Consider the following 57,671-nt stretch of genomic DNA (forward strand, 5'->3'; position numbering starts at 1 on the left):
AACCGGTAGAACCAGTAGAGCCGGTAGCCCCAGTAGGCCCGGTGGAACCGGTAGAACCAGTAGAGCCGGTAGCCCCAGTAGGCCCGGTGGAACCAGTGGAGCCAGTAGAACCGGTAGGTCCAGTGGAGCCAGTAAGTCCAGTAGAACCGGTAGCCCCAGTAGGCCCGGTGGAACCAGTAGAACCGGTAGGCCCAGTAGGTCCAGTGGAACCGGTAGAGCCAGTAGGTCCAGTGGAACCGGTAGAGCCAGTAGGTCCAGTGGAACCGGTAGGTCCAGTAGGTCCAGTAGGTCCAGTAGGTCCAGTAGGTCCAGTGGAACCAGTGGAACCAGTGGAACCAGTGGAACCAGTGAAACCAGTGAAACCAGTGAAACCAGTGAAACCAATGGAGCCGGTAGCCCCAGTAGGCCCGGTAGGCCCAGTAGGTCCAGTGGAACCGGTAGAGCCGGTAGAGCCAGTATGTCCAGTAGGAGAATGTGGGAGAATAATACGGTTAATATCTAAAAGTGAAAAGTTAATGAACATATCTTTGTTTTGATAATCTATCGAAATCACCTCACTAGCATGTTTAAAGAAATAGTAAAGTAATAATTTTTATAGGTATTTCATTTCTATATTATTAATGCAACTTATTTTGGAAACAGTAAATAGCTATCCTGACTATAGGGTATTAATTTTTAACCTAAATTTTAATAAAACCTTTATTAAAGATAAAGAGCGCTTTTAAAGGCGCTCTGAGACAAGTTTCATGTTGAAAAAGGGAATTGAGGATATTATGTGCATACTGTTTTAGAATGTTGTAAATTTTTAATTAAAAATAAAAAGATCTTATAAAAATTTAAAATTTGTATTTTTAGATAGTCACCATACAATAAAATATGCTTGTTTGATATAAATGTGTGTCAAATTTACCAAAATATATTTTGGCATGCATAAGAAAATTAAAATACTTTGTTAGCAAATACTAGCGGCTTCAGTGACAGATGGTAGAAAGAGTTTACGTGGTATTGTAATAACCTCAAGCGCAATTTGCGTTGAATATAGGAGTATTGGAGTTAAATCTAAAGCGAGTGTTAAAAGTATTATGAAGCTTGTAAGAATTACAAAACTACCCCAAAAGAAACTTTTTGAAGTGTTGCGGAAATCTTTTATTAAGGAAAAGAAAGAAAAAGATGCGGTAACAATAAGAATGAAAATTTTATACTTATCAGACATTATAACCCTCCCAAAGAACAGTGATTTATATTATACCGTATTTTTCAATATTTTTATAAAAAGATTTTAAAGTGAATAATAAGAAAAAAATAAAGCCATAACTTAAAACATTAGTTTAGGTTCTATTGTTTGAATTCTTTGTTTTAGAAGGTATATAATTTGAAATTTAAAATTTTCCAAATGAATTACCATTTTTTATTTCTGATCCAACATCAGGTGCTCAATGAAATGGTATGAAAGATTATAGGCTAGTGATACGAGATTAAATAAGAGGAATCTGCGTGCAGCAAGAGTCCTAGCTCAGATTTCTACTAGAGAAAAGTATTTAGTTGGAGTTGGTATGTTAATAAAAAAAGGATGGATGTGGAAACTAAATATTCAAGACATTAAGGATAAAGGTCAGGAAATATAATTTGGTATTCTGGGAATAACCGGAGGTCCGTAGTTAAAGTTGCATAGAATTTGTATTTTGTTTCTAATTTTTCAATTGTTGTTAAGTGATGAGAACCTAGTCCACGCTGTACACTATGTTGAGAAAGAGTCGGCCCAATTTGTAATTTTCGTTTTTTCATTGGATCGTTCCATGGACTGTAAAAAAATTTAAAAATAAAAGCAGGTTCTATGTAAATGCTATAAGGATAATGCGAACCATGTCTCCCGACTCTATAGTTCCCGTGCGAATTATTGTGAATTAATCTACCGTTAAGATATAGTTGATTTGGATTAGGTTGAATTATTATGCCGTGATAACGTTGTTTAACAAGCGGAGAACTATATCTTGGATTAGTGTAGCCATAAGTCGGTTCATCAATCATCATAATCATTCTTATTGAAAACATATTGCCGCTCATAGTGTTAAGTGATTTGAAAAATTGTTCTTTATTATAACAGCACAGGAATTCTGTCGTATTTAATACCATTTTCCATCCTGTAAGTTCTCTTTCAATTTCCATAACTTCTTGATCAACTAAATAAGCATCAAATTCGAGTGATTTTGAGTTTCGTATTTCCCAATTAGGAGCGAATATTTTACAGATTTCCACTGACCGATCAGTGGATCCACGGTTAATAAGAATACCGTGATCAAATAGCTTTGTATGGTGCATTAACCACCATGGAAGTAAATATTCTTCATTGTAAAAATGAGAAATTAAAGTAGTCTTAATCAAAATCACCTCCGTATTTCACCTGCTTCTTATTTAATATGATATGGAAGGAAACCTATTGTTAGAAGGTTTCCTCTTAAAAGTTTTAAAACATATAGGGTATGTGGATGGATTAGTATATAAAGTAGTCTGATTGATGAAGAGTGGTATTAAAAAGTACAAAATCTAAAATGAGCATCAAATTAGTGTATAACGATTGAAACGGCACTGAAAACTAATAATACGGCCATAATGATGTTAAATAATTGGTTATGTTTCACTAATAATTTTTGGAATATTGAACCAAATAAACTCCAACTAAATGTACTCATTAAACCGACTACACCTAGAAATAATGAAAAAAGTATAAAACTTGAATATGAATTGTAGTAAGGGAGTATGAAAGTCGATACTACAGTCAGTCCGAATAAAATCCCTTTAGGATTAACGAATTGAAGAGAAATCCCAACTGTGAATAAGTTTTTATTATCTTTTTCAACGGGATTCGTACTGCTTTTACTAGTAAGTATTTTAATAGCTAAATATAACATATACGCTACACCTAAAATTTTTAAAGGGAATTCGATTATGGGTAAGATATTAAGTAGTACAACATTAAAGAAACTACATAAAGAAGTGAGGATGAAAAAACCAAAAGCTACTCCGAAGCAAAACTTCATGCTCCTTTTTAATCCGTGTTGATTTGCGTATGTCATCGCTAAAAAATTGTTAGGGCCGGGTGTGAAGCTACTTATAAAAACGAATAATAAAAAAGAAAATATAGGCATTTGAAAACCCCCTAATTATTTGTGTGTGTTATAATGACCGAAAGGAACAATATAACGTGTGCTTTTTATTGTACATAAAGGTCGTTATATTGTATATAGCGTGGGAGTGTTTTTATGGAAGAAATTCAACTTATATTGGCGAAAAATTTAAAAACTATAAGAGAAAAAGAAAAAATAAGTTTGGAAAAAGTTTCCCAATTAACAGGTGTGAGTAAAACGATGATTGGACAAATTGAAAGAGGAGAATCAAGCCCGACACTAACAACAATATGGAAGATTGCAAATGGCTTGAAAGTTTCTTTTACCTCTTTAATCAACAATCCTCAGCCTGATACGAAAGTGATCTTAAGAAAAGATATTCAAGTATTGTCTGAAGACAATGGAAAATATAAAGTGTATCCTTCTTTTCCTTTTCAAGATGATAGACATTTTGAAATGTATACAGTAGAAATAGAAACAGAAGGGAAATTAAGTTCAGAAGGGCATAAAGAAGGCGCAGAAGAATTTATTACGGTATTTGAAGGTGAATTGACAGTAGAAGTGAATAACTGTCAATATACATTAAATAGAGGAGATTCAATTCGTTTTAAGGCCGATAGATCACACTCTTATCGTAATTTAGGGGAATCTTTGACTCGATTAAGCATGACAATTTATTATCCAACTGCATAAGTGTGTATTTATAGTAACAAAAGATAAAACCATCTATAAGAGATGGTTTTTATTTTTTATCATTCACAAAAAAAGACACTCATCTGAGTGTCAACACAGTATTGCTCTCGCGTATAGGATTGGAGTATGTTTCTCAAATACGTATTGAGATGGTTCGTAAAAGAGAAACTGTCTTCATATTTAATGTAACATCGGTGGAAGTCAGTGTAAATTGATAATATATATACGGAAAATTTAGTATAGATAGTTTCTACTATGAATATAGTGCAATTTGTTCTTTAATGTGTCATCACTTTTATGAAATAATTGGGAAACTCTTGTTATGACAGACTTAGTATTTAATAATGTTTATTAGAAAAAGAATGAATCATTTTTTAATCGATTCGTATAATTGTTAGAGAGGCACCTGTTGAACCACCTCCAACCAAATTAACGATGGATAATACGCCGAATAATTGAAGTGAAATTGTATTACCGGCAATTAAATTATTATTATAATTTGAAGTTGATATAGCGGGAGAAAAAATAGAACCAGGAAGTGGAGTAGAAGCGTTTAATAGTAGTCTTGTTCCAGCGAGTAGAGCAGTTGTCGTATTAACTTGATAGGTTAAATAATATCTTCCGGTTACAGGAATTGTAAATATATCGTTTGAGGCGTTACCTGTAAAATTACCGAGGCTTTGGTTATTAGAAAGAGGAATATTAATTCCACCTAATATCACAGAGATGGGACCACCTAATGTATTATTAGCGAACATAGAGTTTGTTGTAACTATTGCCCCAGTATTTCTGGTAGGTCCAGTAAGTCTGTATGGAAGAATAATTTCAAGAGCTATTGATACTAGTTCTTCTATTCTTTTTTCATTTTTATCTTGAATTTAAATCACCTCATTTTTAAATTAGAATGCAATAAGTTTCGTGTTTTTGGAATGGAACTATCATTTTATTATATTAATAGTAGTAGTTAAAGCAACGGTAAAATGTTTAATAACTGTATGAATCATTTGGCAAGAAAAAAGAATAGTTATGAGAGTATTCCTTAATAATAGACTCATACTTATGTAAGTTAATTAAAAATATGTGGAATGAGGAATTAAATTGAAGCGGAATGATAAATTATCAATAAATAAAGGTAAGATAGAACCTGAGAATATTGGACCTACATTTCCAGCTCTTCCACCAATATATATTCCAACAGGAGCAACGGGGGCAACAGGAGCAACGGGGGCAACAGGAGCAACAGGAGCAACGGGGGCAACAGGAGCAACAGGAGCAACGGGGGCAACAGGAGCAACAGGAGCAACGGGGGCAACAGGGGCAACAGGAGCAACAGGGGCAACAGGAGCAACAGGAGCAACGGGGGCAACAGGAATAACAGGAGCAACAGGGGCAACAGGAATAACAGGAGCAACGGGAGTAACAGGAATAACAGGAGCAACGGGAGTAACAGGAGCAACGGGAGCAACAGGAGCAACAGGAGCAAGGGGGGCAACAGGAATAACAGGAGCAACAGGAGCAACAGGAGCAAGGGGGGCAACAGGAATAACAGGAGCAACGGGAGCAAGGGGGGCAACAGGAATAACAGGAGCAACGGGTGTAACAGGAGCAACAGGTCCTACTGGGGGGATTGGCCCTATAACAACAACTAATTTGTTATTTTACACTTTTTCAGATGGAGAGAAACTTATATATACAGATGCAGATGGCATAGCTCAATATGGTACAACGAATATACTTTCACCTAGTAAGGTTTCGTATATAAATTTGTTTATCAATGGAATTTTGCAACCACAACCATTCTATGAAGTTAGTACTGGTAAACTAACTTTATTGGATAACCAACCACCATCGCAAGGTTCTTCAATTATTTTACAATTTATTATTATTAATTAAAAAAGACAGATTCTTAATGAAAAGGAATCTGTCTTTTTTGTTCTGAATTACATTCGTTAACATTAAGTGACGATAAATTCAATTGTAATTGGAATTCCGCCGTCTAATGCATCCCCACCAGGAATTGTAATAGCACCAGTAGGACCAGTAGTAACACTGGAGTTCACGCTTGGTTGAAGAATACCGTTCACATATAAGTTGTAATACGTGAAAGTCGGAAAAGCGGTTGCAGTAGTACCCGCATCGTTTAAACAAGCTGTGGCAGCAATTGCAAAAGCTGCACCTGTACCTGTGCCGGCTCCTAGTGTAGATGTAAATCTTCTAGATGCCATAAATGGTTGAATGATAGGCAATTAATTTTCACTCCTTACAATATTTTATTAGAACGAAGTATAAAATAACTTGTCCACTATATTGTATGAGAGTTTTTTATAATAGAAACGGCTTCACCTTTATAAGGTGAGCCCAATTTTAGTAAAGAAATGTTCTTTATTTATATGAAAAAATGATGTTATTACTTGCGGAATATATGTTAATCGTAAATTCGGTTTTTTGTATTCAAATTAAAATGTGTCTTTGAACCTAAGAGATAAACGTGGAAAAATAAAATAAACTCTTAAGTTTAGGTATTTAATCTAAGCAGTCAATTATTAAAAACATATAATTAATATGTGAGTCATGAACATAATTAAATAGCGTTTGCAAGTTTAATTATATTTCATGTTTCCTATTTTAAGTCAATATATAACACATACTCTTTTACAACTTTATGATCCTTATAATAGGAAAAACTCAAATATAAAACAAGTAAGGAGGACATAAATGACAAGTAATAATTGTTTCGGTCATAACCACTGCAATAATCCGATTGTTTTCACTCCAGATTGCTGTAACAATCCACAAACAGTTCCAATTACTAGTGAGCAATTAGGTAGATTAATTACTTTACTAAACTCTTTAATTTCGGCTATTGCAGCGTTTTTTGCAAATCCAAGTGATGCAAACAGATTAGCTTTACTCAATTTGTTTACTCAACTATTGAACTTACTAAATGAATTAGCACCTTCTCCAGAAGGGAATTTCTTAAAACAATTAATTCAAAGTATTATTAATTTACTACAATCTCCTAACCCAAATCTAAGTCAATTACTTTCTTTATTACAACAATTCTACAGTGCTCTTGCACCATTCTTCTTCTCTTTAATTATTGACCCTGCAAGCTTACAACTTTTATTAAACTTATTAACTCAATTAATTGGTGCTACTCCAGGAGGCGGCCCAACAGGTCCAACAGGTCCAACAGGTCCAGGAGGCGGAGCAACAGGAGCAACAGGAGCAACTGGTGCAACAGGAGCAACAGGTCCAACAGGAGCAGGAGTAACAGGAGCAACTGGTGCAACAGGAGCAACAGGAGCAACTGGTGCAACAGGTCCAACAGGAGCAACAGGCCCAACAGGAGCAACAGGAGCAACAGGTCCATCAGGAGTAACAGGAGCAACAGGCCTAACAGGAGCAACAGGAGCAACAGGAGCAACAGGTCCAACAGGAGCAACAGGTCCAACAGGTCCAACGGGAGCAACAGGTTTAACTGGTGCAACAGGCTTAACTGGTGCAACAGGAGCAACTGGTGGCGGAGCTATTATTCCATTTGCTTCAGGTACAACACCATCTGCGTTAGTTAACGCGTTAATAGCTAATACAGGAACTCTTCTTGGATTTGGATTTAGTCAGCCTGGTGTAGCTTTAACTGGTGGAACAAGTATCACATTAGCATTAGGTGTAGGTGATTATGCATTTGTAGCACCACGCGCAGGGGTTATTACGTCATTAGCTGGTTTCTTTAGTGCAACAGCTGCTTTAGCTCCATTATCACCTGTTCAAGTGCAAATACAAATATTAACTGCACCTGCAGCAAGCAATACGTTTACAGTACAAGGCGCACCTCTTTTATTAACACCAGCATTTGCCGCAATAGCGATTGGTTCTACAGCATCAGGAATCATTGCTGAAGCTATTCCAGTAGCGGCTGGAGATAAAATACTACTGTATGTTTCATTAACAGCAGCAAGTCCAATAGCTGCAGTTGCTGGATTTGTAAGTGCAGGTATTAATATCGTTTAATTTGTTACAATGTTTAGTAGGAAATTAAACAGGGGTTTGTATATAGTCCTTCCTAATAAATTTAGGAAGGACTATATTTTTTGAGGAAATAAGTAATAAATCAATTGAACAATTACTCTTTATTAAGTTCGTATAAAAAAGTATAATTTACCCTTTCTCATTTAAGGCATAAGTTATGTAACTTTAAAAATTTCCGATCAGCAAAAAAAGATGAATTCTTTTAAAAAAGAATTCATCCATAAAATAAACTATTTATTTTTATTACAGTTACATCCTTTTTTCTTTACATAGCCTTGCTCGGCTAAGTCTCTTTGCGATTGGGAATTGGAAGATTGAGAATTGGAAGATTGAGAGGATGCTGAAGAGCTACTATTTTTATTATAAGAGTAGTTTTTTCGATAGTTATAATTACTCATAGTACTATCACCTCCGATTTAATATATAAATATTATATGTATGTACACTATCAATTGTTACTATTATTAATAGGAAGAGAACATACAATAAAAAAATCTCCTCGGTATTTTCCTAGGAGATAAATGATGATTCTTTTAAAAATTTACAAATTAATAGCCCCAGTAAAGAGGAAAGTAATAAGAATCTTGGGGATACGGATTATGTTGTTGAGGGAGGGGCTGGGTTGGGTAATTTTTCATTCCACGGTTTTGATTGCAGTTTGCCGGAGGGCCAATAACAGTAGTTGATTGAATAGGAGAAACCGCTTGTTTCCATTGTTGTTCATTGAGGCAGTAAGTATGGGCCATCATATGAGCCGGAGTTAATCTTAAAATATCAGAACCGAAAATAACTTCTGGCGCTGGGGCATTGAAAATAGCTAATAAATGAGTATTATCAGCTGTAGCAATTTCATAATGCCACCACGCTTGTGGAATGTTGGCAACTTGCCCCGGTTTTATCGGTAAGTTTAATATTTGATTCGTAAATGGATTAAGTAAAGAAACAACAGCAGACCCTGAAATACAATAAACAAGTTCAGCTGCATTTTGATGAATATGTGGTTCTACAACATTTCCTGTACTTAAATAAATATCTAATAAAGAAGTATTTTCTAAAGTGTTTAATTGTTTAATACCAAGTACATTTATATAATTTTGGGCATCTTTCCGAAAAAAATTACTTTTATTTACATCATAAGTAAAATTGGTTGAGGGGGAGGTATAGTCGATGTTGGCAGTCAATTGTATTACCCGCCTTTCTATAGGTAAGTTAGGTTACAAAATTAGGATATGTGTCTAGTCTTTGTTTTGTGCTGTTGTCGGTAGCTTAATAAATTCACTTATTCCATAAAGAATAAAGTATAAAGATTAAACTATATTCGTATTCCCATTCATACTTTGGATTGATGGAAAAAAGTAATGAAAATGTTAATTTAAAAGTACATCAATCATTTATAAGGAGTGAATGTTCATGTCATTTAGTGAAATGATTAGAAATGAAGTACTCAGCTGGGCGGGTGTTTCTGAAAAACCGCATCGATTTGGTGGTATTGAAATAAATTATGGTAAGAAAGAACTTGGCCATCTTCATGGTGATAAATTAGCTGATTTACCATTTCCGAAGTTAAAGCGAGATGAATTAGTGAAGCAAGGATTGGTAAAACCACATCACGTATTACCTGAATCAGGATGGATCAGTTATTATATAAAGAGTGAAGAGGATATTCCATTTGCAATTGAGTTATTTCGTATGCAATATGACCGAATTAAAAAGTAATGAAATAAAGTAGGGTAATAAAAATTTATTTTCATGTCACATCCCTCCTTAATCGTTCGTCTTGTATGTAGAACGATAAGGAGGGATTTTATTATGAATACATTTGATGTAGCAATTGTTGGCGGTGGGCTTGCTGGATTAACAGCATCTATATATTTAGCGAAAGCTGGAAAGAAAGTGATTGTATTAGAAAAATCCAGTCAATTCGGTGGCCGAGGGATGACTATAAATAAAAATGGAATCTGCATGAATCTTGGTGCACATGCTTTATATAGAGGCGGGGCAGCGTTTATAACTTTTAATGAGCTCGGTTCGAATCTTCCAGGTGGAATACCATCTACAAAAGCACATGGAATATGGAAAGGGGATATATTCACCATCCCAACAGATTTTCGCTCAATTTTATCAACACCACTACTTTCGTGGTCTGCAAAAGTACAATTCTCACGTCTTATGATTCGTTTAGGAAATTTAGATGTAGGAGAAGTTCCGAAAATGAGTCTAACTACATGGGCAGAAAATGAAATAAAAGATCCAATGGTTCGTAATATATTTTATGCGCTATGCCGGACAACAACATATACGTTTGCTCCTACAATACAATTAGCATCATCTGTATTAAAGCAAATACAGCTTTCTATAAAAGAAGGAGTGCTTTATGTAGATGGTGGTTGGGAGACGATAATAACAAAATTAAGAGATTTAGCGAATGATGTCGGGGTAAAATTTTTGGCTAAAAAGCATGTTTTGGAAATAGAGCATTATGAAGATAAACAAAGAATACATTGTGTTGATGATGAGGTTTTTGCAGTAGATACAGTCATCGTGACGACTCCGCCAAAAGAGGCTTGTAAAATAATAAAAGGTGCAGAAGGAACAAGTTTGCATAGATGGAATGAACAATCGGTACCGGTTACTGTTGCTGCATTAGATATTGGCTTGAGACAATTACCCAATCCTACACATCAATTTGTATTAGGATTAGATCAACCTATATTTTTCACAAATCAATCGAGAGCAGCTAAATTAAGTGAAGATGGATCAATTGCAGTGAGTCTAATTAAGTACCATAATCCTATGCTAGAGATGAATCATATTCATGAAGATAAAGAACAGTTGGAAAGTACGATGGAGTTGTTACATCCAAATTGGAAAAGAGAAGTTGTTGCACAGCAATATTTACCGAAAATAACAGTAGTACATGATTTTCCTCATATTGACCGTGTTGAAAAGCCGGGTCCTAATATACCTGAAATGCCAGGTGTTTATGTTGCAGGAGATTGGGCAGGGCATGATGAAATATTAGCTGATGCTGCGGTAGCAAGCGGGAAACGAGCAGCGTTACACATTTTAAAGCAATATGGAAGTGAGGCAGTTCATCATGGAAACGGAGCAGTTATATGAAGCGTATCAACCATTATTATTTTCGTTAGCATACAGAATCCTTGGGAGTGTTATGGATGCTGAGGATATCGTTCAGGATGTATTTATCTCGCTAAATAATATAGAAGATCCTCAATCTATAGAAAATATGAAAGCATATTTATGTAAGATGGCGACAAATCGTTCAATTGATAAATTACGATCGGCAGCGCATAAACGTAACGTGTATGTAGGGATGTGGTTACCAGAGCCACTTGTAGACGAGAGTGATGAGCCATCAAAGTCATTTATAATGAAAGAATCCCTTTCCACCGCATATTTATTACTTTTACAACAACTATCTGAGGTAGAAAGGATTGTTTTCATATTAAGAGAGGTTTTCAGTTATGAATACGAAGAAATAGCTTCAATTGTTGATAAGAGTAGTGTGAACTGCAGGAAGATCTTTCAACGTGCACGAAAAAGCATTTTGGAGAAACCGAAGCAATCAAAATTAAGCACGGAGAAAATGGCTTCTTATGTTGAAAAGTTTGTATCATCATTACAGTGTGGGGATGCGGAAGGTATGTTAGAAGTATTAAAAACAGATGCTATACTCAAAGCTGATGGTGGTGGTAAAGTTACGACTGCGATTAATCCGATTTATTCTGCGGATCGAATTATACGTTTGTTCTTTGGGATTGCACAACGATTGACAGAAGAGTACACTGTTGATTTCAAAATGGTAAATGGTATACCAGGAGTTATAGTTACAATAAATAATAAAGTAACGTATGTTCTTTCGTTTGCATTTGAGGATGAGAAAATTTCAAATATTTATATGATGGTTAATCCTGAAAAACTTATGCATTTAAATGTAAAAATATAAAAAAGCGCATTTCTTCAGAAATGCGTTTTTTATTATTTTTCTAACATTTCAAGAGGTACATCTTTTTCGCCCGCTACCTCAAATTTAATTTCCCCGTCTTCTTCATAAATACGTGTAATAATCGGTATAGTAATCATTAATTTTTTATGCTGCTTTCGTTTTCGAGCAGCATCTAAGCTAATCACGTTCATTTGTAAGCATCCTTTCTTCTGGAAATATATAAACAAAGAAAATGCGTCCGAAAAGGGCGCTTAATTGAATTTGAAATACCGATTCATTTAAATGGGGTTTATATAATTTAATAACTGCAATTTTAATATGAAATAATATGAATGGAATAATTGCACGTAGAAATTAACTTTACCAAAAAACGAAACAATATGCTATAAAAAATTATAAATCTTTGTCATATAACAGGAAAAAGGTTTTTGTTTCGCATATAATAAAAAGTAGACGGGCAGCAAGAGCTTTTTCATCATATTGCTTGGAAAGGCGATGAAAAGAATGGATACAGTAGATTCATTATTATTGCAACTTGAACAATATGGAGAAGAGCATGATCGAAATAAAAAAACAAGGGAAGAAAAATTACGGAATGTTTCTCGTGAGATGGGGCAATTTTTATCAATTTTAGTAAAAGGGTGTAATGCAAAAAATATCTTGGAAATTGGAACTTCTAATGGTTATTCTACATTGTGGTTAGCTAATGCGGTAGAAGAAACAAATGGAAATGTAACAACTGTAGAGCTTTCTTCAGAACGAGTTGGAGAGGCACTTGTCAATTTTGAAAAGGCAAACCTGTTACAAAGAATCGATATTCATAATCAAGAAGCCGGGGCATTTTTAGATTCGCAATTAGATCATTCATTTGATTTTATTTTCCTAGATTCAGAGCGCACGCAATACATGTGGTGGTTTGAGCATATAAAACGTATGTTACAACCAAAAGGTTTTCTTGTTGTTGATAATGCAACTTCTCATGCGAGTGAATTAGATGAGTTTATAAAAATGATTGAAGAAGATGATACGTTTGAAACGGTGTTATTAGCGTTTCAAAAGGGAGCATTTGTAGCTCGCAAAAATAAATAGAAGTGAGTGTAATAGAATTATCACATTGAAAACAGGTGAATGTCAAAAGATTGAGTGTAGCACGATTGAAAGAACGTAAATTATTTAGGAAATATATGAAGAATCCGCCTTCAGCATGTTGTTCTCTAGGTCTTAAGTCTGAGGAAAATTATGTTGATTACAGGTATACTTATAGTAAGAAACAGGGAATGGCTGCATAAACAGGCATTTCTAAAAAAGTCGATTTCAAGCAGTCAGAATGTATATGAAATACGATATAATTGATGAAATATAGTGCATATAAATTCGCACATATAAATAAAGGAGCGATTTTGTTGACTGAACTCGAGAAAAAAGAACCTGTATCCATTGTGAAAGATAATAATGTAGAAGTAGTAGTTGATACAGTTATAAAAGATGCAGAATTAGAGGAACTAAATAAAGAAGCGGATCTTTATGTACAAAAGTTAAATAGCGAGCAAAATACAGATTTATCAAAAGTATTGTCTCAGCTAGGAGATTTAGGGGATAAAGAGCAACAAGCAGCAGGACAAACGTTATCAGCTTTAAAACGCCCTGTAACAGCGATGATGAATGGGAAAAATGAAGAAATTCCAAATACATTGTTAGAATTACGAAAAGTGGTATCAGAGCTTGATCCCAATTCACTTAAAGCAAGTGGTATGAAGAAAATAATGTTTAAAGTATTCAAGAAAAATCCACTTGAAACATACGTGCATAAATACCAATCTATAGATAAACAAATCGAGGAAATTATTAGATCCCTTCTAATTGGTCGTGATAACTTACAAGAGGATACAGTTGGTCTTGAAATGTTAAAAGAACAATCGCACGATAAAATTCATGCTCTTGATAAACAAGTATACTTAGGGAAAAAGCTTGCTGGCATGCTTGAAGCTGAGAAACAAAACCCAGAGCGTCAAAGGGATATTCCGTTAATTAACGATGCATTAGAAAAGATACTTGTACGTACACGTAATATGCAGCAAGCGAAAAGTGTATTATTACAATCTATAGCTTCTGTAGACATCATTAAGAAAAATAACGAAAAATTAACAGAGGCAATACGTAATGCGATTACGATGACGCAAAACGTTGTAACAGTTTCAGCTGCTATTCAGCTTGCATTAACGAATCAACGTAAAACAATTGATGCAGTAAATGCGACGAATGAAGCAATTGAATCGATGGTATTAAGTAATTCTCAAGCGTTAAAACAAAATACAGAAGAAACGACGAAATTGCTTGAAAACCCTGCTATTAGCATGGATAAATTACGTGAATCATTCCAAAATGTGTTCGCTGCAATTGAAGCATCTGAAAAATCTTCAGAACGTATTATTGAGTCAAGTAAGAAGTTCGTTATTGAACTAGACACATTTAATGATGAGATGAAGCAGAAACTCATTCAGCGTCCAAGGAAATAACTGATTATTAGAGGAGGTGAACAAATGAGTTTCATTCAAACAGTACTATTACTACTCGGTACATTGCTTTTAATAGCATTTACTGTCGTTGTTTTAGTCGTATACTTCGGGCGGAAACTGTATTTTTCATGGACGAAGCCATATAAAAGAGCGCAAGATTCTCTAGATAAGATATCAAACAAATCAATACCGTTTCTACAAGAATTTACACAACATCCACTGTTTTATCGCTGGATTCGCACCGAAGGAAAGAAAGAACAAAATACATTAAATACTCTATTTTGTACATCAGGTCAACGTACGAGAGAGCAAGTCTTCTCGATGTTACCGAAAGAAAAGCAGAAAAAAGTGCATGTAATGGCAAAAACTACGAAAAAGCTTACGAATGAAGATATTGATGTGGCTGCGATGAAAGTGAAAGATTTCTTAAGACAAGAAACGCAGCAAACTGTAAAACCGACAGACTTATCATTTTACAAATTGTATTTTTATGACCGTTATCCAGACGCATTAAATGCAATTCAAGCGTATAAACGCTCAATAAATCCTTCATTACAAAGAACGGTTGATGATATTACAATTTCAGTATTAAATGCACTTCCGTACTATCAAGAGCAACGCATGTTTGAACAACAACATAAACTTGAAACATTCTTAATGAAAGATTTAACGGCCATGTTATCGTTGGTAGTACAATTACCACCTTCACAAAGACCAGAGAAGGAAGAAGAACTGAAGATCTACTTGGAAAATTTCAAAAAAGAAATGGAAGTAGTAGAGCGAGATATTCGCGACTCGATTGATCACGATTTAAATGTGAAGATGAGAGCAGCGACTGAGAAGTTTAAGAATAAATAACAAAAAGCGCCTTAAAAGCTAAATATCACAGCTTTAAGGCGCTTTTTTTATGAGGTTTTATTTTGCTCTAACGGTAGTATGACTAGAAGCCACACTTTCATTATGCAATCGATCAACTGCAGTTACGACATAGGTATACGTTTCTCCGGAAATAGCGGTTTTATCTACATAAATTTCTCCAAGTTTTGTTTTTCTTACAGTAGTAAGTAAATTTTTGGGGTTTTGTATATCCACTTCATTTTTCCCATTCACGCGGTAAATAGCGTAATAAGCAGAATCATTATCTCTATTGTCAATGATACCGATTGCAATACCTTCATCTCTTGGAATGGCGCCTTTTAAAGTCGGTTGTTTTGGTGGATCATGATCAAGCCAAGGCATAGGCGGGATTAATGCAGGATGTTTATATATGTTTTTTGAAAGTCTATCTTTAACTCCGAGTGGATTGTTATTAATATCTTTTAAGCTAAAATGCATACTACCTTTTATATCAGGATATAGCCGGTTTAATGCAATTTGTTTTGGATATTCTTCTGGATCAGACCAAGCAGGGACGGAGTTATTATTAATTTTATAGGCCGCTTGACCGATGTATAGGTGAAGCGGTTTGTTATTTGTTTCTTTAACCCACCAATCTACTAATATGTCATATGAAGCTGGGGTGAAACCTATATTCCAATATATTTGCGGTGTAATGTAGTCAATATATCCTTTTTGTATCCACTCACGTGTGTCAGCATAAAGGTCATCATAGTTTCTTTGGCCTGCGGTTGTGTTAGAGCCAGTCGGATCGTCAGCTATATTTCTCCATACGCCGAACGGACTAATGCCAAACTTTACATATGATTTTTCTTGTTTTATAGCATTATTTAAATCTTTTACAAGTTCATTTACATTGTTACGTCGCCAATCTTCTATATTTGTAAATCTACCGTTATTATATGTTTCGTACGTTTTCTGATCTGGAAATTCTTCACCGGCTACTTTATATGGATAAAAATAATCATCCATATGCAGCGCATCAATATCGTAATTTTGTACGATTTCTAAAGCACCTTCTGTTATAAATTTTTTCACTTCTGGAATACCGGGATTGTAATATAACTTTCCGCCATAAGGGACAACCCAATTGGGATGTTGCCTTGCAGGGTGATAGTTTGATAATCGATTTATATCGGTGTGATTCATCGTTATTCGGTATGGATTAATCCAAGCGTGGAATTCTATATTTCTTTTATGAGCTTCTTCAATCATAAATGCGAGCGGGTCATAACCAGGATCTTTTCCTTGTGTACCCGTAATGTATTCAGACCAAGGACCGTAATTTGAAGGATAGAAAGCATCAGCGGTTGGTTTAATTTGTACAACAACTGTATTCATACCAGTGCTTTTTACATTGTCTAATAACCTTATAAATTCTTGCTTCTGTTTTTCAATAGGTAAGCCAGTTTTTGATGGCCAATCAATATTCAGAACTGATGCGATCCATACAGCACGTAATTCATGTTTTTTGTACGTAGTATTTACTTCAGCATAAGTAGAGTGAGGGGGAATGAAAGAGAAAGGGATGAACAAGATAACGATACAACATATCATTAATAAACGTTTAACGATCATTTATACGCCTCCCTATCATATGATTATTTAAAATAATATCTGAGGCAAGGTTGACCTTGCAATAGAGAAAATTGCATATTGAAACATTAATTTAATAGGAAAAATATTTTTAATGAAATTTACTTTCATTATAACTAAATTCATTTACTACTTCATATGCTTGTTAGTAAAGTGAAACTTCCTTTCATTTGAAGGGTAATAAATTATAAGTATAGGAGGATTAATAAATGAAGGTTTTGTTCGTCTGTTCTGGAGGAATGTCCAGTGCAATTGTTGTAAACGCTTTAAAAAAAGAAGCGGAGAAAAATGGTGTGAACATGGAAGTGCATGCAATTGGAACGAATGAGGTAGAGGAAGAAGTAAAGAATGGCTGGGATGTCGTAATGGTGGCACCTCAAATAAGACACCGATTTGACTCTGTAAAAAAATTTGCAGAGGAGGAATCTATTCCGTGTGGCATCATTCCACCGCAAGCATACACGCCACTTGGAGGCCCGACTTTATTAAAAACTGTAAATGAATTAATTAGTTAGGAGGAAGCGTTATGAATAAGTTTGTCACGTTTCTTGATAAAAACTTATCTGGCCCGATGGCAAGGCTTTCTGAGCAGAGGCATCTACAAGCAATCCGTGATGGAGTTATTTCGGCGTTACCATTTATTATAGTAGGAAGCTTTTTTTTAATAGTAGCATTTCCACCACTGCCGAAAGATAGTTTCATATCGGTTTGGGCATTAAAGAATCAAACAAGTATATTGATACCATATCGTTTAACTATGTTTATTATGTCCTTATATATAGCATTTGGAATAGGATATAATTTAGCGAAAAGTTATAAATTAGATGCTTTATCAGGAGCACAGCTTGCGGTATGTTCACTACTTTTAACATTAACGCCTGAGTTAATTGATAAAAAAGGATTCATGCTTCCGATGACAAATCTTGGAGGTCATGGATTATTTGTGACGATGATCGTCTCTATTTTATCAGTTGAGATTTTAAGGTTTTGTAAGAAGAATAACGTAACGATAAAAATGCCAGAACAAGTACCACCGTCAGTATCACGTTCATTTGAAGCACTTATACCTGCAGCATTCGTTATTATTATGATGAGTCTTATTACAGTCGTTTTTAAAGTTGATTTACATTACGTTGTAGATAAACTAGCCGCACCGTTAGTAAAAGCTGGTGATAGTTACTTTGGCGTTATTATACCTGTATTTTTAATTACGTTTTTCTGGTCTTTCGGGATACACGGAGTATCAGTTGTAGGTACTGTGGCAAGGCCACTTTGGGATGTGTATTTAGGAAAGAACGGTGAAGCTGTAGCAAGTGGAGCGAGTCATTTTCCGTTTATTGCACCAGAACCGTTTTATCAATGGTTTATTTGGATTGGTGGTTCGGGTGCAACGTTAGGGCTTGTGTTAGCTATGATTATATTTGGTCGATCAAAATATTCAAAAGCATTATCGAGAACATGTATTGTCCCTGGGATTTTTAATATAAATGAACCGGTTATATTCGGTTTGCCGATTGTATTAAATCCAATTTTAATTATTCCTTTCGTCATTACCCCGTTAGTAACAGCTACTATAGCGTATGCTGCAACCGCAATGGGATTTGTAACACCAACGCATATTATGCCGCCATGGACATTACCTGCTCCAATTGGTGCATATTTAGCAACAGGTGGAGATTGGCGTGCGATTGTATTAGTTTTTATAAATATAACAATATCGTTCCTTATTTATTTACCATTCTTTAAAATATACGACAAAAATATGCTTGAAATCGAAAAGAATGGTGACGGAGAGTCGGTTAATCCTTAATCTACATGCTGTTATTTTGAGTGATAGACTTTTTGTCTATCACTTCTTTCACATTAAAACTAGAAAGGGGGAAATAGAATGAATATAAAATTTAGTTATAAAGGTGTGTTTTTATTACTATTTGGAGTGATTTGTGCAAATTTACTTTTTGTCCCTTTATTAGGCATGCTAAATCTATCACAAATGCATAGTATGTGGCTCGTTACAAGTATTGCGGCAAGCGTTTTGCTTACGGTAGTTGTTTCTTTCATTGATGGATCGTTTGCATCGAAAGCTCAGTTGTTTTTTAGATTTATATTGTTTTCGATTGGTTGTACGTTCGTTACTTACATGATTGTTTTTTAGTAAATAGGAGGTCATGCACGTTATGTATATTGCAGGGGTAATGTCTGGTACTTCATTAGATGGAATAGATGTAGCGCTCGTTCATATAGAAGGAAGTGGTGTAGATTCTAAAATCGAACTCATCCATTTTACTACTGTTCCATTTTGTAATGATATGAAAAATGAGATCCAACAAGCGTTATCAATTGAAACTTCGAATGTCCAACTTATATGTAGTTTAAATTTTAAACTTGGTTTATGCTTCGCCAATGCTGTAAAGGAAGTTTGTAAAGAGGCCAATTTTCCTTTGAGACAATTAGATTTAATAGGCTCTCACGGACAAACGATTTATCATCAGCCAAAGCAAGAAGGTAATATTCTTTCTTCAACTTTGCAAATTGGGGAACCAGCAGTAATAGCGTATGAAACGAATACGACAGTTATTTCTAATTTTCGAACGATGGACATGGCAGCTGGAGGACAAGGTGCACCACTTGTACCATATTCAGAGATTATTTTATATCGTCACCAAACTAAAAATAGACTACTACAAAATATCGGCGGGATTGGTAATGTGACTGTAATACCAAGTCAACTAAGTGAGAAGAGCGTTATAGCATTTGATACAGGTCCAGGTAATATGGTAATGGATGAAGTATGCCAAAGGTTATTTCAGTTGTCATATGATCAAAATGGTAAGATTGCAAAACAGGGGGTAGTTGTAGAAGAAATTTTGACATATTGTATGAACCACCCATTTTTGAAAATAAATCCACCGAAATCAACAGGTAGAGAACAGTTTGGAGAAGCGTTTGTGACTGAATTATTGAATCGATTTGAAAAGCATAGTAGAGAAAATATATTGGCAACTGTCACGATGTTTACAGCAAGTTCAATTGTTCATCATTATCAGGAATTTATTTTTCCGTATTATGAAATCGATGAAGTAATTTTAGGCGGGGGCGGAAGTTATAATCGTACACTTGTTGAAATGATACGATTTGGATTAAAGGAAGAAAAATGCAAAATATTTATTCAAGAAAATTTAGGCTATTCCTCAGCGGCGAAAGAAGCGATCGCCTTTGCGGTTTTAGCAAACGAAACGTATTATCGTAATCCGAGTAATGTGCCGAGCGCAACAGGTGCTAAGAATTCCGTGGTTTTAGGGAATGTAACATTCCCTCCAATATGTAAATGAAAATGAGGCGAACATATGAAGTATATGATCGGAGTAGATGGCGGGGGAACGAAGACAGAGGCAATTGCATTTGATCAAAATGGAAATGAAGTTGTAAGAGGTATGAGCAGATTTGGAAATGTATTAATAGATTTTGATGAGGCACTTTTGCATATTATGGAAGCAATTGATCAATGCCAGAAGAGTTTAATAAATGGGCATTGCGTTTGTGTTTGTTTAGGGTTAGCCGGCATAAGTGGCGCGAATACAAATAAATTAACATTACGATTAAAAAAGAAATACGGAACAGAAATTGAAATTTTTAATGATGCAATGATTGCGCATGCAGCTGCTTTAAAAGGTAAGGATGGAATATTAACTATAGGTGGTACAGGGGCAATTTGTATCGGAAAGAAAGGAGAAGTGTATGAGTATAGCGGTGGATGGGGACATATTTTAGGTGATGAGGGGAGCGGATATTGGATTGCATTACAAGCTTTAAAGAAAATGGCAATTCAATTCGATCAAGGAATCAGTCTTTGTCCATTGAGTTTGAATATTCAAAGTCAGTTTCAACTGTTGACACCGTCTCATATAAAAAGCTTAGTATATACTTCTTCTAAAGATAAAATTGCAGCAATCGCGCCATTAGTTATTCAGGCAGCGAGAAATGGCAATGATTATGCGCATGAAATTATAATGCGAGCTGGAAAGGAATTAGCAAGAATTACGGTAGATGTTTATAACAAGATGCAATTTAAGCGCTCAACTCCAATTGCAGTAAGTGGCAGTATATTGCGTTTAGTTCCTGAAATATTTGCTGCATTTAAGAAATGCTGTGAAGAAAGTATTAAAGAAATTGTATTTGTATCACAAGCAGAAATGGCAGTGAAAGGAACATATTATTTAATGAGGGATATATATTTTTAAAAATAGCGTATGAGAATTTTTGTATGATTTGTAAAAATATGATGTTAAAATGTATAAAGGGATGTATGTTAAAACGTACAATATACGTAGTAATTGAATATTGTATATGTAATCCCATGTAGAAAGTGAATGATTACATGATTAATAGTATGCAGTTTTTATATTTGATGGCTTCTTATTTAATTGGAAACATCTTGACCGCTTATATAGTAACAAAATTGAGACATAACGTTGATATCAGGGGTGAAGGAAGCGGAAATCCTGGTGCAAGAAATATGGGGCGCGTATATGGAAAAGGGTATTTCATCGCTACATTTTTAGGTGATGCGATTAAAGGGGCAATCGTTGTTACTGTTGCAAAATATCTTTTTGAAGATCCTACATTCGTAATGTTAACATTATTGGCCGTTATTATTGGACATATTTACCCAGTTTTATTTAAAGGTAAGGGCGGTAAAGGTATTTCAACATTTATTGGAGGATTAATCGCATTTGATTATTTGATAGCGCTTACCCTCATAGGCATTTTTATTGTATTTTATTTAATATTTAAAGGATTTACGAAGCCAGGACTAATTACGATTGCTTGTTTACCAATTTGTATGATTTTTTATTCTTATTCTATTGTTACGACTATTTTAAGTGGAATGATTATTGTACTTATTCTATATGTAAATCGAGAATAAAATGAATGTTTAATAAGTGGGGATAATCTCCACTTATCATTTTTTATTAAATAGATAAAGGAGATAAGGCATGGGGTTAATTTATAAAGTTGCTGATCAAGATTGGGAATTTGAAAGTATACATAAATTGAATTATAAAACTTTTGTAGAAGAGATTCCGCAACATGAAGAAACGAAAGACCGGTTTCGTATAGATCGGTTTCATGAAGAAAATACATATTTAATTTGTTTAGATGAGGATAGATTAGTAGGTATGGTCGCGGTGCGGGGAAAACGACCATTCTCGTTAGATTATAAAATTTCAAATTTAGATATTTATTTGCAAGAGCATGGAGAAAAAGTGTATGAAATTCGTTTACTTTCAGTAGAACGTGAATATAGGAATGGAAGAGCGTTATTAGGATTAATTCGTTTTCTACATCGTTATTTGCTTCTAAATGGATATGAATTGGCACTCATTTCTGCAACAACACGTGAACTAGCTTTATATGAGCAAATGGGATTCAAATCTTTCCATACGTTAGTTGGTACAGAAGAAGCAGCCTTCCAGCCAATGTATGTTACCCCTGCTATGTTTGAAGAATCGAGTGTTGGAAGTATTATGACGAAAGAATACACGTTTTTACCTGGTCCAGTAGATATTGAAGAGAATGTTCGAAAGGCATTTTCTACGCGGCCTATTTCGCATCGCTCTAAGTCATTTCAAGTGACGATGGACAATGTGAAAAAACGGTTACTTCACATGACAAAAGCAAAACATGTACAGCTTATGTTAGGAACAGGGACGTTAGCAAATGATGCAATTGCTTTGCAACTACGTTCTTTAAAAGGGAAAGGACTAGTATTAACAAATGGAGAATTTGGAAATAGATTAGTTGGGCATGCAAAACGAGCACAATTACATTTTGATACGTATAAAAAGGAAATGGGAGAGCCGTTTATTTATAACGAATTAGAAGAAATAATGACAACCGGAAATTATGAATGGCTTTGGTTTGTTCATCATGAAACATCTACTGGAATGTTAAACGATTTAAACGAGCTAAATACTCTTTGTAACGAGAATCAAATGAAACTATGTGTAGATTGCATAAGCTCAATTGGAGCAATACCAATAGACTTGAAGGATGTGTATTTTGCAAGTGGTGTTAGCGGTAAAGCGATTAAATCATATACAGGAATTTCTTTCATTTTTCATAACCACATTGTAAAAATAAACGAGGCTGTGCCGGCTTATATGGACATTGGTATGTATGAAGAAAATGAAAGCATTCCATACTCACAATCATGGAATTTAATTTATGCATTGCAAGAAGCGTTGAAGAGATTTGAAGATGAAAAGGCATTTGTAAAAATTAAAGAGACATACGATTATGTTGAAGAAGTTATTACTGATATGGGGTTAAAGCTTGTTTCACCTAAAGAACATGCCGCGAAAATTATATTTACAATTCAATTAAGCGAAGGTCAGTCTTCTAAAACGGTAGGTGATACGTTAGCTTTACAAGGATATATTGTCCATTATGAATCAGCGTATTTACAAAAGAATAACTGGATCCAAATTGTATGCCTGAATCATTATAAAGAACGTGATATGAAGAGGATGTTAAATTGTTTGCAAATGTGTTTATTTCAGAGTGGGGTACATATATAAAGACTTTTTCTTTTCGTATAAAGGAGCTACGACTTACGAAAACTTAGGAATAGAACATTGGAAGAGGTGTAAGTATGATAACTAGAAAACTACCATTACATATAGACGATATTAAAAAAGCTCACAAGATTCTAGATAGAAATGCTCGTAAAACGCCATTAGTAAAATCTTTTTACTTGACTAGTAAAACGGGCGGAGAAATTCATTTGAAATTAGAAAATATGCAATTAACGGGTTCTTTTAAATTCCGTGGCGCATTTAATAAAATGTCGCGGCTCACGGATCAAGAAAAAGAAAAAGGTGTAATTGCATGTTCAGCAGGTAATCATGCACAAGGAGTTGCATTATCTGCTCATTTACTCGGTATTAAGAGTAAAATTGTTATGCCAATTTCTGCACCGCAGGCGAAAGTTGAAGCAACTAGAGGATATGGATCTGAAGTGATTTTACATGGTGAAACCTTTGATGATGCAAAGGCAAAATGTGAAGAAATTATAAGGGAAACAGGTGAGACATACTTACATCCATATGATGATGTAGAGGTAATGGCTGGTCAAGGTACAATTGGATTAGATATTCTTGATGATATGTGGGATGTAGATACTGTTATTGTACCAATAGGTGGAGGCGGAATTATTTCTGGTATTTCTGTAGCATTAAAATCTTTTAATCCATCGATTAATATAATTGGTGTCCAAGCAGATAATGTTCATGGAATGAAGGCATCTTACGATAAAGGAGCAATCGTAGAACATTATGAGGCACCTACTATTGCAGATGGTTGCGCAGTTAAAATACCAGGGGAATTAACATTTGAAATTGTAAAAGAATTAGTAGATGATATTGTAACTGTATCAGAAAAAGAACTGGAAGTAGCGATGAAAGATTTATTACAACGTGGGAAAGCTGTTGTAGAAGGTGCAGGTGCATTAGCAACTGCTGCACTTCTTGCAGGAACAGTTGATAGTTATATAAAAGGGAAAAAAGTAGTAGCTGTTATATCCGGTGGAAACGTGGACTTACAGCGCATATCAAGTGTATGTGAGCACTTTTTTGTCGCTAATGAAGTGAAATAGTTTTATAAAAGAAGAGCTAAGAGAAATGATCTTAGCTCTTACTTTTTGTCTACCGTTTACTGTAAGTATCAATAATTTTGCTGTTTAATGAATTGTTTTATTTAAGCGCCAATTTTTACACATATCTTGAACGTTACAATAATTATTTCAATATTGTCGAAACATAAGCAGAAATTTAATATAATAGTTTTAATGTGCTAATGAGCGGTGAGGAGGGCAGGTCATGAATAAAGAAGAACAGGTCATGAACGGTTTCAGGGAATTATATAATAAGCTGGTTTGGCTAAATAAAGATAAGATGGAAGAAGGTCTTAAAGGTTTTAAGTCTTCTGAAGTTCACTGCATTGAATATATTGAAAACAATGCAGATTCTAACGTGACACAACTCGCAGAGGCTTTTTATGTGACTCGCGGTGCTATAAGTAGAATGACTAAGAAGCTCATACAAAAAGGTTTTATTGAAAGCTACCAAAAGTCAGAAAATAAGAAAGAAATTTATTTTAGGCTTACCGAACAAGGGAAAGAAATTTATAAAATCCATGAAAATCTGCACAAAGAGTTTCATGAGCGGGATAAAGCTGTATTTGAGCAAGTAACTAAAGAAGAATTCGACAGTATAATTCGTTTCGTGGAAAAGTATAGTAGACATTTGGATGCAGAAATAAAGAAACAAGGTATACATATTAAATCGTAATACATTTTAATAATGAAATGGCAGCCCTACTCTAATGCGAATAGGCTGCTTTTTTATTATGTCATTTTTGTTGACTAATCAACAAAACAGAGTTATTATTTTGTTGACGAAGCAACAAAGTATTTTAAGGAGAGAAGTTAAATGTCTATATTTAGATCACAAAATGAAAGGGAAACTGAAAAAAGCATAGATAAACATGCTTTACTATTCGGACTTATTTCTGTATTTCTTTGTGGTATAGGTTTCAGTATCATCATGCCTGTAGTCCCATTCTTAGTACAGCCATATATAAGTAATCCGGAAGAACAAGCATTAGTTGTAACACTACTAACTTCCGTATATGCGGCTTGCGTGTTTTTAGCTGCCCCAGTACTCGGGGCTTTAAGCGATAAGTATGGCCGTCGTCCATTACTTTTAATATGCTTATTTGGTTCTGCAATTGGGTACTTAGTTTTTGGAATAGGAGGAGCTTTATGGGTACTATTTGCTGGACGCATAATAGAAGGAATAACAGGCGGGAGCATAAGTACTATCTTCGCATACTTTGCAGACATCATTCCAAAAGAGCAGAGAACGAAATACTTTGGATGGGTGAGTGCAGTTGTAGGTGCGGGAACTATCATTGGTCCAACCATTGGGGGGGGACTTGCCAAGTTTGGTGATACTGTACCTATGTATTTTGGTGCAATCATAACGTTAATAAATGTTGTATATGGGATCAAATATATGCCTGAGAGTCTTGAAAAAAATAATAGGTTGAAAGAGATTACTTTTGTAAGGTTAAATCCTTTTGCACAGCTAGCAAACATACTTTCCATGAAAAGTTTAAAATGGTTACTTGTCTCAGCGTTTTTACTTTGGATACCTAACGGATCTTTACAAGCAATTTTCACGCAATTTACAATGGATACTTTCAGTTGGAAACCTGCATTAATCGGACTTATGTTTTCAATTTTGGGCTTTCAAGACATCTTTTCACAAAGTTTTATCATGCCAAAGCTTTTGATCCAGCTTAGTGATAAACAAATAGCAATTCTTGGGATGGTTTCGGAGATTATAGGATACAGTTTTATTGCGGCATCAGCTTTGTTTTCACTCTATCCACTACTTATCGTTGGAATGCTGATGTATGGTTTTGGGGATTCAATTTTCGGGCCTTCATTCAACGGGATGCTTTCAAAGTCTGTTAGTTCTAGTGAACAAGGAAGGATTCAAGGTGGAAGCCAATCTATTCAAGCTTTAGCAAGAATGATTGGTCCTATTATTGGAGGACAAATCTATGTATCACTTGGTCATACTGCACCTGCTTTTATGGGTATGATCCTTATAGTCGCGGCAATAGCAGTTTTGTATAAGGGGACACATGCAACTATATAAACTATCTGCACTGTTATTGACTTTCGTTATGAAAGAATCTCTCTACCGGAATCTTTCATGAATCAATTGCATAACAAATATAAGAACAAATAATAGGGTGTCAGAACTTAGGAACAAGTGCTGACACCCTATTTGTTTACAGTTTGAGGACTAAGAGAAATTCTTTTACTTTTTAGGAATTTATATTGTGCAATACTCTCATGGTAAATGACTAGATAGTTTAATTATGCTTGTGCTGAAGTAAATAATGACTCCATTTTTACCTTGCTTTTCTCTCGAATTTCAGCATCTGCATGGCGCATCACATATTTATGCGCTACAGCGATTGCTAAAACATCATCTAATAAGCCAATCCCAATAATAGCAGCTATATCTGGAATGAAATCGATTGTTAATACGTAATAAGATAAAGCGGCTAATATTATGAATTTCGCTTTAGTAGGTAATTCTTTCTTTTTCATTGTGTAGAATAAGATAATACTTTCATATACGCTGGATTTACCGAGGTTTACAGAGCTTTTTTTGAACTTTTTCCAAAGTGTCTGTTTCTCCATATAAACACTCCTTTTACAAAAACATAGATTTTTTAAAAGGATGGACAAAGAAGAGAGAGGTTAATCAATTTTATTGTTTTTCTTAATTATATATTTCCATAAAAATAGGGGAATACCTGTTCAAAATAATATAATGTGGATTATGCAACGATTCACAGTGTTCCGTTACATAGTATATATATTGTAAAATGTATGTGGGTGATTTAGTTATTATTATGCATTTTATAAGCGGTATGGGGGAAGAAAAATGAAAATAATAGAACTACCAATTGAATTCGAATTTAACGGGCAAAAACAATGTATTTATCCAAGTTTAATTATATTACATAATGAATTAACGTTAGTCGATACAGGATATCCAAGTTTTTTACCTTTAATTGAAAATGCAATATTAAAACATGGATATGAGATGAAAAACTTAAAGAATATAATTATTACCCATTATGATGACGATCATATAGGATCTTTATATGATTTCAAAGTGAAATATCCAAATATTAATGTTATTGCTAGTGAAATTGAATCTAACTATATTAATGGTGATATAAAATCAGAGAGGTTAGTTCAAGCTGAAGAAATGTTAGAACGTATGCCAAATGAAGAAAAAGAATTTGGTAGATGGTTTATACAACAGTTAAAAAATATAAAACATATTTCCGTCGATGAAAAAGTACATGATGGTCAAATGATTTTGAATAATGAATGTCAAGTAGTGGCAACGCCAGGACATACCTCGGGGCATATTTCATTATATTTTCCCAATTTAGACTGTGTAATTACAGGAGATGCAGCGGTTCAAGAGAATCGAGAGTTAGTTATAGCTAATCCGAATTTTTGTTTAGATATAGAAAGGGCGGAACAGTCTTTAAATAGGATTAAAAGTCTTAAAGCAGCACAGTATTATTGCTATCATGGAGGAAAGCTTACTGTATAAACTAATGAAAACCGGTCTTTCCTAAATCGAAAAGATCGGTTTTTTAGTTCATATATTTTGCGAGTTCAACCAAATCAGTAACATTATATTTCGGTAAAATTGAAGTATATATGTAAAGAAGAATATATATAATTTGAGCAAGGGTATAGGGGGGAGAAGATGGGTTCGTTATTTGATGTAATAGCAGATATCATTTTATTTTATCCTCGAAATGACATGAAATTGAAACACCATATCGCAAAATTAAGTGAATTAGAGTGGTTTTGAAATCTACATGAAGATCCGAAGTATACAAGTTTAATTTGGAGTAATAGAAAAATTAAGAAGTTCATTTTGTCTTCTACTAACATGGAAGCATTAATAAAATCTGAGAAAAAGCAAAAAGAATTTGTTCATCTAGTACAGGATGAATATAAAAAAAGAAGATAAGAATTTTTTTATTTTTCATATTTGGCGAAACAAATGGTACAATGAAAGCTAATGTGAAAAATAAGGAAAAGAAGTGGTCTATTTGAAAAACTTTTTAGAATTAGGAATTAGTGAAACTTTTAATCATACATTACGTGAAAATGGAATTACAGAAGCAACACCAATTCAAGAGAAGGCAATTCCTGTTATTATGTCAGGTAAAGATATTATTGGGCAGGCGAAAACAGGAACGGGTAAAACGTTAGCATTCGTGTTACCGATTTTAGAAAAAATCGATCCAGAGTCTAGTGATGTTCAGGCTTTAATTGTTGCACCAACAAGGGAACTAGCCCTGCAAATTACAACTGAAATTAAAAAAATGCTTGTTCAAAGAGAAGATATTAATGTACTAGCGATTTATGGTGGGCAAGATGTAGCACAACAGTTGAGAAAATTAAAAGGTAATACACATATTGTTGTTGCAACACCAGGAAGATTATTAGATCATATACGACGTGAAACAATTGATTTAAGTAATCTTTCAACGATTGTACTAGATGAAGCGGATCAAATGCTTTATTTCGGTTTCTTATATGATATTGAAGATATTTTAGATGAGACACCTGGTAGTAAACAAACGATGTTATTCTCAGCAACGATGCCAAAAGATATTAAAAAATTGGCGAAACGTTATATGGATGAGCCGCAAATGATTCAAGTACAAAGTGAAGAAGTAACGGTAGATACAATTGAACAGCGTGTCATTGAGACGACAGATCGTGCAAAGCCAGATGCACTTCGTTTTGTTATGGATCGTGATCAGCCATTTTTAGCAGTTATTTTCTGTCGTACAAAGGTTAGAGCAAGTAAGCTTTATGATAATTTAAAAGGACTAGGTTATAATTGTGCTGAACTTCATGGTGATATACCTCAAGCGAAACGTGAAAGAGTTATGAAGAGTTTCCGCGAAGCTAAAATTCAGTACTTAATCGCAACGGATGTAGCAGCTCGTGGACTTGATGTAGATGGTGTAACGCACGTATTTAACTTTGATATCCCTGAAGATGTAGAAAGTTATATTCACCGCATTGGCCGAACAGGACGTGCAGGTGGATCAGGTCTTGCAATTACGTTCGTTGCAGCGAAAGATGAAAAACATTTAGAAGAAATTGAAAAAACGCTTGGTGCACCAATACAAAGAGAAATAATCGAACAACCGAAGATAAAACGTGTAGATGAAAATGGAAAACCGGTACCAAAGCCAGCTCCGAAGAAATCAGGTCAAAATCGTCAAAGAGATAGCCGCGAAGGTTCGAGAAGTGAATCAAGACGTGATTCTAGAAATAGCTCAAGAAATGATTCAAGAAATAGTTCGAGAAATGAAAACAACCGATCATTTAATAAGCCAAGTAATAAAAAAGGTAGTACAAAGCAAGGTCAGCAACGACGTGGCCGTTAAATAGGTATTATTGTCAAAGAGTCGCAAAGCGTTGCGGCTCTTTTTTTATACAAAGAAGTCGATACAAGTACAAGGGAGGTGTTAAAGAGTAATTCTTGAAATTTCATTCACCGTATTAAAATATTTTAAAAAATCCATAAAGGAAATAGAAAGTATGGTGTTGTATATGTACGATAATAGGAAACTTTTTGCAAACTAAACATATAATTTTAATAGACCGACAGTCGGTCTAGTGAGAAGGAGAACTTGAATGCGAATTGTAAAAGAGTATGAGGAGCGTAGAAAGGAAATTTTAGAAATAGCTGAGCGTTTGTTTCTTACGAAAGGCTATACGAAAACAACCGTGAATGACATTTTAAAAGAAATTGGTATAGCAAAGGGGACGTTTTATCATTATTTTAAGTCGAAGGAGGAAGTAATGGATGAAATCATTATGAGGATTATTAAAGAGGATGTCACTAAGGCGAAAAGGATTGTCTCCAATCCCGATATTCCAGTTTTAGATAAGTTATTTAAAATTTTAATGGAACAATCACCAAAATCGGGAGATGTAAAAGAAAAAATGATTGAACAATTCCATCAACCAAATAATGCAGAAATGCATCAGAAAAGTTTAGTGCAGTCCATTATACATTTATCTCCTGTATTAACGGAAGTTTTAGAGCAAGGAATAGAAGAAGGCATATTTTGTACCTCATACCCACAAGAAACGATTGAACTGTTAATTTCCTCAGCGCAAGTCATATTTGATGATAGTTTATTCCAGTGGAAACCTGAAGAAATGATAAACAGAGCTAAAGCTTATATCAAAATGATGGAAGCATCTGTCGGAGCGAAAGAGGGATCTTTTGATTATATGATGGAAGTTTTAATTAAACAGAAATAGTGATTTTCTGTTTGAGTATTATCGACCGACAGTCGGTCTAGGTTAAATGAAGGATGTGACGAGGATGCCAGCAAGTATTCAATCTTCCTTGAAAGATTTTCACTTAATGGTAAGTGGTCAAATTATTACTATTTTAGGTTCAACACTATTACGTTTTGCTCTCTCACTATATGTGCTAGATATAACAGGGCGTGCAGATATATTCGCAGGGTTATATGCGGTAACGAGTATTCCGTTTCTGCTAGCACCTCTTGGCGGAGCAATAGCAGATCGTTTCAACCGCCGTAATGTAATGGTCATTTTTGATTTTATAAACGCTGCTATTGTATTAAGTTTTATAGTTTTGTTATTAACTGAATCGGTATCTATTTTAATGATTGGAACAATGATGTTTTTACTAGCAGTCGTTAGTGCAATGTACGCACCAGTTGTAATGGCGAGTATTCCTCAATTAGTTCCAGAGAAAAAGTTAGAACAAGCAAACGGTATCGTAAATGGTGTGCAAGCATTATCTAATATAGTTGCACCTGTACTAGGAGGAATATTATACGGCATAATTGGTTTGAAAATGCTCGTAATAATAAGTTGTCTCGCTTTCTTTTTATCTGCAATTTTAGAAATGTTTATTACAATACCATTTATAAAAAGAATACAGGAAGGCCATATCGTACCGATAATTGTAAAAGATATGAAAGAAGGTTTTCTTTATGTTTTAAAGCAACCTTTTATTTTGAAGGCTATGTTACTTGCAGCTTTACTAAACTTAATTTTGACACCGTTATTTGTTGTTGGAGGACCTATTATATTACGAGTAACTATGCAGAGTAGCGATACGATGTATGGAATTGGAATGGGATTAATTGATTTTGCAACTATATTAGGTGCATTGTCAATCGGTTTCTTTGCTAAAAAGTTACAGATGAAAACATTATATAATTGGATGCTTATCATAGTTTTATTAGTAATACCAGTGGCACTATCAGTTACACCGTTTACTCTTAATTTAGGATACTATCCACCATTTATCCTCTTTATACTTTCTTCTCTTCTAATCGCAATGACTATGACAATTGTATCCATCTATGTGATTACTGTAGTCCAAAAGAAAACACCAAATGAAAATCTAGGAAAAGTAATGGCAATTATAACAGCGGTATCTCAATGTATGGCACCAATTGGGCAAGTCGTATATGGTTTTATGTTTGAAGGATTCAGTGCGAAAATTTATTTACCTATATTTGCTATTAGTTTCATAATGATAATAATAGCGGTGGTGACGAAGAAAATATTATCGAATGAAGGGAACTAGCTTCATATGCTTAGAGTATTAGCGAAACCCAACCCTAATCAATTCTTCATCATTTATTTCAATTACGAATCTATATTCTTTATCTAATAGCCAGTAATAAAAACTGACTGCATCAACGTCAACTAGTGATTGGAATACTTTATCAAGATTTGTACTTACTACAGGGATTTCATAGTTATCCCATATTATAAAAATCTGTTCATCAAAATCTAGTTGGTTTGCTCTAATAAGGGAAATTAGTTGTTCTTTGTTCGAAGCTATGAATTGATTATCTATCTGTTCCCAATCTATTCTTCCCGAGACAGTTATAGGAAATAAATTCATTAAAATAGTAGCAATCTGCTGGCTTTTTTCTTGGGAGAAAATGAAAGTTTCGTTTCCTAGGGATTCAAGGCATTCATTAAACAAAGGGTTTGTATCATTTCTGTTTTTTGTTTTCAGTGCTCTTAACTTTTGTCGCAATTTCCATTGTCTTGACAATCTATCATCCATTTTTAACATTCCTTATACAATTATTTAAGAATGAGTATAGCATATAAGGGAAGTCTTTATGAAAAGGAACTTTTTAAATATAAATTAAACAAAAGTGTTATTTGAAAAAAGGGCCTTTTACGGAAAGATAAGAGGCCATCAAAAAATATAACAACATAAAAATTTTATATTATGTATATACAATTTGAAAAGTTTACTGGAAATAATAAAATGTATAAAATTCTTATAAAAAAAGCCCTAGGATTAGGGGGGCTAGGGCTTACTCTGTTGGTATATCTCACAAGATATTATAAAAAGAAAAAGAACTTAATGAAGATAACACATGAATGTTTCGTAAATGTATCAAAAAAGTGAACAAAAGCGTTATTTTAAGGACCATGATATATTATCAAGGGCTGTATAAATATAACTATACATTAGGTAAAAGAGATATTTCGGATTGTATTTTTGTTTCCAGTTCATAATAATCACCTCTCATACAAATAGTTTAATTATATTATAAGGTTATTAAAGAGAATGTTAAGAAAACTTGATATGAATTAAGGTGAATTTAAACAAACTAGTAATTGTAATTAAAAAGCAGTTAGCTTTTGCTAGCTGTTTCACTCACTGGAAGTTTTTTTATGTAATTTAGATAAAGAAACTAGCCATTAAAAATATTGCTCCTATCAAAATTAGAGAATCAACTAAAATCAAGAACTGTTTTTTCTGTGGCTTTTGAAATTCCTTTATTAATCTAAAAACTGAACTTACTCCGAAACAAATGTATAACAAAATCATTATTATTTTTAGCATTACTAACACTTCTAATATATTAATTATGTATTGGAGAATATATCCATATAAGTTTTTAATAAAATTCTTATTTAAATAGAAAATGCCAGCTGAAATGTCAAGGGCGTATCAGCTGGTACTGAAATAGATATTAACTTTTAATATTAGGTTTTTTAGTTCCTACTTTTGCTCTTATTTTTAGAAGAGATTGTACCAAATATTGCTCCGGACATTGCTCCAATCAAAGTCATAAAAATTGCACTCCATGCTGCAAATGACATAATTACACCTCCTAATAATAAAATGCTACAACTATATTAATTATTATATATATGAATTTAATAATGTAAAGTGGGGGAAAAGTTAGAAAATTATACAAAAGTGTTAATTCAATTAAAAAAAGAGCCCCGCTATAATGGCTGCAAGGCTTCATAAGGTCGAGTTGTGTCGTACTCACAAGGGATTTTAACATGAATGTTGTGGTAAACATACTAAATGTATCTAATTTATTTAGAGCAGTTATTTTAAACAAAAACAATATTTGGTAAGTATATTGTTTTTAACAAAAATTTAATTTTATGGAAATTAAAACCCTAGTTTCCTAGGGTAATGGTATAACAGCCAAATATATTTTATTCTTATATATCTTAACTTAATATTACGCTAAAAACATCAGGTAAGTGTAACCAATTGCAGAAAATAAAAGAGCAGCTAGCAAACGCTAACTGCTCGGTTCTCCAAGGGGGAACAAGGAGAAAATCTAATGTCATATACAGTATTAACGGAATATTGAGTTTTATTCTATTTAAATCAAAAAAATGAATTTAATAATTACGATGCGATTAAAGATACTAAAAACACACTATTAATATTAAGTACAAAAGTAAGAACAATGTAAGTGTGATTGTAATTATACTTCTAATCGTTGTTTTCGCAGTAGTTGGCGTATTCATTCCTATAAGGCCACCAATAAAGGTCCAAGCTGTTAATATCAGTAAAAAAATTATTGGGTCGGTAGAACTCCAATTCATCGCTGTATTAATAGATTCATTTTCAAAGTATAGGATAAGTAAGCCAATACAAATAGTAGGAGTTTTTTCTTTGTTTGAAAGTTCAAAAAGATATATAATAATTTTCTGACTATTAAAATATGGAGGATAAAAATGAAAACTGAAACGTTACACACACAAGAAGATATTTTAAAAATGCTTGATTCATTATTAAGACCTGCAGAACCATTTTGGAATGAGTTTTATGAGAATAAAGAAAAAGATGTTCCGTTTTTTGAAAATATTCCAGATGAGAATCTAGTTTCGTATATAAAAAAAGAGAGAGTTTCAAAAGGGAAAGTATTAGAACTTGGATGTGGTCCAGGTAGAAATGCCATTTATTTAGCGACTCAAGGATTTGATGTAACAGCAGTGGATTTATCTGTAGAGGGCATTAATTGGGCTAAAGAGAGGGCATTAGAAAAAGGAATAGGAATTCATTTTATTTGTAATTCAATTTTTAATTTAGAGGTTCAAAACGAATTTGATTTTGTATACGATTCGGGCTGTTTGCACCACATTCCACCGCATAGAAGAATAAATTATGTGGATTTAATTAAAAACTCATTAAAATCGGGTGGTTATTTCGGATTAACATGTTTTGCGGCAGGCGATTTAGATGAGCGAAATGGATCAGAAATAACAGATTGGGATGTATATAGAGGGTGGAGTCTACAAGGTGGTCTTGCATACTCGGAAGAAAAGTTAAGAGAGATATTTAAAGAATTTGAGGTAATTGAGATTAGAAGGATGAAACAAATGAAACAACCGAATGAAATGTTTGGAGAATCATTTCTTTGGACAGCATTATTTAAGAAGAAATAATAAAGTAGATAATTGACAAACTCATCGTTTTTATAGAATATATATTAATAGGAATATACGTTCGGTTTTTGAGTGACGTATGTTTTACATAAATACATAACAAGGGGCTGTCTCCATATGAGTAACGCAAATCAAAAAATTACTACGTTTTTAATGTTTGAGGGCAAAGCTGAGGAAGCGATGAATTTTTATACTTCGCTATTTGATCAATCAGAAATTGTAAGTATTTCTCGCTACGATGAAAATGGACCTGGTAAAGAGGGAACTGTAATTCATGCAACTTTTACGCTAAATGGCCAAGAGTTTATGTGTATTGATAGTTATGTAAATCATAATTTTACATTCACTCCAGCTATGTCTCTTTATGTAACTTGTGAGACAGAAGAAGAAATTGATACGGTCTTTCATAAACTAGCGCAGGATGGAGCAATTCTTATGCCTTTAGGTCCTTATCCGTTTAGTAAAAAGTTTGGCTGGTTAAATGATAAGTATGGTGTATCTTGGCAGTTAACTCTTGCTGAATAAAAAAGAAAAATCATAGCTTATTTGTTTAAAGGATTTAGTTAAAAGCTTGAAAAATGAAATAACATAAAAAAGCGTTCCAACTGTTAACAGATTTGGAATGCTTTTTTTATGTGGAAGTGAGTTGTTTAAAACTTACCAATTCTACGATTAGTTTAAATGAATGGAATAGATGTGTAATTCTTTGTCTTTTTAGAATTCTTTGGTAATTATTTGCATTTATCTGTTAATATAAATATAGACAACTATGTATGAACTATCAGGCAGGTTAATAGAAAAAGGAAAGCATTAAGCTTACACATTGAATGCAACTAGATCGTTAGGAGGACTAATCGCGATGGATACTACACAACAAAACAGCAATGCATGGGATAAGAAGGTTGAAGAAGGTTCTAGATACACGCAGCCTGTAAGTAGCGAGATTGTTGAGAAAAGCAAATCAGGTGAATGGGAGATTACAGTCACTACGGAAAAATCAGTTCCTAGAGAGTGGTTTCCAAAGTCATTAGATGGATTAAAGATACTTTGCTTAGCATCAGGTGGTGGACAACAAGCACCTGTTCTAGCTGCTGCTGGAGCAGATGTAACAGTAACTGATATATCTAAGAAGCAATTGGAACAAGATGAAAAGGTAGCAAAAAGGGATGGTTTGTCTTTAAAAACCGTACAAGGAGATATGTCAGACCTTGGTGATTTTGAGGATGATTATTTTGATATTGTTGTAAATCCTGTCTCTAATTTGTTTGTAAAAGATGTTCATCTTGTATGGAATGAAGTTTCTAGGGTTTTAAAGAATAAAGGTATTCTTATTGCTGGATTTACAAATCCGTTACTATGGATCTTTGATGATAACCAAGAACAAAAAGGTATTCTTGATGTTAAACATTCAATTCCTTCATCAACATTGGATTATTTACCAGAGGATGAAGTTCAAGATTACATCGATTCAAATCAAACAATAGAATATGCGCATACTTTAGAAGACCAAATCCAAGGCCAAATTGAAGCTGGTTTTGCTATAACAGGTTTTTATGAGGATGATTTTGGTGGGACAAGGATATTAGATAAGCATATTAAAACATTTATTGCGACAAAAGCTATAAAGTTAAAGATGGATTAAGAATTTTTGCTTGTCATACGGGGCGTTAGTCGAAGAATGCTCTTAAAATAGAAAAGGATGGTGCTTTCCATCCTTTTCCTTATGTATTTTGAGTGTCGAAACTATTCTCAAAACAAGTTTTACACTACCAATTGTATAATTAGGTTATGCTTTTATATTAAGAATTTTGCTGACCAAATCTTTTCCCGAGTTTAGCTAACAATTCAGGTTGATCGCTTTGGCTCATTATAACTTCAATAAAGATAAGTTGATTCTTATTAAAAGTTATATTTGTTAAGACTTCTGCTAATTCTGCTTCATTTTCTACTTTAAATGTTAGACTTTTTTCTTCTGACCCAAATACCATTGATAGTTTATTGTAATCCCACATTTGTATATCATTATAAGGTTGGTTTTGGCCGTGAATGGCACGTTCAACGGTGTATCCGTTGTTATTGATTAAAAATATAATCGGTTTTAAATTTTGACGTAGTATAGTTGATAACTCTTGGGCAGTTACTTGGAAAGAACCATCACCAATAATTAAAATGTTGCGCCATGATAAATTGGCGAGCTGTGTACCAAGTAGAGCGGGCAGTGTATATCCGATAGATCCCCATAACGGTTGTCCTACATATGCAGTGTTATTAGGTAGAGGGATAGCAGCACTACCAAAGAAAGGTGTTCCTTGCTCTACAATTAAGACGTCGTTTTCTTGTAAGAAATGGTACATTTGCTGCCAAAAACGTTTTTGTGTGACCATTTGTGCTTTTGGAATGAACTCTTCAGTAAAAGGTGATGATTCTAAAATAAATGGCTTAACGTCAAGGGTATCTTTATTACGATGCTCAATTGAATCACTTAAATGTTGTAAAACATCCTGCATTACAACTGGACCGTATTTTTTATCTATAATTTTCACAGTGTAGGGATGAATTTCTATAACTTGTTCTTTTGTAAAACCTTGTGTGAAGCCGCCTGTAATAGTATCAGTTAACTTCACACCAATACTAATAATACAATCAGATTCATCAATTCTTTTTCTCAAGTACGGAGAACTTACATCACCGGTATAAATCCCTATAAATTGAGGGTGTTTTTCTGGGAATATTCCTTTTCCCATACTTAACGTCGCGATGGGAAACCCAGTTTTTTCTACGAATTGATGTAAATTTTCTTTAGCGTGAAATCGATCTACTTCAAAATCAGCTAAAATTACAGGTTTTTTGGCGTTATTTATTATTGAAGTGGCATGTAGAAGCATTTTATCCAACGCTTCTTTATTACTTAAAATCGGTTTATATAAAATTGGTTCTGTAGGTTTATTAATTGGTTTATTATACACATCAATCGGCAAATTAATATGAACCGGGCGTTTTTCATTCCAACATGCGCGTAAAACACGGTCAATTTCCTCAGCAGCATGCTCAGGTGTTACATTTGTTTGTGCCACAGTGATTTCTCGATACATATTGGAAAAGTGATCGAACTTTCCATCTCCTAACGTATGATGGACGATTGCTCCATTTTCCATTACTTTTGTTGGTGGCGTACCCGTGATTTTTATAACTGGCACGTTTTCCGCATATGAGCCAGCAATACCGTTAATAGCGCTTAATTCTCCAACACCGAAAGTAGTAATAAGAGTAGCGATTCCTTTTATGCGAGCGTACCCATCTGCTGCATATGCAGCATTTAATTCATTACAATTGCCAATCCACTTTAACTTTTCATGTGCTACCACATCATCTAAAAAGGCAAGATTATAATCACCAGGAACCCCAAATATATGTTCAATCCCTAATTCGTGTAGTCTATCCAATAAATATGTACTTACAGTGTATTGTTTTTTCAAATGAATCAGCTCCTAATTATGCAATGAATGTTTCAATAGACTGAACAAGTTCTAATGCGTTGATTAAAATATTCATTACTAGATTGTGGTATAATTTACATACAGGGGGAAAGTAGATGACACAACATAAAGAAGAACAGATGAATGAGGCATTAGCATTATTTTATTTTGCATATAAAACATTTACTGAAAAGCCAGATGAAATTATAAAAGAATATGGCATTCAACGAGTACATCATCGAATTTTATTTTTTATCGCACGTTTTCCAGGGATAAGTGTAAATGAGTTATTATCACTATTAGAAATAAGTAAACAAGCTCTTCACGGACCGTTACGTCAACTTGTGGAAAAGGGCTTAATTGAGAGTAATGAGGCTATGCATGATCGACGTGTAAAACAGTTGTCTTTAACAGAAAAAGGTGCAGATTTAGAGAAAAAACTGAGTGATGTACAAAGACAACAAATGGGTGCTATTTTTTCAAAATTTGGTGAATCATGTGAGGACAATTGGCACCAAGTTATGAATGAAATGGCAAATAGCCGATCAGGTTTTGATGCTTGGGTATCAAAACGGGAAATACCAGTCGATCAAAAATAATGAAAAAACTTCTGTTTTTATCGTTTGAAAAAGAACAAATTTTATCCATACATTTGGCAACTATCGTTTGGTCATAGAGTGAATGGATAAAAAGATACATTACTAGATACTTTATACGTGTACGCAATGGAACAATAAAATTCACATTTCCGAAAGGGGAATTTTAATGATAAAACTTGTACTTATTCGTCACGGACAAAGTTTATGGAATCTTGAAAATCGCTTTACTGGATGGACAGATGTTGATCTATCAGAGAATGGATTAAGTGAAGCGAGAGAAGCAGGAGCAATATTAAAGAAAAACGGATATACTTTTGATGTGGCTTATACATCTGTATTAAAACGCGCAATTCGGACGTTATGGATTGTACTTCATGAGATGGATCTTACTTGGGTCCCAATACATAAATCTTGGAAGCTAAATGAAAGGCATTATGGTGCATTGCAAGGGTTGAATAAAGATGAAACTGCTCAAAAATATGGTGAGGAGCAAGTTCATATTTGGAGAAGAAGTGTTGATGTAAGACCACCGGCTCTTACTGAAGACGATTCTCGATATGAAGCGAATGATCCAAGATATAAAACACTCAAAAAAGGTGAATTCCCATTAACTGAATGTTTAGAGGATACGGAGAAGAGAGTACTTGCTTATTGGCATTCAGAAATTGCGCCGACATTAAAAAGTGGTAATAAAGTAATTATTTCATCACACGGTAACACAATTCGCTCGCTAGTAAAATACTTAGATAACCTTTCAAGTGATGGTGTAGTTTCATTAAATATTCCAACTAGCATTCCGCTTGTTTATGAATTAGACGAAAACTTACGTCCGATTCGTCATTATTATTTAAGTATGGATGGAGAAGTACCTGAAGGGGAAATTCCGAAACATATTTCTTTTTAATACGAAAATTTGAAATGAATGCTTGTCTACATATACAATATAGACTCATGGTAAAGTGAAATTTTAATCAGTGGGGGTCTTACTGCCCACAAATAACAGGATAAAAGACGTGGTACTTTCTAATATATATGCGATGTAGCTAATTTTAGAAGCTTGTCCACGTCTTTTGTCATAAAGAGAGCAGCTTGCGCATGTAATGATATCGTGAGTAGTTTTTGAATGGAGGGTGATGTGATTAATGATCTCTAACATTCGAATTGGCTTATTTGTTTTAGCGATTGTCTTTGTAGTCCTTGTTTTCTTTTATTGGAAAAATGAGGAGTTATACGAGGAGAAAAAGCAACGTATTAGAAAGACTTGGTATGGTTTGTTTATCATATCTGTCACCGTGTATTTCATGATAAAAGGAATTGATTTAACCCTCTGGAAAAATCTTTTAATGTTTACTGCAATGGTTATTTTTGTTGATATTGCGTTCATTTTAACACCTAATATTTCTGAAATATGGGGTGCGAAATTTAGCGATATTGGCAAGACAGTTCAATCAATAAAACGATCATTAATTGCATCTAAAGCGAGAGGAGAAATATACACGACAATTATTCAAAATGTTAATCCATCAGTATTCGGTACGATGGAATGGCATACGGAAGAGGAATATACAAAGAGCTTAAATGCATTTTTAGATTCATATGGGGAAAAGATTGGTGCGAAAATTGTTGTTTTTGAAGCCGCGAAGGAATTAAATACAAACTTTCGTGGTATTCGCTCGCAATTTAGTATTATCGTTCCGTTAGAACATATCGAGCAATTGAATGAGCAGAAAGCGGTGCAAGTAGAAAATGTCGGGATTATACCAGCAAAAATAGTAAGTGACGTTTTCATTGTTATTGATGGAAAGAAAAATAACCTGCAAGATCGGGATTTTGAAAATGTATATAATTTAACAATACATCATAGTTATTTTAGTAAATAAGGACAGAATCTTTTTCTGTCCTTTTCTTCTATACATAAATTAAAAACAAAATCCGACAAAGTTGAATAAAATTGGACAATCATTCCTACACTAGCATGTAGAGGTGATTGTAGTGGTAAAAGATTATGACAATGATTTTTTTAAAGAAGATAACGAAGATACAACAGATTTCTCTTTAATAAAAGGGGATACGTTGCAGCAAGTAGAAGAATTAGAAGAAGAATTAAAAAGAAAATCATAAGTGTACACTCTTTCTACATTTGCTATATAATATAAATAAAAGGTTGTATCTTTTTGAAAAGGGGGAGAAGAGATGGCTGAAGTCAATGTACAAAAGTCTTCGTTTTTTAAAGAAAAAAAAGAAGAATCAAATACAGATTTCTCTCTTGTGAAAGGTGCATTAACGGAGAATATAAATCGGTTAGAGAAACTGATGAATAATAGTAGTTCAAAATATATACAGGTGAAAAGAACAAAAGAAAATGCATAGAGCATTTTCTTTTGTTCTTTTATTTAATAGTAAACTTTTCTCTTATTTTTTCAGGCAAATCTGCTTTCTGAATCTCTTCATAGGACTTTACTTCAATTGATGATATTTCATTTTTATTATTATCATCTTGATCTACATAAAGGCGTAAAAACGCGTCTGCATTTAATTTATGATTGTTTTCTTTTTTTATACTTCTAAATGTAATTTGTTTTTTGACGCCATCTTCATCATATGCGGGCAGCGTATAGTTTCGTAAGTTTCTACCATCTACCTTTTCGATAGTTCCTTCGCCTTTTATCTGCATGTAATATACATCTTTACCAATTCTATTTAGTGACGCTCTCTCACAGCCAATAGTAAAACTAAAAAATAATAAACATGGTGTAATAATTGCTAAAAACTTTTTCATTTTCTTTATCTCCTTTAATGTGTTTCTTTAAAAAGTATACGACTATTATTAAATGTGAAAAATCGATATAGCTTACAACGCCCTTACAATGTTGTAAGAGTGTTGTACATAAAATGAACAATAAAAGTTAAAAGAAAGGTAAAATAATGAATCGTGGTATAATGATATGAGACTTACATATTATTTTTTCATTTTGAGAGGAGCTTGAAAAATGTATTCTACTTTAGAACAATTAACAAAGCACCCTGTATTTTATCATTTTGCAGAAATTTCAAAGATTCCTAGAGGATCAGGTAATGAAAAGGAAATTAGTGATTATTTAGTGGGCTTTGCAAAAGAGCGTAACTTAGAAGTCATTCAAGATGAAGCATTAAATGTCATTATTAAAAAAGAAGCAACAGCAGGTTATGAAAATGTACCAGCTATTATTATTCAAGGTCATATGGATATGGTTTGCGAAAAAAATCAAGCAACAGTACATGATTTTGAAAAAGATCCAATTGAATTACGAATCATTGGGGACATGTTATATGCAAATCAAACAACTTTAGGTGCTGATAATGGTATTGCAGTTGCGTATGCATTAGCTTTATTAGATTCAAAAGAAATTCCGCATCCAGCACTTGAAGTCGTTATCACTACTGAAGAAGAAACGACAATGGGCGGGGCTTTTGCTATTGATCCAAATCATTTTGAAGGAAAGATATTTATAAATATTGATTCTGAAGAAGATCATAAATTACTTGTAAGTAGTGCAGGTGGTGCGAAAGCTGTTGAAACAATTCCCGTAATTTGGGATGAAACGCCAGCGAATATGGATGCATACCGTCTATATGTTGGTGGTCTAAAAGGCGGCCATTCTGGTATGGAAATTGATAAACAACGCGGTAATGCGAACAAAGTATTAGGACGAGTATTACGTGATTTATCAGCACATACGGAGTTTTACATAAGTGAAGTTCACGGCGGATTAAAAACGAATGCAATTCCGCGTGAAAGTGTAGCTACAATTTTAATTCGTACAGAAGATGTAGGACAAGTAGAAGAAAAACTAGAATCATGGACACGTGTATTACAAGAAGAAATGCGTGCTGTTGATCCAGATGTTCATGTTACACTGACAAAATTGGATGAAACAGTTGAAAAAGTATTTGCTAAAGAGACACAAAAGCAGCTTACTTCATCATTATTCTTAATTCCAAATGGCATTCAAAGTATGAGCATGGATATTAAAGGCCTTGTAGAAAGCTCAACGAATTTAGGTGTTATTGAAACGTTGCGAGATGAAATTAAATTACGTAACGAAGTGCGAAGTTCTGTAAGTAGTTTAAAACAACATGTTGCAGAAGAAATCAAATATATTGCTGAATTAGTTGGTGCTACATTTGAAATAGAGTCAGAGTATCCAGAATGGCCATACAATCCAAACTCACAAATTCGTAATTTATTTGAAAAAGTACATCAAGAAAAATACAATAAAGAAATTGAAATCTTCGCTGTACATGCGGGGATTGAGTGTAGCGCATTCGTTCAAAAGATGCCTGAATTAGATGCAATTTCATTCGGACCAGACATCTTTAACGTCCACACTCCAGATGAACATATCAGTATCTCTTCTGTAGTGAATAACTGGGGATTCTTCATTGATGTAATGAAGGGTACGAAAGAATTAGCTAAGTAATAACGACGAAATAAAAAGGAGCCTATAAAAATTTATAGGCTCCTTTTTTGTATTGGAATTTATCCCGCTATTTGCCGGGAAGCCCGATGGGTTCAACTAATAATCAGTGGGGGATGAATAAAACCACTACTGATTAAAGTTTTACTTTATGAGAAGTCATTTTTCGTTAGTATGTAATATTAAGCTTGAACAATTAATAAGGATGAATTGTTGATGTTTTTTAGTACTGATGAAGGGGTGGAGAAATGAAGGAAAGAAAGCATTTTATTGTTTGTATGTTTTTATTGTTCTTCACATTTAGTTTTATTGGTGTTCAGAAAATAATAGCAGAAGAAGTTGAATTTTCAGGAACAACAGCTCCATTGAATGTAAATGTTAGAGAGGCAAAAAGTTTAAATGCAAATATTGTAGATGTGATTCCCGGAAATACAAAAGTATCTTTTAAAGGATGGGAGTATGGTGAAGCGGTTAAAGATTACTGGACAGGAAATTTAGATAATCGTTGGTTTTATTATTTTAAAGATGGAAAAAAAGTATATGTAACGTCAGCGTATATTAATGGAAATCCTCCAAATACATCAATAGATCGTAAATTATCTGTACCTAACATATTACAAGAAAGGTCAAATTGGTGTTGGGCAGGCACTTCGGTTTCAGTTTTAAATTATTTTGGGAAAACTCCATCACAAGATCAGTACGTTAGGTATGTTAAGGGTGGATCATATAATAATCCTGCAACTTCACGTGAAATACAATATGGATTATCGGGATATGGTGTTAGCTCAGCTATAAGTTCTGGAGCAAAATCTTATGATTGGTTCAAAAGTCAAATTAATAGTAATCAGCCGATGATTGCACTCATTATGTGGCAAAATGGAGCTAACATCGGACACTTTCTAGTACTCGATGGGTTTTATAAAGGGACAAATGGAACAGATTATATAACATACATGGACCCTTGGTATGGTGATCATTATAATCATAATTTCAGTACGTTCCATAACAATAATAATTTTTGGTGGAGTGAAACTGTTTATAATATCCATGCAAACTAATAATATTAAAAGCGGGGGTTCATAAATGGGAAAACTACTTAAGCTTGTGATACCGTGCATGTGCTTAATGACTGTTATTATTTTTGCTAGTAAAATTAGTTATGCATCAAAAAATAAAAGTGAATCAGTACAATCGATTGCATTAAAAGATTATCAATATAGTAAGGGAGGTTCTTCAGAAAATTTAAGTTTTGAAAAAATAACAACATCTCCATTTTCGTTACCAATCTATGAAACAATTCCAGCACAGCAAATTTTAAATAGCTCTGAATTTAAGTATTTACTATTACCAACAAATGAAAAGCTATGGTTTATTATGAAGGATGAGCAGCCAGAAGGACTGATTGTTGCGAATGATACTGAACCGATTCGAACGGGCGGAGAAAATAGAAGTAAAGATTTATATGGATTATATAAATCAATAAAAAATAATACAAATGAAACAAAAGATATTATTTATTTCGAATTTGAAGGGCAAGGAATATTGGTAGTAAATCAAAATAATGATGAAGAAATATACCTTAGTAAAGGTGCCGCTGCCATATTAAAACTTCCTGCTGGTCAAAAAGTATTGAGCAGTGAAGTAATACAGAAAATGAAAGAGAGAATTGTAACTGCTTTTGAATAGTTAAATATAAACTGAATAAAAATATATATATGTATTTAATATGAAATTTCATGTACTGTATTATTTTCGAAAATAATACAGTACATGGTATAAAAAGGATAACAAAAAAAGAGTGTAAGATATTATGAAAAAATGATGATTATAGTAGGAATAGTTGATTCTTACTTATTTTGTATAGAGTTCGATTCAAATTGCACTTTACATTTAAAATATTTAAATAATTCAAACGGAAAAGCTTGACCTTCACACTATGTAAAGGTTTACAGTAAGACAGAAAAGGAGGTTAAGAAATGAAAAAAATAACGAATTTGTGTATGAGTGCTATACTAACCACATCTATTTTCAGTGGTTATGCTCTAGGGAAAGGGATTGAGAAAGTTCAGGCGAAGGAAATTGAAAAAACGCAAAGAAAAGATATGAAGAAAGTAGAGGTACGAAAACAAGTAGGAAAGTATACAATGCCAGATGAAAAAAGCAAACATGAAGGAACATGGCTACAATGGCCTCATGAATTTACATATGGGCAAAAATATCAGCAAGAAGTAGAGCCAATTTGGATTCAAATGACAAATGCTTTAAGCAAAGGCGAAAAAGTTCATATTGTTGCATATGATCAAGAAGAAAAAGAAAGAATTACTGAGGTTTTAATAGATCACGGGGTAAATATGGGGAAAATTGATTTCTTTATCGCACCTACTGACGATGTATGGGCGAGAGATACTGGACCAATTTTTGTTTATGATAATGACAAAAATCTAAAGATATTAGACCCAGGATTTAACGGATGGGGAAAGAAAACACCATATAAGAAAGATGCTCGTCTTCGTGAGAATCTTAGTAAACAGTTAGGAATTGAAAGAATTGATTGGAATAAATTTGTTCTTGAAGGTGGCGCATTTGAATTAGATGGTAATGGAACTGCTTTACTAACTAGAAGTGCTGTAACGAATAAAAATAGAAATGCAAAATTGTCAGAAAAAGATATTGAAAAATATATTAGTGACCTTGGGGTAACAAATTTTATTTGGTTAGATGGAGTACCTAACTTAGATATTACTGATTTTCATATTGATGGATTTGCAAAATTCCACGATAAATCTACTATTATAACATTAAACAAAAAAGATTTAGCTGAATGGGGAACGTCTGATAAAGATATTAACAAGTTGTTGCAGGCAAAAGATGCTGAGGGTAATAAGTACAAGTATGTATATCTGCCGCTAAGCAAGAATAATGTTACATTAGAAAACGGAAAGCAACTTGATTATAAAGGTTCATATATTAATTATTATATAGCGAATCAAGTTATCTTAGTACCTAACTATAATGACCCTAATGATAAAATAGCAAATGAGACGATTCAAAAACTTTATCCTGATCGTAAAGTGGTGGGGGTTGATGTAAGAGAGCTTTATAAAAATGGTGGTATGATCCATTGTATTACTCAACAACAACCAATTAATTTAAAATAATATATTTATAGTGTTTAGGGAAGTTTTCTATTTCTTATGAGAACCTGTTTATCTATAGGATAGGTAAAGATGCGATGGCATTTTTACCTATTTTATTTTATTTTTTATCCTGCATTAACGGGCAGCTCGAATGATTAAAGTTTCAGTTTATAAGTTAAGTATACCTTTCCTATAAACTGAAGAAACCCACCCTTTTTGAAAAAGCTTAATCAAAATGGATGGATTTTCTACATTAAAAGCTATACTTGCTGTTACGGAAGAAACATTGTCTAAAGGTATGTTTTTACCTTTTAAAAGTTCCTGGTACAATTAGTCTTACTAAAATATCTAAATACAATCTATATTTTTTCTTTTAGCAAGCCATACATGCCCATTACCTTCAGAATACAGAATTACCTTAAATAATAAAAGTTCAGCGACTTTTCTGTTTTTATTTGTAAATGAACCACATTATACTTGGTCAATTATTGTGCAACCTTTTCGAATAAATGATTTTCTTTATTTGAAAATAAGGGTGCATCTATAAAACCATAATGATAAACTAAAATACCTAATTCTACTCTAGAATTAATATGCCATTTTTCTTTAATATGATTAATTATCGTTGAAATTCTTCGAGGGGTAACATATATTTTTTTTGAAATTTCTACATCTGTAAATCCTTTTGCTACATAAATAGCCACTTCTAACTCTCTTTCGGTCAACATTCTTTTCATAAAATACGCTCCTTCGAAATGATTTATATAAAAATCAAAAGAAACTATTAAAAGAAATAAAGGTGGAAAATCATATTTAGTTCTTTTAATTTCGCTATTTGCGGACAGTAAGATACCCACCTCAAAATTTAGCTGTGGCAAAGAAGTCGGACTCTCTGTAAATGCCTGCCTGGAGTGGACTAATAATCAGTGGGCATGAATAAAACTCCCATTGATTATTAGTGAACCATATTTTAATAATTTCTCGTATTGTGATACAAGTTTGTAAAAGAAACTATAAATCCATATAATTAGTAATTGTAACTATATTAATTTTACATTACATTAAAAGTTGGAAAATATTCTTATACTCATAAAGTGTTACATTTGAGGGAGGAAAGATGGAATTCTACAATCTTGGTATTATTATTAAAGAACTTAGAAAGAAAAAAAACATGTCACAATCTGAATTATGCCATGGAATATGTTCACAAAGTCAAATTAGTAAGATAGAAAAAGGTATTATTTATCCATCTAGCATATTGTTGTATCAATTATCGGAAAGACTTGGTATTGATCCAAATTATATATTTGCACTAACCAAAAACAAAAAAATAAAATATATTGAAAATGTAAAATATGTAATGAGAGATTGTGTGAAACAAAAACAATATAATGAGCTTTACGAAATAGTGAAAAAAGAGAAAAACGAAAATAATTTCCAATCAAAAGAAGATAAACAATTTCTATTATGGCATGAAGCGATTGCTATATATTATGTAAATGGAGCAACAATTAATGCTTTTGACATTTTAAATAGAGCACTAAAACAAACCTTAAGTAGTAGTAACTTTTTATCAGAAAAAGAAATAAGCATAATGAATTCAATTGCTATAATACATGCAGAAAATAAAGAGTATGAGAAAAGTATAAATATATTAAAACAAAGTTTAATTAATTTTAATAAGATAGAATTTCCTAGAGAAAAAGAAATCAAATTAAGACTCATTCATACGTTAACAAAATGTTTACACCTTGCAAATCAATATGAAGAAGCAATAAAGTATAGTGAAATAGGCATAAAATTAGCCATAAATATGAATACTTTATACTTATTAGGTGAATTATTCTTTGAAAAAGGTGCAATTTTATTAAAAGTTCAGCACTCTAATGAAGTTGGTTTAACATACATAAAAAAGGCATTATTTATATTTGAATTAACAGAAAGAAAACAATATGTAAAAATGATCAAGGATAAATATATTAAAAATCAAGAATAAACAAGAAATAATTCTAACATAAGTTATTCCTAATTGGTATTTATTCCTAAAAAAAGTGCTGTAATACGAACTATTCCTAATTGTTGTTTATTGCTAAAATAAGTACCGTAATATTAGATAAAAATAAAGGGTGGCATTTTATGAAAACAAGAGGGATTACTCGTAAAGCAGATAGCATGGGGCGTATTGTTATTCCAATGGAAATAAGACGGAGTTTAGGAATTGTAGAAAAAGATTCTCTTGAAATGTTTATAGAAGAGGATCAGATTATTTTACGAAAATATCAATCTCCAAGAGCTTGTGCACTTACAGGGGATATTTCAGACAGCAATATTTCGTTAGCGAATGGGAAGATTATTGTAAGTCCAAACGGCATGGAACTGTTAATAAAGAAGTTACAGCAATATCTTTTAAAATAAAAGGTAAGTAAGAAATTTAAAATAGAATATACTTGGAAAAAGGTCCTCTATCACCATTTAGGGGACCTTTTTATTGTTATCAATAAAATTGAGAGGCCGTAGTTGGTTCAATGAAATACGAATTACCTTATAAATAGTCTGACTATTTTTTATAAAAAAACTATTTATTTACATTTTTTGGTTTCGTGTTATATTTTTAGTGTCAATATATTTATCTTGAAAATTCTGATTTTAAACTCGGGAAAACTTTAGGAAATGAAATACTCTTACTTGAATTGAAAATCATATAAACATAGTTTGAAAGTAAAGTATGAAAATGAATCAGATTTTCAAATTAAATTTGCCAATTTAACGGAGATTCGTGGGGGAAATGTGACTAAGAAGAAATCTCTTATACTCCACGTTTTTTATCTGTAAATTGGTAGTTCTAATAGCTTTGAAGAAAAGCAAAGGAGCAAAAAAGAAGTAGGTAGTTCATTTAATAGAAGATATGGTGTGAAAAAATAAAACAACGGAGGTTTTATAATGAATAAAGGAATACTGCAGATTACAGAAATTGAAGAAATTACTATTCCGAATCTATTGAAGGATAAAATGAAGAATCTGATAGAAAATGAATTAAAAACTCATAATCCTTATACTTGTGATCAAGAAATAGCAGCATATTTTTCAAAAGAGTGGCTTAATTGTTTGATTGACTATTCAAAGAAAAATCCGAATTCAGATATGAAAAACCTACTACATATGATAAAAATAGCGAATTGTGGTGGGAACGTACCGCCTATCCTTATTAAAAATACTCCATGTGATCCTATAGAAACACTATTACCTGGGGAGAATCGCAAAGGTTTTAATTATGGTGAAGACGAACACGATAGAATGAAAAAATATTTTTATGCAGAATGGGTCACATGGCTTTTTGCCACACTTTTTAATTATGATGCTTTAATTCACCCATCCGAACATGCAGGGAAAAATAGATTTCATCTTATTTCGCCTTTAAATAACGATGAAGTTTTGCGAAATGTCGGTGCAAGCACCGGTGGCGGGAACTTTTATCAACATAACGATGCCACAGTGTATACAGATATGAAAGACCAGTCAGATATTGAAGCGAGATTGAATACATTCAATACAAATTTAGAAATTGTATCAAATAGACTTAATAAATCCGTGGAACGAATAGTGTCTGAAATTACTTGTGGTAAATTTACTAGAGTTGATGCTCTTTTATTAAAAGGAGTGTTAAATTTAAAAACTCAAACTCATATTGGAACGCCAAAATTACTTCAAAAGCATCTTGAAGAAAATCACTTCAGTAAAGATGACATATTGGCGATAAGTAAAATGCCTATTGCTCATATCGCAGGAATGGCTGATGGTGAAATATCTGGATTTGTAGGGGAAATAAACCAAATTATATTTTTGGATGATAATGGCGATATTATTGCAACTTGTTTAAATGGAGCAGAAAATAGATTGATTTATGTGGGAGAAAGTGAAGAAGAAAAATTGAAATTTGACATGTTTTTAGAACTCTTACGAACAACGCCTACTTATAAGGTTCCACTAACATCTGAAGATTTATTACTTATACCAAATTCATACTATGGTAAACAAACAAATGTAACTCATGGTAGAGAAAGGTTATCTGAGGAAGAATATAAAATCCCGATTGGAAATAATAAATACGGAAGAAGAATTGTTTGCAGGCAATACGTTTCCAGCCGATTACGTGATCAGAAAGAAAGTTACTTTAAAGATTTAATTAACTAGTTTAAAGAGAGGAGGGAAGATGGGGAGGTTTGGGGTATAATAGCTCAAGCCTTCCCATATTCTTTGTATGGATTTTACTATTGAATTACTCATACTACTATTTTTAGTAGCTGTATTAGCAGGATGGATAGATACGATTGCTGGGGGCGGTGGTATGATAACTATCCCGATAATGTTATTAGTAGGTATGTCTCCTTCTGTAGCGATAGCAACTAATAAACTACAAGGGAGTAGCGGAACCCTCATGGCAACAATGATTTTTATTAAGAAGAAAGAAATTAATCTCAAAGATATGCGTTTGTCCATCTTAATGACCTTTTTGGGATCCGTTTTCGGTGGATGGCTTGTTTTACAGATACGGGCAGAATATCTAATCATGATATTACCTTTTTTACTTATTATTATTGGTCTTTATTTTCTATTATCTCCAAATATAGCAAACGAAGATCGACCGAGAAAAATAAGTATGTTGTTGTTTGCGTTAACAGTGGCTCCATTCCTTGGATTTTATGATGGCTTCTTCGGCCCAGGAACAGGTAGTTTAATTGCTTTAGCATTCATTCTTTTATGTGGATATAGTGCTACAAGAGCAACTGCAAATGCTAAGATCTTGAATTTTACAAGTAATTTCGCCGCTTTGTTATATTTTATTATTTTTGGCCAAATCGATTGGACAATTGGGTTGATTATGATGCTTGGTCAAATTATAGGATCATATATTGGAGCGAAGATGGTGCTTACAAAAGGGACGTCATTAATACGACCAATAGTGGTTATTGTTTGCTTTGTCATGGCAATTAAAATTTTTTTACAAAATATGAACTAAATGTAATCAAAATATTATTTGGATCAAAGTTAGAGTGTTTTCATGTTCTTATTGCAGTATTACGCTGTTTAAGATGTGTTCAAAATTACACAATTTGACTAGTGTAATGTATTGCGTTATGCTTTTTTTAGTATAAAAGAAAGGCTTGAAGATAATGATTCGTCGTTTGAGAAAGCTAAAAAATGTAGCTGTCGTAGTAAGCTTCTAAGTAAATAGCAAAATATATAATACTTAGAAGCGAGGAATAAAGTTATGAAGTATCCATTATTTAATCATTGGTCAGAAACACAGTATATAAAAGATATAGTAACAAATCCACTCATTGAAGTGGGAGAGTACTCCTATTATTCAGGCTATTATAGTCATCAAAATTTTGAAGATGGCTGTGTAAGGTATTTGTGGGGGGATGCTAAGTCTCAAGCACTTTTCAATCCAATTGAACAGATGGGATGGCATCTTGATAAACTCATTATTGGGAATTATGTTTGCATTGCAAGTGGAGTAGTCATTTTAATGGGTGGTAACCATAATCATCACTCAGAATGGATTACAGTATATCCATTTGCTGAGCAAATTAAACAATCATATGAACCTAAGGGAGATACAGTCATTAAAAGTGATGCTTGGATTGGAATGAATGCTATAATAATGCCTGGCGTTACTATTGGTGAAGGTGCAATTGTTGCTGCAGGATCAGTCGTAAGTAAAGATGTTCCGCCGTATACAATAGTTGGTGGAAATCCTGCTAAGGAAATAAAGAAACGATTCACTGATACAGAAATAAACATGTTAATGGAAATGCGTTGGTTTGATTGGGATAGGAAATTGATTGAGAAGGCAATTCTGCTGTTATCTAGTCCATCCATCGAACCATTATTTGCTTTTTATAAAAATGAAGTGAAAAATAAATAAATCAGTTAGAAAAACTACATCCAGTATAGGGTGTAGTTTTTTATTTTTTGTAACTGTGGAACAAATGTATTATTTAGATTGTCTATTAACTGTAATCCTAAAAAAATATGAAAGTGTGAATCATTTTGAAAAATATAAGGGGATTAAAAATAAGGATATGTGTGGGAATACAAAGTATTAGCGCACCTAAAAATGTCGGATGAGATGGTCTATATGAAAGCGATTCTAACGTTTTATATGTATATACAATTTGAGAACACTTTCTATTTTTTTGCGGGATTATGTTAGAATAACGCTTTTTTTAAGTACAAAGAAATTGGAGGTAACAGAAGTGAAAGGTATGTTTTGCAATAGAGTTATTGCAATAGTAACAGTGCTTACAATATTTTGTAGCATGTTCGTTACATTTGGAAGAGCAGCAGCGGAAACAGTTTCTGCTATAGACGTTGAAGCGGGATCAGCAATTTTAATAGAAGCAAATTCCGGAAAAATTTTATATGAAAAAAATGTAGATGAATCATTGGCAATTGCTAGTATGACAAAAATGATGAGCGAATACTTAGTTCATGAAGCGGTGGATAAAGGAAAACTTAAATGGGATCAAAAAGTTAAAATCTCTGAATATGCACATAAGATTTCGCAAGATCGTTCATTATCAAACGTTCCATTAGAAAATGGTGGCTCTTATACGGTAAAAGAGTTATATGAGGCAATGGCAATTTACTCTGCAAATGGTGCAACAATTGCTTTAGTTGAACAGATTGCTGGTAAAGAAGTTAATTTTGTAAAAATGATGAACGATAAGTCGAAAGAGTTTGGAATGAAAGATTATAAATTTGTAAACTCTACAGGCTTAACAAATCAAGATTTAAAAGGATATCACCTAGAAGGGACAACTCTAGACGAGAAAAATAAAATGTCTGCAAGGGATTGTGCAATTTTAGCACAACGTCTTATTCAAGATTTCCCCCAAATATTAAATACAGCAAAAATTCCTAAAAAAACATTCCAAGAGGGTGGTAAATATCCAATTGATATGGCGAACTTTAACTGGATGTTAAAAGGTTTAATTAAGCAATATGAAGGTGTAGATGGTTTGAAAACAGGAACGACTCCAGAAGCGGGAGATTGTTTCACTGGTACAGTAGAAAGAAATGGTATGCGCCTAATTTCTGTAGTGATAAAAGCAAAATCTCATACGGCACGTTTTGATGAAACAAAGAAATTATACGATTATGGATTTGCGAATTTTGAAGTGAAGAATGTCTACGGAAAAGATTCAGTAATAAAAGGATATGAAACAGTTCGAGTGGCAAATGCAAAAGACAAAGATGTAGTAGTTCAAACGAAGCAAGCTGTTTCACTTCCAATGCCGAAGGGCAATAAAGATATTTATAAAAAAGAATTTAAAGTATTGAATAAAGAACAAGAAGCGCCTATTAAAAAAGGTGTAACAATTAGCAAAATGATTATCTCGCCTAAAGATAATACAGATCCTGGGTTCTTATCAGGTAAATCATTACAAATAGACCTTGTAACAAAATCTGATGTGGAACAAGCAAATTGGTTTACACGTTTTATACGTAAAACAGGATCTTTTTTTAGTGGTATGTGGGATAGTGCGATTGATATAGTAAAAAGCTAATTTTCTAGGATACAACTAAATATTAGTCTGAAACAAAAGGTTTCAAAGTATTATAGATTCTTAGGTGCATAGTTTGGAATGAAAGAGTGTATTACTTTTCAAATTGGGTCCTTCGGAATTTTTTGTATTTCTATCAAGCTAAAATAAATTTGTATCCATATATCCCAAAAACGCTATTCTTTTTGTAGAAATATACAGAAAGGATGGCGTTTATTATGAATCTTTCGATTTAAAGGATTCGGGTGCAAGGTTAGTTTAATAAAGTTACATGATGAAAAAACACCCACTATTCCATCAAATGACAATAAAAAATTAATATCCGGTACGTATTTCTGTAATTAGATTGTATCCCGCTATTTGCCGGGCAGTAAGACCCCCACCTCAAAATTCAGCGGAAGCAAGGAAGTTAGGTGGGGGCCCTGCTGCCCGTAAACGTCCGATTGGCGAGGGCTGATTAAAGTTTCACTTTATAAAAATTTAATAAAATCTTTTCTTTGTATTAAATATTTTGTTTTAAATTATGTATATAAAGAAATGGAGGTCAAATTAACTTTGTACTGCTTATATTAGGAATTTAAAGAAACAATATGTACAATTCTCCCACTACATTCTTATAGTGGCCTTTATGAACAGCAAAATTTACAATTTACAAGGAGAACATTTTATGAGTAAGAGAATAAAAGAATTAGATTCGATACGAGGGTTAGCAGCACTTACTGTGGTATTTGGACATTTTTGTTTAATGCTACCATCGTTGCCTAATTCTATTAAATTTTCCCCGCTTAGGTTTTTATGGGCGGGTGGGGAAGCTGTTATCGTTTTTTATGTACTAAGTGGTTTTGTGTTATCTATGGCACTTTATCATTCAAAAACAAATTATTGGGGATATTTAATTAAGAGATTTGTAAGAATCTATATTCCTTATTATTTTTGGATAATCGTTACCTTTGTTTTATTTATTTTATTTTCGTCGTATGAAGTGGTAGGACTACGGGATTGGTTCTATGATAGGTGGCAAGGGCCTATAACAAAATTAGATATTCTAAACCACTTTGTGCTTCTTAATAACTTTTTTACGGAAAATTATAATCCAGTTATTTGGTCATTGGCTCAAGAAATGCGTATATCTATTGTGTTTCCTTTGTTATTCCTACTTTTTTATAAACTGAATTGGAAGAAAACGATACTATTTGCTTTGAGCTTTTCATTAATTAGTGTTGTTCTTAATATGTTGCATATTGGGAAAGCTGAAGGGTTTTATAATGGTTATGCTGATACACTGCATTTTACATCTATGTTTATGGTTGGAATGTTACTTTTTAAGTATCAGGAAAAACTTATCTACTCATATAGGAATATGAAAAAATTTAAAAAAGGATTTCTTATTACATTAGGGGTTATTCTATATTTATATTCCATTTTAATTTATGGTTTTTCCCGTAATGATACAACTTTCTTAATAAAAGATTGGGGTGTCGTAATGGGGGTTAGTATATTTATTATAATGGCTATGAGTAACCTAAAAGTAAAAGCATTTTTAAATAAGAGTGTATTTGTATATTTAGGAGAAATTTCATACAGTATCTATTTATGTCATTTTCCAATCATGATGGTACTATTTAAACTTTTGTATACAAAGATACCTATCTTTTTCCTTCTTACTTTGTGCATTGCAATGACACTACTTTTTTCTATAGTTTCATATCATTTAATCGAAAAGAAATGTATCAACTGGGCAAAACAAAGAACAACAAATTTTTTGAAAAAAGTATAATTCCTAGATAGATTGTATTTCTTTAGTAAATATATGAATATGACCGATTCCTAAGTATACTTAGGAATCGGTCAATTTTAGATTCTAAATGTAAATATAGTAAAGTGGAATATAATTGAAATCGAAAACCACTTAGAAATAACAATTACGGTGTGAGCTATTGTATAGTATAGATATGGTTAATAATAAAGGGGGAATACATATGTGGAAGCGATTTGTAGCAATTGGCGATAGTTTTACAGAGGGGATAGGGGATGAAGTTGAGGGAATTGCATTAAAAAGCTGGGTAGATCATTTTGTTCAACTGTGTGAAAACGATATAGAATATGCCAATTTTGCAAAGCGTGGGTTAGTAACTGAAGAAATTCGCTCGCAGCAATTGGAAAAGGCGCTAACTTTTAATCCAGATTTGGTTAGTCTCATTGCAGGGGCAAACGATGTTTTAAAAGGACGTTGGAATCATGATGCATATAAGAACGATATGGAATTTATGGTAGATACATTAAGTAAAGCAGGGGCTGATATTATTATAGCAAACCTTCCGGATTTTACAGTTAGGCTTCCTTTTGCTTTTGAAAAAAAACAAGTAATAAAAGAACAATTATTAGAGGCAAATGAAGTTATACGTTCATTGAGCAGAGAGTATAAGCTTCATCATGTTGATTTTTGGAATCATCATTTAGTTAATGACAATACGCTTTGGTCTAAGGATTTAATTCATCCAAACTCAAAAGGATATGTAAAAGTTGCTGAATTAATTTTAAGTAGTTTGCCTGTACAGAAGACAAAATAATAGTTTGCAATGTAACGAATATGGTATTAATTGTATTAAGCTATGTTTTTTAGTAAATGGAAAGAACTAAACATTTAGCAAACAAAGCGTATCTACGATATATTTCTACAGTAGTGCATAAATGTAGAATCACAAAGAAAGATCACTTATGGAAATAGGTGATCTTTAAACGTTTTTATAACTAAATTAAAATATATACTGTATTACTAACAATTTCGTACTACATAAAAATTAAGTTCTCTTATAGAAAAACTGATTTTATATTATCTTAAAATATAATAACATATTCAAATCATATTTTGGGTATGTATCCTAATTGTGAATAATGTGTAATTTTTTTGAAGTATAAATATCCAATAAATAAAATAGGTAGTAGGTGCAGAAGTATTAATACTATATTATTCAATTCTGTTATGAGTACATTAGTAATTGGTAGTATTATATTTTTATTATCAATTTTAGTTATTGGAATTAATTTGCATAGAAAATATGTAGGATAAGAAAAGATAAATATACTTTATTGTATATTTATCTTTTTGTTTAGTAGGATTTATAGCCTCTTTAAACTATTATGTTAATAAAATTAAAAAACTTAATTTTTGATATCCTTATGGCTA

Annotated in this window: 56 protein-coding genes and 2 pseudogenes; 45 read left to right on the plus strand and 13 right to left on the minus strand. The window is 33.1% G+C overall.

Translation table 11 applies throughout. From position 1 onward, the window contains the following. Positions 1-536: pseudogene (locus AC1Q8M_RS07915) on the plus strand (mucin 17-like protein); the annotation flags it as partial. A gap of 416 nt (positions 537-952) precedes the next feature. On the opposite strand, the gene AC1Q8M_RS07920 reads toward AC1Q8M_RS07915, so the two are convergent. From AC1Q8M_RS07920 to AC1Q8M_RS07930, 3 genes are all read right to left on the minus strand, one after another. Next, a complete protein-coding gene (locus tag AC1Q8M_RS07920; RefSeq protein WP_098361396.1) occupies positions 953-1,213 on the minus strand; it encodes a hypothetical protein in 261 nt (86 codons plus the stop codon). A 386-nt stretch (positions 1,214-1,599) separates the two neighbouring features. Beyond that, positions 1,600-2,382: a glycosyltransferase family 2 protein gene (locus AC1Q8M_RS07925; protein ID WP_141549503.1), complete on the minus strand. Its 783-nt coding sequence runs from the start codon at positions 2,380-2,382 to the stop codon at positions 1,600-1,602. Positions 2,383-2,561: 179 nt separating this feature from the next. Further along, positions 2,562-3,146, minus strand: coding sequence for a LysE family transporter (locus AC1Q8M_RS07930; RefSeq protein ID WP_001121284.1), 585 nt, complete (start codon positions 3,144-3,146; stop codon positions 2,562-2,564). 114 nt (positions 3,147-3,260) lie between these two features. On the opposite strand from AC1Q8M_RS07930, the gene AC1Q8M_RS07935 reads away from it, so the two are divergent. Continuing rightward, a complete protein-coding gene (locus AC1Q8M_RS07935) occupies positions 3,261-3,818 on the plus strand; it encodes a helix-turn-helix domain-containing protein (protein ID WP_098855535.1) in 558 nt (185 codons plus the stop codon). A 374-nt stretch (positions 3,819-4,192) separates the two neighbouring features. On the opposite strand, the gene AC1Q8M_RS07940 is transcribed toward AC1Q8M_RS07935, so the two are convergent. Continuing rightward, positions 4,193-4,696 carry a BclA C-terminal domain-containing protein gene (locus AC1Q8M_RS07940; RefSeq protein ID WP_098361393.1) on the minus strand — a complete coding sequence of 168 codons (504 nt, stop codon included), beginning with the start codon at positions 4,694-4,696 and terminating at the stop codon, positions 4,193-4,195. Positions 4,697-4,916: 220 nt separating this feature from the next. Here AC1Q8M_RS07940 and AC1Q8M_RS07945 point away from each other — a divergent pair, with 220 nt between their 5' ends. Then, a complete protein-coding gene (locus tag AC1Q8M_RS07945; protein WP_492334131.1) occupies positions 4,917-5,711 on the plus strand; it encodes a DUF4183 domain-containing protein in 795 nt (264 codons plus the stop codon). A 62-nt stretch (positions 5,712-5,773) separates the two neighbouring features. Here AC1Q8M_RS07945 and AC1Q8M_RS07950 read toward each other — a convergent pair whose 3' ends face one another. After that, entirely contained in the window at positions 5,774-6,064 is a 291-nt protein-coding gene (locus tag AC1Q8M_RS07950) for a DUF4183 domain-containing protein (protein WP_001121647.1), read from the minus strand. Positions 6,065-6,533: 469 nt separating this feature from the next. Here AC1Q8M_RS07950 and AC1Q8M_RS07955 point away from each other — a divergent pair, with 469 nt between their 5' ends. After that, positions 6,534-7,832, plus strand: coding sequence for an exosporium glycoprotein BclB-related protein (locus AC1Q8M_RS07955; RefSeq protein WP_492334132.1), 1,299 nt, complete (start codon positions 6,534-6,536; stop codon positions 7,830-7,832). A gap of 566 nt (positions 7,833-8,398) precedes the next feature. On the opposite strand, the gene AC1Q8M_RS07960 is transcribed toward AC1Q8M_RS07955, so the two are convergent. Beyond that, positions 8,399-9,031, minus strand: a complete 633-nt coding sequence (locus tag AC1Q8M_RS07960; RefSeq protein ID WP_000126322.1) for a cupin domain-containing protein — start codon at positions 9,029-9,031, stop codon at positions 8,399-8,401. Between the two features lie 229 nt (positions 9,032-9,260). On the opposite strand from AC1Q8M_RS07960, the gene AC1Q8M_RS07965 reads away from it, so the two are divergent. The 3 genes from AC1Q8M_RS07965 (at position 9,261) to AC1Q8M_RS07975 (ending at position 11,817) form a co-directional block, all read left to right on the plus strand. Next, positions 9,261-9,566, plus strand: coding sequence for a luciferase domain-containing protein (locus tag AC1Q8M_RS07965; RefSeq protein ID WP_000010317.1), 306 nt, complete (start codon positions 9,261-9,263; stop codon positions 9,564-9,566). Between the two features lie 93 nt (positions 9,567-9,659). Beyond that, positions 9,660-10,970 carry a phytoene desaturase family protein gene (locus tag AC1Q8M_RS07970; RefSeq protein WP_098683866.1) on the plus strand — a complete coding sequence of 437 codons (1,311 nt, stop codon included), beginning with the start codon at positions 9,660-9,662 and terminating at the stop codon, positions 10,968-10,970. Then, entirely contained in the window at positions 10,948-11,817 is an 870-nt protein-coding gene (locus AC1Q8M_RS07975) for a sigma-70 family RNA polymerase sigma factor (protein WP_000447145.1), read from the plus strand. Before AC1Q8M_RS07970 ends, AC1Q8M_RS07975 begins: the two co-directional genes overlap by 23 nt. A gap of 32 nt (positions 11,818-11,849) precedes the next feature. On the opposite strand, the gene AC1Q8M_RS07980 is transcribed toward AC1Q8M_RS07975, so the two are convergent. Next, the gene (locus tag AC1Q8M_RS07980) at positions 11,850-12,008 is read right to left on the minus strand and encodes a hypothetical protein (protein WP_001100984.1); all 159 of its coding nucleotides are present in this window, start codon (positions 12,006-12,008) and stop codon (positions 11,850-11,852) included. 304 nt (positions 12,009-12,312) lie between these two features. Between AC1Q8M_RS07980 and AC1Q8M_RS07985 the strand changes: the two genes are divergently transcribed. The 3 genes from AC1Q8M_RS07985 (at position 12,313) to AC1Q8M_RS07995 (ending at position 15,191) form a co-directional block, all read left to right on the plus strand. Beyond that, positions 12,313-12,906 carry an O-methyltransferase gene (locus tag AC1Q8M_RS07985; protein WP_002094007.1) on the plus strand — a complete coding sequence of 198 codons (594 nt, stop codon included), beginning with the start codon at positions 12,313-12,315 and terminating at the stop codon, positions 12,904-12,906. 314 nt (positions 12,907-13,220) lie between these two features. Further along, positions 13,221-14,333, plus strand: a complete 1,113-nt coding sequence (locus tag AC1Q8M_RS07990) for a toxic anion resistance protein (RefSeq protein ID WP_000137396.1) — start codon at positions 13,221-13,223, stop codon at positions 14,331-14,333. Positions 14,334-14,357: 24 nt separating this feature from the next. Beyond that, positions 14,358-15,191, plus strand: a complete 834-nt coding sequence (locus AC1Q8M_RS07995; protein ID WP_000008373.1) for a DUF3974 domain-containing protein — start codon at positions 14,358-14,360, stop codon at positions 15,189-15,191. A gap of 57 nt (positions 15,192-15,248) precedes the next feature. On the opposite strand, the gene AC1Q8M_RS08000 is transcribed toward AC1Q8M_RS07995, so the two are convergent. Beyond that, a complete protein-coding gene (locus tag AC1Q8M_RS08000) occupies positions 15,249-16,808 on the minus strand; it encodes a glycoside hydrolase family 10-like protein (RefSeq protein WP_098511503.1) in 1,560 nt (519 codons plus the stop codon). Between the two features lie 227 nt (positions 16,809-17,035). On the opposite strand from AC1Q8M_RS08000, the gene AC1Q8M_RS08005 reads away from it, so the two are divergent. The 10 genes from AC1Q8M_RS08005 to AC1Q8M_RS08050 all read left to right on the plus strand — a co-directional run bounded on the left by AC1Q8M_RS08005 (position 17,036) and on the right by AC1Q8M_RS08050 (position 26,554). Then, entirely contained in the window at positions 17,036-17,341 is a 306-nt protein-coding gene (locus AC1Q8M_RS08005; protein WP_000865907.1) for a PTS sugar transporter subunit IIB, read from the plus strand. Positions 17,342-17,352: 11 nt separating this feature from the next. Continuing rightward, positions 17,353-18,636 carry a PTS sugar transporter subunit IIC gene (locus AC1Q8M_RS08010; RefSeq protein WP_098400663.1) on the plus strand — a complete coding sequence of 428 codons (1,284 nt, stop codon included), beginning with the start codon at positions 17,353-17,355 and terminating at the stop codon, positions 18,634-18,636. 78 nt (positions 18,637-18,714) lie between these two features. Next, positions 18,715-18,981, plus strand: a complete 267-nt coding sequence (locus AC1Q8M_RS08015) for a hypothetical protein (RefSeq protein WP_090976563.1) — start codon at positions 18,715-18,717, stop codon at positions 18,979-18,981. A 22-nt stretch (positions 18,982-19,003) separates the two neighbouring features. Beyond that, positions 19,004-20,158 (plus strand): anhydro-N-acetylmuramic acid kinase AnmK, encoded by a 1,155-nt coding sequence (gene anmK, locus AC1Q8M_RS08020; RefSeq protein ID WP_044307164.1) that lies wholly within the window; start codon positions 19,004-19,006, stop codon positions 20,156-20,158. 15 nt (positions 20,159-20,173) lie between these two features. Continuing rightward, positions 20,174-21,067 (plus strand): BadF/BadG/BcrA/BcrD ATPase family protein, encoded by an 894-nt coding sequence (locus AC1Q8M_RS08025; RefSeq protein WP_098361389.1) that lies wholly within the window; start codon positions 20,174-20,176, stop codon positions 21,065-21,067. 137 nt (positions 21,068-21,204) lie between these two features. Further along, positions 21,205-21,753 carry a glycerol-3-phosphate 1-O-acyltransferase PlsY gene (gene plsY / locus AC1Q8M_RS08030; RefSeq protein WP_000610838.1) on the plus strand — a complete coding sequence of 183 codons (549 nt, stop codon included), beginning with the start codon at positions 21,205-21,207 and terminating at the stop codon, positions 21,751-21,753. A 70-nt stretch (positions 21,754-21,823) separates the two neighbouring features. Next, positions 21,824-23,407 (plus strand): aminotransferase class V-fold PLP-dependent enzyme, encoded by a 1,584-nt coding sequence (locus AC1Q8M_RS08035; RefSeq protein ID WP_098256917.1) that lies wholly within the window; start codon positions 21,824-21,826, stop codon positions 23,405-23,407. A gap of 74 nt (positions 23,408-23,481) precedes the next feature. Continuing rightward, positions 23,482-24,483, plus strand: coding sequence for a bifunctional threonine ammonia-lyase/L-serine ammonia-lyase TdcB (gene tdcB / locus AC1Q8M_RS08040; RefSeq protein ID WP_000632954.1), 1,002 nt, complete (start codon positions 23,482-23,484; stop codon positions 24,481-24,483). 223 nt (positions 24,484-24,706) lie between these two features. Beyond that, positions 24,707-25,177, plus strand: coding sequence for a MarR family transcriptional regulator (locus AC1Q8M_RS08045; RefSeq protein ID WP_001030895.1), 471 nt, complete (start codon positions 24,707-24,709; stop codon positions 25,175-25,177). Positions 25,178-25,318: 141 nt separating this feature from the next. Further along, the gene (locus tag AC1Q8M_RS08050; protein WP_098361387.1) at positions 25,319-26,554 is read left to right on the plus strand and encodes an MFS transporter; all 1,236 of its coding nucleotides are present in this window, start codon (positions 25,319-25,321) and stop codon (positions 26,552-26,554) included. 224 nt (positions 26,555-26,778) lie between these two features. Here the strand turns inward: AC1Q8M_RS08050 and AC1Q8M_RS08055 are convergent, their stop codons facing one another. Next, positions 26,779-27,108, minus strand: coding sequence for a YkvA family protein (locus AC1Q8M_RS08055; RefSeq protein WP_000415089.1), 330 nt, complete (start codon positions 27,106-27,108; stop codon positions 26,779-26,781). Positions 27,109-27,355: 247 nt separating this feature from the next. Between AC1Q8M_RS08055 and AC1Q8M_RS08060 the strand changes: the two genes are divergently transcribed. The 5 genes and pseudogenes from AC1Q8M_RS08060 to AC1Q8M_RS08080 all read left to right on the plus strand — a co-directional run bounded on the left by AC1Q8M_RS08060 (position 27,356) and on the right by AC1Q8M_RS08080 (position 32,104). After that, a complete protein-coding gene (locus AC1Q8M_RS08060) occupies positions 27,356-28,042 on the plus strand; it encodes an MBL fold metallo-hydrolase (RefSeq protein WP_098361386.1) in 687 nt (228 codons plus the stop codon). A 159-nt stretch (positions 28,043-28,201) separates the two neighbouring features. Then, positions 28,202-28,471, plus strand: a pseudogene (locus tag AC1Q8M_RS08065) (hypothetical protein). Between the two features lie 73 nt (positions 28,472-28,544). Next, entirely contained in the window at positions 28,545-29,909 is a 1,365-nt protein-coding gene (locus AC1Q8M_RS08070; protein WP_002152922.1) for a DEAD/DEAH box helicase, read from the plus strand. A 250-nt stretch (positions 29,910-30,159) separates the two neighbouring features. After that, on the plus strand, positions 30,160-30,795 hold the full coding sequence (locus tag AC1Q8M_RS08075; RefSeq protein WP_001223562.1) for a TetR/AcrR family transcriptional regulator: 636 nt from the start codon (positions 30,160-30,162) through the stop codon (positions 30,793-30,795). A gap of 64 nt (positions 30,796-30,859) precedes the next feature. Then, positions 30,860-32,104 (plus strand): MFS transporter, encoded by a 1,245-nt coding sequence (locus AC1Q8M_RS08080; RefSeq protein ID WP_141533087.1) that lies wholly within the window; start codon positions 30,860-30,862, stop codon positions 32,102-32,104. Between the two features lie 18 nt (positions 32,105-32,122). Here AC1Q8M_RS08080 and AC1Q8M_RS08085 read toward each other — a convergent pair whose 3' ends face one another. Next, positions 32,123-32,596 (minus strand): CDI toxin immunity protein, encoded by a 474-nt coding sequence (locus AC1Q8M_RS08085; protein ID WP_141533086.1) that lies wholly within the window; start codon positions 32,594-32,596, stop codon positions 32,123-32,125. Positions 32,597-34,533: 1,937 nt separating this feature from the next. Between AC1Q8M_RS08085 and AC1Q8M_RS08090 the strand changes: the two genes are divergently transcribed. The 3 genes from AC1Q8M_RS08090 to AC1Q8M_RS08100 all read left to right on the plus strand — a co-directional run bounded on the left by AC1Q8M_RS08090 (position 34,534) and on the right by AC1Q8M_RS08100 (position 36,886). Further along, a complete protein-coding gene (locus AC1Q8M_RS08090) occupies positions 34,534-35,244 on the plus strand; it encodes a class I SAM-dependent methyltransferase (RefSeq protein WP_048558850.1) in 711 nt (236 codons plus the stop codon). A 117-nt stretch (positions 35,245-35,361) separates the two neighbouring features. After that, the gene (locus AC1Q8M_RS08095; RefSeq protein ID WP_098361383.1) at positions 35,362-35,769 is read left to right on the plus strand and encodes a VOC family protein; all 408 of its coding nucleotides are present in this window, start codon (positions 35,362-35,364) and stop codon (positions 35,767-35,769) included. A 334-nt stretch (positions 35,770-36,103) separates the two neighbouring features. Beyond that, a complete protein-coding gene (locus AC1Q8M_RS08100) occupies positions 36,104-36,886 on the plus strand; it encodes a class I SAM-dependent methyltransferase (protein ID WP_016512842.1) in 783 nt (260 codons plus the stop codon). 157 nt (positions 36,887-37,043) lie between these two features. Here AC1Q8M_RS08100 and AC1Q8M_RS08105 read toward each other — a convergent pair whose 3' ends face one another. Beyond that, complete coding sequence (locus tag AC1Q8M_RS08105; protein WP_080126382.1) at positions 37,044-38,729, minus strand: alpha-keto acid decarboxylase family protein; 1,686 nt, start codon at positions 38,727-38,729, stop codon at positions 37,044-37,046. A gap of 107 nt (positions 38,730-38,836) precedes the next feature. Here AC1Q8M_RS08105 and AC1Q8M_RS08110 point away from each other — a divergent pair, with 107 nt between their 5' ends. The 5 genes from AC1Q8M_RS08110 (at position 38,837) to spoIISB (ending at position 41,689) form a co-directional block, all read left to right on the plus strand. Continuing rightward, positions 38,837-39,319 (plus strand): MarR family winged helix-turn-helix transcriptional regulator, encoded by a 483-nt coding sequence (locus AC1Q8M_RS08110; RefSeq protein WP_016081625.1) that lies wholly within the window; start codon positions 38,837-38,839, stop codon positions 39,317-39,319. 166 nt (positions 39,320-39,485) lie between these two features. Then, positions 39,486-40,223: a 2,3-diphosphoglycerate-dependent phosphoglycerate mutase gene (gene gpmA, locus AC1Q8M_RS08115; RefSeq protein WP_016512840.1), complete on the plus strand. Its 738-nt coding sequence runs from the start codon at positions 39,486-39,488 to the stop codon at positions 40,221-40,223. Positions 40,224-40,461: 238 nt separating this feature from the next. Next, entirely contained in the window at positions 40,462-41,199 is a 738-nt protein-coding gene (locus AC1Q8M_RS08120; protein ID WP_000624982.1) for a type II toxin-antitoxin system SpoIISA family toxin, read from the plus strand. 112 nt (positions 41,200-41,311) lie between these two features. Further along, complete coding sequence (locus tag AC1Q8M_RS08125; RefSeq protein ID WP_000237818.1) at positions 41,312-41,440, plus strand: hypothetical protein; 129 nt, start codon at positions 41,312-41,314, stop codon at positions 41,438-41,440. A 72-nt stretch (positions 41,441-41,512) separates the two neighbouring features. Further along, positions 41,513-41,689, plus strand: a complete 177-nt coding sequence (gene spoIISB / locus AC1Q8M_RS08130) for a stage II sporulation protein SB (protein WP_000852629.1) — start codon at positions 41,513-41,515, stop codon at positions 41,687-41,689. Between the two features lie 19 nt (positions 41,690-41,708). Here spoIISB and AC1Q8M_RS08135 read toward each other — a convergent pair whose 3' ends face one another. After that, on the minus strand, positions 41,709-42,098 hold the full coding sequence (locus AC1Q8M_RS08135) for a YxeA family protein (protein ID WP_098400613.1): 390 nt from the start codon (positions 42,096-42,098) through the stop codon (positions 41,709-41,711). A gap of 211 nt (positions 42,099-42,309) precedes the next feature. Between AC1Q8M_RS08135 and pepD the strand changes: the two genes are divergently transcribed. The 4 genes from pepD to AC1Q8M_RS08155 all read left to right on the plus strand — a co-directional run bounded on the left by pepD (position 42,310) and on the right by AC1Q8M_RS08155 (position 46,934). Continuing rightward, positions 42,310-43,779, plus strand: coding sequence for a beta-Ala-His dipeptidase (gene pepD, locus AC1Q8M_RS08140; protein ID WP_000287544.1), 1,470 nt, complete (start codon positions 42,310-42,312; stop codon positions 43,777-43,779). 245 nt (positions 43,780-44,024) lie between these two features. After that, the gene (locus AC1Q8M_RS08145; RefSeq protein WP_000664543.1) at positions 44,025-44,834 is read left to right on the plus strand and encodes a C39 family peptidase; all 810 of its coding nucleotides are present in this window, start codon (positions 44,025-44,027) and stop codon (positions 44,832-44,834) included. 25 nt (positions 44,835-44,859) lie between these two features. Further along, the gene (locus tag AC1Q8M_RS08150) at positions 44,860-45,462 is read left to right on the plus strand and encodes a hypothetical protein (protein ID WP_098289487.1); all 603 of its coding nucleotides are present in this window, start codon (positions 44,860-44,862) and stop codon (positions 45,460-45,462) included. Positions 45,463-45,752: 290 nt separating this feature from the next. Then, on the plus strand, positions 45,753-46,934 hold the full coding sequence (locus AC1Q8M_RS08155) for an agmatine deiminase family protein (RefSeq protein WP_141532482.1): 1,182 nt from the start codon (positions 45,753-45,755) through the stop codon (positions 46,932-46,934). A 464-nt stretch (positions 46,935-47,398) separates the two neighbouring features. Here the strand turns inward: AC1Q8M_RS08155 and AC1Q8M_RS08160 are convergent, their stop codons facing one another. After that, positions 47,399-47,650, minus strand: coding sequence for a response regulator transcription factor (locus tag AC1Q8M_RS08160; protein ID WP_000827555.1), 252 nt, complete (start codon positions 47,648-47,650; stop codon positions 47,399-47,401). 380 nt (positions 47,651-48,030) lie between these two features. Here AC1Q8M_RS08160 and AC1Q8M_RS08165 point away from each other — a divergent pair, with 380 nt between their 5' ends. From AC1Q8M_RS08165 to AC1Q8M_RS08200, 8 genes are all read left to right on the plus strand, one after another. Continuing rightward, positions 48,031-48,909 carry a helix-turn-helix domain-containing protein gene (locus AC1Q8M_RS08165; RefSeq protein ID WP_098400614.1) on the plus strand — a complete coding sequence of 293 codons (879 nt, stop codon included), beginning with the start codon at positions 48,031-48,033 and terminating at the stop codon, positions 48,907-48,909. A 140-nt stretch (positions 48,910-49,049) separates the two neighbouring features. Next, positions 49,050-49,328 carry an AbrB/MazE/SpoVT family DNA-binding domain-containing protein gene (locus AC1Q8M_RS08170; RefSeq protein ID WP_016512834.1) on the plus strand — a complete coding sequence of 93 codons (279 nt, stop codon included), beginning with the start codon at positions 49,050-49,052 and terminating at the stop codon, positions 49,326-49,328. A 525-nt stretch (positions 49,329-49,853) separates the two neighbouring features. Next, the gene (locus AC1Q8M_RS08175; RefSeq protein ID WP_098855381.1) at positions 49,854-51,104 is read left to right on the plus strand and encodes a hypothetical protein; all 1,251 of its coding nucleotides are present in this window, start codon (positions 49,854-49,856) and stop codon (positions 51,102-51,104) included. 67 nt (positions 51,105-51,171) lie between these two features. Continuing rightward, positions 51,172-51,930: a TSUP family transporter gene (locus tag AC1Q8M_RS08180; protein ID WP_000347984.1), complete on the plus strand. Its 759-nt coding sequence runs from the start codon at positions 51,172-51,174 to the stop codon at positions 51,928-51,930. A 252-nt stretch (positions 51,931-52,182) separates the two neighbouring features. Beyond that, positions 52,183-52,842 carry a CatB-related O-acetyltransferase gene (locus AC1Q8M_RS08185; RefSeq protein ID WP_070179295.1) on the plus strand — a complete coding sequence of 220 codons (660 nt, stop codon included), beginning with the start codon at positions 52,183-52,185 and terminating at the stop codon, positions 52,840-52,842. 331 nt (positions 52,843-53,173) lie between these two features. Then, positions 53,174-54,487 (plus strand): D-alanyl-D-alanine carboxypeptidase family protein, encoded by a 1,314-nt coding sequence (locus tag AC1Q8M_RS08190; protein ID WP_016512832.1) that lies wholly within the window; start codon positions 53,174-53,176, stop codon positions 54,485-54,487. Between the two features lie 625 nt (positions 54,488-55,112). Beyond that, positions 55,113-56,261, plus strand: coding sequence for an acyltransferase family protein (locus tag AC1Q8M_RS08195; protein WP_097822558.1), 1,149 nt, complete (start codon positions 55,113-55,115; stop codon positions 56,259-56,261). Positions 56,262-56,463: 202 nt separating this feature from the next. Continuing rightward, positions 56,464-57,054 (plus strand): SGNH/GDSL hydrolase family protein, encoded by a 591-nt coding sequence (locus tag AC1Q8M_RS08200; RefSeq protein ID WP_141526215.1) that lies wholly within the window; start codon positions 56,464-56,466, stop codon positions 57,052-57,054. Positions 57,055-57,671 lie beyond the last annotated feature (617 nt).

The sequence above is a fragment of the Bacillus sp. GW823-FHT06A10 genome, assembly GCF_058795375.1.

Excerpts from the sequence above, each read along its gene's own strand:
- gpmA (WP_016512840.1), top strand. The coding sequence starts at position 39,486 with ATGATAAAACTTGTACTTATTCGTCACGGACAAAGTTTATGGAATCTT.
- AC1Q8M_RS07970 (WP_098683866.1), top strand. The coding sequence starts at position 9,660 with ATGAATACATTTGATGTAGCAATTGTTGGCGGTGGGCTTGCTGGATTA.
- AC1Q8M_RS08100 (WP_016512842.1), top strand. The coding sequence starts at position 36,104 with ATGGATACTACACAACAAAACAGCAATGCATGGGATAAGAAGGTTGAA.
- pepD (WP_000287544.1), top strand. The coding sequence starts at position 42,310 with ATGTATTCTACTTTAGAACAATTAACAAAGCACCCTGTATTTTATCAT.
- AC1Q8M_RS08050 (WP_098361387.1), top strand. The coding sequence starts at position 25,319 with ATGTCTATATTTAGATCACAAAATGAAAGGGAAACTGAAAAAAGCATA.
- AC1Q8M_RS07995 (WP_000008373.1), top strand. The coding sequence starts at position 14,358 with ATGAGTTTCATTCAAACAGTACTATTACTACTCGGTACATTGCTTTTA.
- AC1Q8M_RS07975 (WP_000447145.1), top strand. The coding sequence starts at position 10,948 with ATGGAAACGGAGCAGTTATATGAAGCGTATCAACCATTATTATTTTCG.
- AC1Q8M_RS08015 (WP_090976563.1), top strand. The coding sequence starts at position 18,715 with ATGAATATAAAATTTAGTTATAAAGGTGTGTTTTTATTACTATTTGGA.
- AC1Q8M_RS08075 (WP_001223562.1), top strand. The coding sequence starts at position 30,160 with ATGCGAATTGTAAAAGAGTATGAGGAGCGTAGAAAGGAAATTTTAGAA.
- AC1Q8M_RS08175 (WP_098855381.1), top strand. The coding sequence starts at position 49,854 with ATGAATAAAGGAATACTGCAGATTACAGAAATTGAAGAAATTACTATT.
- AC1Q8M_RS08195 (WP_097822558.1), top strand. The coding sequence starts at position 55,113 with ATGAACAGCAAAATTTACAATTTACAAGGAGAACATTTTATGAGTAAG.
- AC1Q8M_RS08090 (WP_048558850.1), top strand. The coding sequence starts at position 34,534 with ATGAAAACTGAAACGTTACACACACAAGAAGATATTTTAAAAATGCTT.
- AC1Q8M_RS08025 (WP_098361389.1), top strand. The coding sequence starts at position 20,174 with ATGAAGTATATGATCGGAGTAGATGGCGGGGGAACGAAGACAGAGGCA.
- AC1Q8M_RS08185 (WP_070179295.1), top strand. The coding sequence starts at position 52,183 with ATGAAGTATCCATTATTTAATCATTGGTCAGAAACACAGTATATAAAA.
- AC1Q8M_RS08110 (WP_016081625.1), top strand. The coding sequence starts at position 38,837 with ATGACACAACATAAAGAAGAACAGATGAATGAGGCATTAGCATTATTT.
- AC1Q8M_RS07985 (WP_002094007.1), top strand. The coding sequence starts at position 12,313 with ATGAAAAGAATGGATACAGTAGATTCATTATTATTGCAACTTGAACAA.
- AC1Q8M_RS08180 (WP_000347984.1), top strand. The coding sequence starts at position 51,172 with ATGGATTTTACTATTGAATTACTCATACTACTATTTTTAGTAGCTGTA.
- AC1Q8M_RS08045 (WP_001030895.1), top strand. The coding sequence starts at position 24,707 with ATGAATAAAGAAGAACAGGTCATGAACGGTTTCAGGGAATTATATAAT.
- plsY (WP_000610838.1), top strand. The coding sequence starts at position 21,205 with ATGATTAATAGTATGCAGTTTTTATATTTGATGGCTTCTTATTTAATT.
- AC1Q8M_RS07965 (WP_000010317.1), top strand. The coding sequence starts at position 9,261 with ATGTCATTTAGTGAAATGATTAGAAATGAAGTACTCAGCTGGGCGGGT.
- AC1Q8M_RS07930 (WP_001121284.1), bottom strand. The coding sequence starts at position 3,146 with ATGCCTATATTTTCTTTTTTATTATTCGTTTTTATAAGTAGCTTCACA.
- AC1Q8M_RS08200 (WP_141526215.1), top strand. The coding sequence starts at position 56,464 with ATGTGGAAGCGATTTGTAGCAATTGGCGATAGTTTTACAGAGGGGATA.
- AC1Q8M_RS08165 (WP_098400614.1), top strand. The coding sequence starts at position 48,031 with ATGGAATTCTACAATCTTGGTATTATTATTAAAGAACTTAGAAAGAAA.
- AC1Q8M_RS08035 (WP_098256917.1), top strand. The coding sequence starts at position 21,824 with ATGGGGTTAATTTATAAAGTTGCTGATCAAGATTGGGAATTTGAAAGT.
- AC1Q8M_RS07920 (WP_098361396.1), bottom strand. The coding sequence starts at position 1,213 with ATGTCTGATAAGTATAAAATTTTCATTCTTATTGTTACCGCATCTTTT.
- anmK (WP_044307164.1), top strand. The coding sequence starts at position 19,004 with ATGTATATTGCAGGGGTAATGTCTGGTACTTCATTAGATGGAATAGAT.
- AC1Q8M_RS08150 (WP_098289487.1), top strand. The coding sequence starts at position 44,860 with ATGGGAAAACTACTTAAGCTTGTGATACCGTGCATGTGCTTAATGACT.
- AC1Q8M_RS08135 (WP_098400613.1), bottom strand. The coding sequence starts at position 42,098 with ATGAAAAAGTTTTTAGCAATTATTACACCATGTTTATTATTTTTTAGT.
- AC1Q8M_RS08155 (WP_141532482.1), top strand. The coding sequence starts at position 45,753 with ATGAAAAAAATAACGAATTTGTGTATGAGTGCTATACTAACCACATCT.
- AC1Q8M_RS08000 (WP_098511503.1), bottom strand. The coding sequence starts at position 16,808 with ATGATCGTTAAACGTTTATTAATGATATGTTGTATCGTTATCTTGTTC.
- AC1Q8M_RS08085 (WP_141533086.1), bottom strand. The coding sequence starts at position 32,596 with ATGGATGATAGATTGTCAAGACAATGGAAATTGCGACAAAAGTTAAGA.
- AC1Q8M_RS08170 (WP_016512834.1), top strand. The coding sequence starts at position 49,050 with ATGAAAACAAGAGGGATTACTCGTAAAGCAGATAGCATGGGGCGTATT.
- AC1Q8M_RS08145 (WP_000664543.1), top strand. The coding sequence starts at position 44,025 with ATGAAGGAAAGAAAGCATTTTATTGTTTGTATGTTTTTATTGTTCTTC.
- AC1Q8M_RS08120 (WP_000624982.1), top strand. The coding sequence starts at position 40,462 with ATGATCTCTAACATTCGAATTGGCTTATTTGTTTTAGCGATTGTCTTT.
- AC1Q8M_RS08005 (WP_000865907.1), top strand. The coding sequence starts at position 17,036 with ATGAAGGTTTTGTTCGTCTGTTCTGGAGGAATGTCCAGTGCAATTGTT.
- spoIISB (WP_000852629.1), top strand. The coding sequence starts at position 41,513 with ATGGCTGAAGTCAATGTACAAAAGTCTTCGTTTTTTAAAGAAAAAAAA.
- AC1Q8M_RS08060 (WP_098361386.1), top strand. The coding sequence starts at position 27,356 with ATGAAAATAATAGAACTACCAATTGAATTCGAATTTAACGGGCAAAAA.
- AC1Q8M_RS08010 (WP_098400663.1), top strand. The coding sequence starts at position 17,353 with ATGAATAAGTTTGTCACGTTTCTTGATAAAAACTTATCTGGCCCGATG.
- AC1Q8M_RS07955 (WP_492334132.1), top strand. The coding sequence starts at position 6,534 with ATGACAAGTAATAATTGTTTCGGTCATAACCACTGCAATAATCCGATT.
- AC1Q8M_RS08160 (WP_000827555.1), bottom strand. The coding sequence starts at position 47,650 with ATGAAAAGAATGTTGACCGAAAGAGAGTTAGAAGTGGCTATTTATGTA.
- AC1Q8M_RS08055 (WP_000415089.1), bottom strand. The coding sequence starts at position 27,108 with ATGGAGAAACAGACACTTTGGAAAAAGTTCAAAAAAAGCTCTGTAAAC.
- AC1Q8M_RS07935 (WP_098855535.1), top strand. The coding sequence starts at position 3,261 with ATGGAAGAAATTCAACTTATATTGGCGAAAAATTTAAAAACTATAAGA.
- tdcB (WP_000632954.1), top strand. The coding sequence starts at position 23,482 with ATGATAACTAGAAAACTACCATTACATATAGACGATATTAAAAAAGCT.
- AC1Q8M_RS08095 (WP_098361383.1), top strand. The coding sequence starts at position 35,362 with ATGAGTAACGCAAATCAAAAAATTACTACGTTTTTAATGTTTGAGGGC.
- AC1Q8M_RS08080 (WP_141533087.1), top strand. The coding sequence starts at position 30,860 with ATGCCAGCAAGTATTCAATCTTCCTTGAAAGATTTTCACTTAATGGTA.
- AC1Q8M_RS07980 (WP_001100984.1), bottom strand. The coding sequence starts at position 12,008 with ATGAACGTGATTAGCTTAGATGCTGCTCGAAAACGAAAGCAGCATAAA.